At 65.9% G+C, this 57,396-nt stretch carries 48 protein-coding genes; 25 read left to right on the forward strand and 23 right to left on the reverse strand.

The annotated features are described in order from the left end of the window. A partial coding sequence (locus AC1DVA_RS18210; protein ID WP_476806804.1) for an IS3 family transposase occupies positions 1-219 on the forward strand: 219 nt, incomplete at its 5' end. 174 nt (positions 220-393) lie between these two features. On the opposite strand, the gene cls is transcribed toward AC1DVA_RS18210, so the two are convergent. The 4 genes from cls to AC1DVA_RS18230 all read right to left on the reverse strand — a co-directional run bounded on the left by cls (position 394) and on the right by AC1DVA_RS18230 (position 4,802). Further along, positions 394-1,674 (reverse strand): cardiolipin synthase, encoded by a 1,281-nt coding sequence (gene cls, locus AC1DVA_RS18215; protein ID WP_476806805.1) that lies wholly within the window; start codon positions 1,672-1,674, stop codon positions 394-396. 598 nt (positions 1,675-2,272) lie between these two features. Continuing rightward, positions 2,273-2,551 (reverse strand): hypothetical protein, encoded by a 279-nt coding sequence (locus AC1DVA_RS18220; protein WP_476806806.1) that lies wholly within the window; start codon positions 2,549-2,551, stop codon positions 2,273-2,275. A gap of 73 nt (positions 2,552-2,624) precedes the next feature. After that, the gene (locus AC1DVA_RS18225) at positions 2,625-3,050 is read right to left on the reverse strand and encodes a DUF1236 domain-containing protein (protein ID WP_476806807.1); all 426 of its coding nucleotides are present in this window, start codon (positions 3,048-3,050) and stop codon (positions 2,625-2,627) included. Positions 3,051-3,545: 495 nt separating this feature from the next. Next, on the reverse strand, positions 3,546-4,802 hold the full coding sequence (locus tag AC1DVA_RS18230; protein WP_476806808.1) for an NAD(P)/FAD-dependent oxidoreductase: 1,257 nt from the start codon (positions 4,800-4,802) through the stop codon (positions 3,546-3,548). A 143-nt stretch (positions 4,803-4,945) separates the two neighbouring features. Between AC1DVA_RS18230 and AC1DVA_RS18235 the strand changes: the two genes are divergently transcribed. From AC1DVA_RS18235 to AC1DVA_RS18255, 5 genes are all read left to right on the forward strand, one after another. Further along, positions 4,946-5,824, forward strand: a complete 879-nt coding sequence (locus tag AC1DVA_RS18235; protein ID WP_476806809.1) for a MurR/RpiR family transcriptional regulator — start codon at positions 4,946-4,948, stop codon at positions 5,822-5,824. 53 nt (positions 5,825-5,877) lie between these two features. Beyond that, positions 5,878-7,446, forward strand: coding sequence for an ABC transporter substrate-binding protein (locus AC1DVA_RS18240; protein WP_476806810.1), 1,569 nt, complete (start codon positions 5,878-5,880; stop codon positions 7,444-7,446). A 135-nt stretch (positions 7,447-7,581) separates the two neighbouring features. Continuing rightward, complete coding sequence (locus tag AC1DVA_RS18245) at positions 7,582-8,514, forward strand: ABC transporter permease (protein ID WP_265052709.1); 933 nt, start codon at positions 7,582-7,584, stop codon at positions 8,512-8,514. A gap of 10 nt (positions 8,515-8,524) precedes the next feature. Further along, complete coding sequence (locus tag AC1DVA_RS18250; RefSeq protein ID WP_476806811.1) at positions 8,525-9,370, forward strand: ABC transporter permease; 846 nt, start codon at positions 8,525-8,527, stop codon at positions 9,368-9,370. Between the two features lie 43 nt (positions 9,371-9,413). Next, positions 9,414-10,895 carry a M81 family metallopeptidase gene (locus tag AC1DVA_RS18255; protein WP_476806812.1) on the forward strand — a complete coding sequence of 494 codons (1,482 nt, stop codon included), beginning with the start codon at positions 9,414-9,416 and terminating at the stop codon, positions 10,893-10,895. A 31-nt stretch (positions 10,896-10,926) separates the two neighbouring features. Here AC1DVA_RS18255 and AC1DVA_RS18260 read toward each other — a convergent pair whose 3' ends face one another. The 4 genes from AC1DVA_RS18260 to AC1DVA_RS18275 are packed head-to-tail and all read right to left on the reverse strand — an operon-like array spanning position 10,927 to position 13,543. Further along, entirely contained in the window at positions 10,927-11,568 is a 642-nt protein-coding gene (locus tag AC1DVA_RS18260; protein ID WP_476806813.1) for a CDP-alcohol phosphatidyltransferase family protein, read from the reverse strand. Positions 11,569-11,571: 3 nt separating this feature from the next. Continuing rightward, on the reverse strand, positions 11,572-11,973 hold the full coding sequence (locus AC1DVA_RS18265; RefSeq protein ID WP_476806814.1) for a hypothetical protein: 402 nt from the start codon (positions 11,971-11,973) through the stop codon (positions 11,572-11,574). Then, positions 11,958-12,908 carry a phosphatidate cytidylyltransferase gene (locus AC1DVA_RS18270; RefSeq protein WP_476806815.1) on the reverse strand — a complete coding sequence of 317 codons (951 nt, stop codon included), beginning with the start codon at positions 12,906-12,908 and terminating at the stop codon, positions 11,958-11,960. The genes AC1DVA_RS18265 and AC1DVA_RS18270 overlap by 16 nt, the downstream gene beginning before the upstream one ends. After that, positions 12,905-13,543, reverse strand: a complete 639-nt coding sequence (locus AC1DVA_RS18275; protein WP_476806852.1) for a lysophospholipid acyltransferase family protein — start codon at positions 13,541-13,543, stop codon at positions 12,905-12,907. Before AC1DVA_RS18275 ends, AC1DVA_RS18270 begins: the two co-directional genes overlap by 4 nt. A 579-nt stretch (positions 13,544-14,122) precedes the next feature. Between AC1DVA_RS18275 and AC1DVA_RS18280 the strand changes: the two genes are divergently transcribed. The 3 genes from AC1DVA_RS18280 (at position 14,123) to glgX (AC1DVA_RS18290) (ending at position 19,783) form a co-directional block, all read left to right on the forward strand. Next, complete coding sequence (locus AC1DVA_RS18280) at positions 14,123-14,872, forward strand: SDR family NAD(P)-dependent oxidoreductase (RefSeq protein ID WP_476806816.1); 750 nt, start codon at positions 14,123-14,125, stop codon at positions 14,870-14,872. 429 nt (positions 14,873-15,301) lie between these two features. Further along, positions 15,302-17,767 (forward strand): glycogen/starch/alpha-glucan phosphorylase, encoded by a 2,466-nt coding sequence (locus AC1DVA_RS18285; RefSeq protein WP_476806817.1) that lies wholly within the window; start codon positions 15,302-15,304, stop codon positions 17,765-17,767. 60 nt (positions 17,768-17,827) lie between these two features. Continuing rightward, on the forward strand, positions 17,828-19,783 hold the full coding sequence (glgX, locus tag AC1DVA_RS18290) for a glycogen debranching protein GlgX (RefSeq protein WP_476806818.1): 1,956 nt from the start codon (positions 17,828-17,830) through the stop codon (positions 19,781-19,783). A 223-nt stretch (positions 19,784-20,006) separates the two neighbouring features. On the opposite strand, the gene glgX (AC1DVA_RS18295) is transcribed toward glgX (AC1DVA_RS18290), so the two are convergent. Next, a complete protein-coding gene (gene glgX / locus AC1DVA_RS18295; protein WP_476806819.1) occupies positions 20,007-22,094 on the reverse strand; it encodes a glycogen debranching protein GlgX in 2,088 nt (695 codons plus the stop codon). Positions 22,095-22,314: 220 nt separating this feature from the next. Here glgX (AC1DVA_RS18295) and glgA point away from each other — a divergent pair, with 220 nt between their 5' ends. Beyond that, positions 22,315-23,847 carry a glycogen synthase GlgA gene (gene glgA, locus AC1DVA_RS18300; protein ID WP_476806820.1) on the forward strand — a complete coding sequence of 511 codons (1,533 nt, stop codon included), beginning with the start codon at positions 22,315-22,317 and terminating at the stop codon, positions 23,845-23,847. Between the two features lie 95 nt (positions 23,848-23,942). Here glgA and AC1DVA_RS18305 read toward each other — a convergent pair whose 3' ends face one another. Further along, entirely contained in the window at positions 23,943-24,203 is a 261-nt protein-coding gene (locus AC1DVA_RS18305) for a DUF2934 domain-containing protein (protein ID WP_476806821.1), read from the reverse strand. Between the two features lie 188 nt (positions 24,204-24,391). On the opposite strand from AC1DVA_RS18305, the gene glgB reads away from it, so the two are divergent. Then, a complete protein-coding gene (gene glgB / locus AC1DVA_RS18310; RefSeq protein ID WP_476806822.1) occupies positions 24,392-26,608 on the forward strand; it encodes a 1,4-alpha-glucan branching protein GlgB in 2,217 nt (738 codons plus the stop codon). Between the two features lie 15 nt (positions 26,609-26,623). Continuing rightward, positions 26,624-28,672, forward strand: coding sequence for a 4-alpha-glucanotransferase (gene malQ, locus AC1DVA_RS18315; RefSeq protein ID WP_476806823.1), 2,049 nt, complete (start codon positions 26,624-26,626; stop codon positions 28,670-28,672). Positions 28,673-28,786: 114 nt separating this feature from the next. On the opposite strand, the gene AC1DVA_RS18320 is transcribed toward malQ, so the two are convergent. Beyond that, entirely contained in the window at positions 28,787-29,812 is a 1,026-nt protein-coding gene (locus tag AC1DVA_RS18320) for an ABC transporter substrate-binding protein (protein WP_476806824.1), read from the reverse strand. A 177-nt stretch (positions 29,813-29,989) separates the two neighbouring features. Continuing rightward, entirely contained in the window at positions 29,990-30,655 is a 666-nt protein-coding gene (locus AC1DVA_RS18325) for a TetR/AcrR family transcriptional regulator (RefSeq protein WP_476806825.1), read from the reverse strand. Between the two features lie 132 nt (positions 30,656-30,787). On the opposite strand from AC1DVA_RS18325, the gene AC1DVA_RS18330 reads away from it, so the two are divergent. The 4 genes from AC1DVA_RS18330 to AC1DVA_RS18345 are packed head-to-tail and all read left to right on the forward strand — an operon-like array spanning position 30,788 to position 34,810. Next, entirely contained in the window at positions 30,788-31,570 is a 783-nt protein-coding gene (locus AC1DVA_RS18330) for a cyclase family protein (RefSeq protein WP_476806826.1), read from the forward strand. Between the two features lie 23 nt (positions 31,571-31,593). Beyond that, positions 31,594-32,520, forward strand: a complete 927-nt coding sequence (kce, locus tag AC1DVA_RS18335) for a 3,5-dioxohexanoate:acetyl-CoA acetone transferase (protein WP_476806827.1) — start codon at positions 31,594-31,596, stop codon at positions 32,518-32,520. Between the two features lie 8 nt (positions 32,521-32,528). Next, positions 32,529-33,548: an SMP-30/gluconolactonase/LRE family protein gene (locus AC1DVA_RS18340; protein WP_476806828.1), complete on the forward strand. Its 1,020-nt coding sequence runs from the start codon at positions 32,529-32,531 to the stop codon at positions 33,546-33,548. A 53-nt stretch (positions 33,549-33,601) separates the two neighbouring features. Further along, the gene (locus tag AC1DVA_RS18345) at positions 33,602-34,810 is read left to right on the forward strand and encodes an ABC transporter substrate-binding protein (protein WP_476806829.1); all 1,209 of its coding nucleotides are present in this window, start codon (positions 33,602-33,604) and stop codon (positions 34,808-34,810) included. Between the two features lie 43 nt (positions 34,811-34,853). Here AC1DVA_RS18345 and AC1DVA_RS18350 read toward each other — a convergent pair whose 3' ends face one another. Continuing rightward, complete coding sequence (locus AC1DVA_RS18350; protein ID WP_265052689.1) at positions 34,854-35,864, reverse strand: LysR substrate-binding domain-containing protein; 1,011 nt, start codon at positions 35,862-35,864, stop codon at positions 34,854-34,856. Positions 35,865-36,022: 158 nt separating this feature from the next. Here AC1DVA_RS18350 and AC1DVA_RS18355 point away from each other — a divergent pair, with 158 nt between their 5' ends. From AC1DVA_RS18355 to AC1DVA_RS18385, 7 genes are read left to right on the forward strand one after another with little or no spacing between them, the layout of a single operon-like run. Continuing rightward, entirely contained in the window at positions 36,023-36,604 is a 582-nt protein-coding gene (locus tag AC1DVA_RS18355) for a VOC family protein (protein ID WP_265052688.1), read from the forward strand. 24 nt (positions 36,605-36,628) lie between these two features. Continuing rightward, positions 36,629-37,051, forward strand: coding sequence for a nuclear transport factor 2 family protein (locus AC1DVA_RS18360; protein ID WP_265052687.1), 423 nt, complete (start codon positions 36,629-36,631; stop codon positions 37,049-37,051). Between the two features lie 59 nt (positions 37,052-37,110). Continuing rightward, positions 37,111-37,995: a fumarylacetoacetate hydrolase family protein gene (locus tag AC1DVA_RS18365; protein WP_265052686.1), complete on the forward strand. Its 885-nt coding sequence runs from the start codon at positions 37,111-37,113 to the stop codon at positions 37,993-37,995. A 40-nt stretch (positions 37,996-38,035) separates the two neighbouring features. Further along, on the forward strand, positions 38,036-39,697 hold the full coding sequence (locus AC1DVA_RS18370) for an FAD-dependent monooxygenase (RefSeq protein WP_265052685.1): 1,662 nt from the start codon (positions 38,036-38,038) through the stop codon (positions 39,695-39,697). Positions 39,698-39,742: 45 nt separating this feature from the next. Beyond that, entirely contained in the window at positions 39,743-40,771 is a 1,029-nt protein-coding gene (locus AC1DVA_RS18375; protein WP_476806830.1) for a TRAP transporter substrate-binding protein, read from the forward strand. Next, positions 40,768-41,310, forward strand: coding sequence for a TRAP transporter small permease (locus AC1DVA_RS18380; protein WP_265052683.1), 543 nt, complete (start codon positions 40,768-40,770; stop codon positions 41,308-41,310). Before AC1DVA_RS18375 ends, AC1DVA_RS18380 begins: the two co-directional genes overlap by 4 nt. Further along, on the forward strand, positions 41,307-42,614 hold the full coding sequence (locus AC1DVA_RS18385; protein WP_476806831.1) for a TRAP transporter large permease: 1,308 nt from the start codon (positions 41,307-41,309) through the stop codon (positions 42,612-42,614). The genes AC1DVA_RS18380 and AC1DVA_RS18385 overlap by 4 nt, the downstream gene beginning before the upstream one ends. A 60-nt stretch (positions 42,615-42,674) precedes the next feature. Here the strand turns inward: AC1DVA_RS18385 and AC1DVA_RS18390 are convergent, their stop codons facing one another. The 4 genes from AC1DVA_RS18390 to AC1DVA_RS18405 all read right to left on the reverse strand — a co-directional run bounded on the left by AC1DVA_RS18390 (position 42,675) and on the right by AC1DVA_RS18405 (position 46,324). Further along, entirely contained in the window at positions 42,675-43,475 is an 801-nt protein-coding gene (locus AC1DVA_RS18390; protein ID WP_476806832.1) for an amino acid ABC transporter ATP-binding protein, read from the reverse strand. Continuing rightward, a complete protein-coding gene (locus tag AC1DVA_RS18395) occupies positions 43,472-44,386 on the reverse strand; it encodes an amino acid ABC transporter permease (RefSeq protein ID WP_265052680.1) in 915 nt (304 codons plus the stop codon). Before AC1DVA_RS18395 ends, AC1DVA_RS18390 begins: the two co-directional genes overlap by 4 nt. 14 nt (positions 44,387-44,400) lie before the next feature. Continuing rightward, positions 44,401-45,246, reverse strand: a complete 846-nt coding sequence (locus tag AC1DVA_RS18400; protein ID WP_476806853.1) for an ABC transporter substrate-binding protein — start codon at positions 45,244-45,246, stop codon at positions 44,401-44,403. 97 nt (positions 45,247-45,343) lie between these two features. Continuing rightward, positions 45,344-46,324 (reverse strand): substrate-binding domain-containing protein, encoded by a 981-nt coding sequence (locus tag AC1DVA_RS18405; protein ID WP_476806833.1) that lies wholly within the window; start codon positions 46,322-46,324, stop codon positions 45,344-45,346. A 97-nt stretch (positions 46,325-46,421) separates the two neighbouring features. Here AC1DVA_RS18405 and AC1DVA_RS18410 point away from each other — a divergent pair, with 97 nt between their 5' ends. Continuing rightward, positions 46,422-47,753 (forward strand): aminotransferase-like domain-containing protein, encoded by a 1,332-nt coding sequence (locus AC1DVA_RS18410; RefSeq protein WP_476806834.1) that lies wholly within the window; start codon positions 46,422-46,424, stop codon positions 47,751-47,753. Positions 47,754-47,795: 42 nt separating this feature from the next. Here the strand turns inward: AC1DVA_RS18410 and AC1DVA_RS18415 are convergent, their stop codons facing one another. The 5 genes from AC1DVA_RS18415 to AC1DVA_RS18435 all read right to left on the reverse strand — a co-directional run bounded on the left by AC1DVA_RS18415 (position 47,796) and on the right by AC1DVA_RS18435 (position 54,949). Then, positions 47,796-50,093: a glycoside hydrolase family 31 protein gene (locus AC1DVA_RS18415; RefSeq protein WP_476806835.1), complete on the reverse strand. Its 2,298-nt coding sequence runs from the start codon at positions 50,091-50,093 to the stop codon at positions 47,796-47,798. 189 nt (positions 50,094-50,282) lie between these two features. After that, a complete protein-coding gene (locus AC1DVA_RS18420) occupies positions 50,283-51,362 on the reverse strand; it encodes an ABC transporter ATP-binding protein (RefSeq protein WP_476806836.1) in 1,080 nt (359 codons plus the stop codon). A gap of 232 nt (positions 51,363-51,594) precedes the next feature. Then, positions 51,595-52,647: a carbohydrate ABC transporter permease gene (locus tag AC1DVA_RS18425; RefSeq protein ID WP_476806837.1), complete on the reverse strand. Its 1,053-nt coding sequence runs from the start codon at positions 52,645-52,647 to the stop codon at positions 51,595-51,597. Further along, on the reverse strand, positions 52,644-53,666 hold the full coding sequence (locus AC1DVA_RS18430; protein ID WP_476806838.1) for a carbohydrate ABC transporter permease: 1,023 nt from the start codon (positions 53,664-53,666) through the stop codon (positions 52,644-52,646). The genes AC1DVA_RS18425 and AC1DVA_RS18430 overlap by 4 nt, the downstream gene beginning before the upstream one ends. A gap of 5 nt (positions 53,667-53,671) precedes the next feature. Further along, positions 53,672-54,949 carry an ABC transporter substrate-binding protein gene (locus AC1DVA_RS18435; RefSeq protein WP_476806839.1) on the reverse strand — a complete coding sequence of 426 codons (1,278 nt, stop codon included), beginning with the start codon at positions 54,947-54,949 and terminating at the stop codon, positions 53,672-53,674. A gap of 167 nt (positions 54,950-55,116) precedes the next feature. On the opposite strand from AC1DVA_RS18435, the gene AC1DVA_RS18440 reads away from it, so the two are divergent. Then, complete coding sequence (locus AC1DVA_RS18440; RefSeq protein WP_476806840.1) at positions 55,117-56,163, forward strand: LacI family DNA-binding transcriptional regulator; 1,047 nt, start codon at positions 55,117-55,119, stop codon at positions 56,161-56,163. 19 nt (positions 56,164-56,182) lie between these two features. On the opposite strand, the gene AC1DVA_RS18445 is transcribed toward AC1DVA_RS18440, so the two are convergent. Further along, positions 56,183-57,190: a hypothetical protein gene (locus AC1DVA_RS18445; protein ID WP_476806841.1), complete on the reverse strand. Its 1,008-nt coding sequence runs from the start codon at positions 57,188-57,190 to the stop codon at positions 56,183-56,185. Positions 57,191-57,396: the final 206 nt, after the last annotated feature.

The raw sequence follows: 57,396 nt of genomic DNA on the forward strand, positions 1-57,396 counted from the left end.
GATCAGATCAAAGACGCGACCGTCAAACGCTATCACTACGACAGCCACGACCAGCTCGATCGTCACCTCCAGGACTTCGTCTCAGCTTACAATTTCGGCCGGCGCCTGAAGACCCTCAAAGGCCTCACGCCCTACGAGTTCATCTGCAAGCGCTGGACTTCAGAGCCGGAACGATTCACCCTCGATCCAATCCACCAAATGCCGGGACTAAACACCTAGATATTCGCGCCGACGTGACCGAAGATAAGCAAGAACGTTAACCGCCTAATGTCGCGCCTGCGGCGTCGAGGATAGCCCAAAACGGGCATCGAGAACCCCTCGGCCTCCCTTCAGGCACAGTTGAGTCGGTCAGGACGATCAGCAGGCAACCGCTAGATCCACCCTCGCCGCCGCCTAAATCTGTGTGCGCAGAAGGCCTGCCAGCCAGTCGGAGAGCCTCTCGCTCGCAGACCTCTGTCGCCATTTGGTTATCGTGTAGGGGGTCGAGCGCTTCAGATCGGACAAGAACATCTCGATCTGATGGCGTGCGAACTCCCGATCGTAGAAATTGATGTTCGCCTCGTCGTTCAGGCGAAGGGCGCGCTCGTCGATGTTGGTGGAGCCCACCGAGGTCCAGACGTCATCGACGATCACGAGCTTGCAGTGATACATCGTTGGCTCGAATTCATGGATCTTGATGCCGGCCTCGAGCAATTCTCCCCAAAAATGCCGCGATGCTTTCTGGACAAGCCGCGCATCGGTCCTCTGGCCCGGCACGATAATCTCGATGTCCACGCCGCGCTTTCTCGCCTCCAGCAATTGCTGTCGCGTGATCGCGTCAGGAACGAAATAAGGAGTGCCGATCCGGATGCTCTTTTGAGCCGCGGCAAGCGCCGTCATCAGCATGAGATGCATGACGTTGCGTTGATGAGTCGAGCTGACGACGACTTGGGCATCCAGCTGTCCATCGGGTCTGATGGACGGGAAGAACCGGTCTCCCATCAGCAATTCGCCTGTTGCCTCGATCCAGTGTTCGGCGAACGCGGCCTGCAATTCCGAAACCGCGGGCCCTTCGAGCCGATAGTGATTGTCGCGCCACTCGGCCGCAGTCCTGGCATCGCCATTCCATTCGTCACCGATACCGACGCCGCCGGTGAACCCGATCCGGCCGTCGACGATGAGGAGCTTCCGGTGTGTCCGGTTGTTGATCCGGTCCAGCGTGCTCCATTTGACGGGGCGAAATTTGACCACCTCCACGCCGGCCGTCTGCATTCGCTCTACGAGCCTCTCCTCCATCGGGATGCTGCCAACCCAGTCGAGAAGAACCTTCACGCTCACTCCATCGCGGGCCTTCTGAGACAGCACATCGGCGAATTGATCCGCGATATCGCCCCGCCAGTAGATGTAGGTCTCGAATGTAATCGTGTTCTTGGCGCCGCGAATGGCACGAAGCATGGAAGGGAAAATCTCGTTCCCATTGACGAGCGTCTCGACCTTGTTGCCGGGGATGGCGTTGGAGCCGAAAAGTGCTCCCATCGAGGTCCTGAACTGATCGTCGGAGGATGCGAGATGGTGAGGCAGCGGCTGCTGCAGGTCCCTCCGCTCAGGCATGAGGTTGGCGACGATCAGGCATCCGACGACGCCGGCCGCAGCTGAAAGAACGGCAATGGCAAACGGATATTTTGCGAACTTCATGCGGCCCCCGCCAGTACGGCAACGAAGTTCTCGAATTCAACGAAGATCGGCATCAGGTATAAGCAACCTGCGAGACGATAGGTGTCGTAGCCAACACAGCGCTGCCCCAGCCAGAGAAGACCACCCACCCCAAGCACCCGAAACCGTTTCAGCGTCTTGGTTTGCTGCTGTCGGTTTCAGGTGCGCAACTGGGCGAAATGCGTTCTATCGCGGCCGGCGCTCTCAGGCTTACCAATAGCGATAATAGCCGAAGTCGCGAGCTCGCCTGCCATAGGCGCGAGCATGCGGAGGCGGCCCCCCATAATAGCGACCGTAGCCATGTCCATGGTGCCAATGGCGCGAACCGTGCCAACCCTTGTGGCCTTTGTACCCGTGGCCACCATTCTTTATCTGTTGGATATGGCCAGGCGCCTCCAGGCTCGTCAGACCTGCCACAGGGGCGGCTTGGGACGTCGATGGCGAGCCGAAGCTCAGCATGGCTGCTGCAACGAAGATTAACTTTCGCATCGGTTCCTCCTCAAGGAAGCATCGCGATAATCACATGCCAAGCAGCGGGCTCTGAAAAGCACCAACACACCCGCTGCACGGCCGCCAGGCGTCAGTCACAGATGCTCATACGGCGCTCGACAACCTCGCCATAGCGATTGACCCGACGCTTTATGACGATGCGGCAATCGTCATCGTCGTCATCGAGCACAGCAGGACCCCGGAAGCCACGTCGCTCCCCAGCAAAGCGGTACCCACGGGGCTCGTGATAGCGCGGGCCGTCATATCCCGGCCGGTCGATTCCGAACTCGAACTGGACCTGCGCCTGGGCCGGAGCGCTGAAGGCGGCGGTGGCCGCGACAGCAGCGGCGATCAGGATTGGCCGCAACATGGCGTTGTCTCCTTGGTTGATCAGGGTGAACCCGATCGAAGGAGCCCACCCTGTCAGGGTGGGCTCCCGTTGATCATTCGATGATCTGAACGATCTTGCGTGTCTTCGGCTCGACCAGGACGGTCTGGTCATTGACCACGGTGTAGCGATATTCCGTCTTGCCATAGCGGGTCGGAACCTCACGATAGGTGACCGTATCGGGCAAGGTTGCGCCGACGACCACCTTCTCGCGGTAAGCCACCGACGGCATCTTCTGTTCCCTCACATAAGTGCGGAACTCGGTGCGCTGGTCGGCCGCGATTCCGCCGACAATCGCGCCCGCAGCAGCACCGCCGACCGCACCCACGGCCGCCCCGGCCGGTCCGCCGACGATCGCGCCGCCGACAGCACCTGTGGCCGCGCCGCTTGCGGCTCCACCGGCCGCGCCAGAATTAGACTGCGAGAACGCGGTCGCCGGAACGATGGCCAGCGCGGCGACCACAACAAGATTCTTGATCATGGTACTTCTCCCTTTGATGGCTCCCCCGCCGCTTAGCAAAACGGCTGGCCGGATTGCGTGTTCCATGAATAACCGTTCATAATGAGAGGCTTAGCGCGAGCGCTTGCTCAAGGTTGTGCCGCCGCCGCTTCGATTTCTGCCTGGGCGTTTGCGCAAACCTTTGCGTGCCCGGCGGAAATCCTGGCGTGACAACGACGCATCGTTGGAAATCGGCGCGCATTCGAGGGGCCGCAATGATCGGCATTTGCAGTGCTGCCAATTCCGAGCGCGGTTTTCCTGGCCAAACCACGCACAGCCCGATGCGGACACGACCGACGTCTGCAAGTTCGGGTCGGTGTGATCGTGGTCGATCAGCCACAGGCGACGGATCGAGCTGCTGTTCAGATCGACGGCCAGGCAAGGGCCCTACATCTCAGACCGGCGAACTTTGCCTTGTATCCGTTAGCCGAAGCAGCGCAAGCGAGCGCCACCTGTTCCTCGGAAGTCGATACGCACCTAGAAGCGATCGGCCGCGAAGGGCTCGAGGTCGCAGAATGTTGGCAAGCCTGTCATCGCTTCTGCCAGAAGCCGCCCGGTGGCCGGCCCCAGCGTGAAGCCGTGATGGGCATGGCCGAACGCAAACCACAGGTTGCGATGCCGGGGAGCGCGACCGATGATCGGCAGCATGTCCGGCAGGCAGGGGCGCGCGCCGCGCCAGGGCTCGGCGTCAAGGCGCCGGCCGAGCGGCATGATCCGCCGCGCGATCTGCTCCGCCCGGTCGAGCTGCCAGGAATCCGACGGCTCGTCGCGGCCGGCGAGCTCGATGCCGGTAGTCAGGCGAATGCCGCGCCGCATCTGGCTCAGCACGAAACCGGCCTGCGCATCGCAAAGCGGATGCTGCGGCGTCGCCTCGTCCACGGCCTCGTAATGCATGTGATAGCCGCGCTTGAAGCCGATCGGGAAGCGATACCCGAAACGCTCGCAGAAATCGCCCGACCAAGGCCCCAGCGCGACGACGAGTTCCGGTGCCTGCCAGTTTCCCGCGTCGGTCGGCAGGTGCCATTCCGTGCCTTCGTTACGCAAGGCGAAAGCGTCCGCCTTCGTCAACGCGCCGCCACGCGCGCAGAAAAGCTCGGCATAGGCGCGCGTCACCGCGCCTGGATCGCTGACGGTGACGGGGTCGCGCCAATGCAGCGCACCGGCCACGGCGGCCGACAGCAAAGCAGGCTCGCGGCTGCGTAACGCGTCCGGCTCGAGCACATCATAGGTGAGCCCGTAGCGCTGCAGCTCAGTCGCAGTACGGACTGCCTGCTCAAGGGCGCGAGGGTTGCGGTAGAGCTCGATCCACCCCTCCCCCCGCATCAGCGCTTCGGTGCCGGCGGCTTTCGTCCAGTGCCGGTGTTCCGAGATACTGCGCTCGATCAGCGGCAGGATGGCGCGGCCCAACCTGTCGAGCCGGTCCGGTGCCGAATTCCACCAATAGCGCGCCAGCCAGGGCGCCATCCGCAGCAGCGTCGCCGGTCGATAGCGCACGGCGATGGAGCGGTTCGAGGCGAAGGCGGCGAGCGTCGCGAGATCTCGGGGGAAAGCGTAGGGAACGACGGAGGAACGCTCGATCAGCCCGGCGTTGCCATGGCTGGTTTCCGCTCCCGGCTCGCCGCGATCAACCAGCAGGACGGTGCGGCCGCGTTCCTGCAGATGCAGGGCGACGCTGACGCCGATGATGCCGGCCCCGAGCACGATCACATCAGTCTGTCGTGTTGCAGTCGTCATCGCGCCGGGCAGACCCGTCTCCACTCGCCCGACAAGGGGCATAGCCGAAGACGAGCCTCAAACTGAAGCGATTTGCAAGAAAATAAAAATCCTTTGACACTTTGAAAGAAAAATTTCTTGATGAGGCGTCGCAGGGATTTTCGATGTCGCAGACTCTCCGCCAGAGATTGCAGGCTTGCCTCGCCAACGGCTCCAGGGCCGACAAGGCGCTGGCGAGCTACATGCTGGCGCAGATGCCGAGCCTGCCCTTCGAGACCGCGGCCAGCCTGGCGGAGAAGGTGTCGCTCAGCGAGCCGACGGTCGGGCGCTTCTGCCGGACGCTCGGCTACAAAAGCCTGAAGGACCTCAAGTCGAGCCTCGCCGAGGAGATCGGCGACAGGCCCTGGCTGATCAGCGACCGGCTGCGGGATTTCCAGCAGCGCAGCCTCGCAGGCGACGACCAGCTCGCGCGCAGCCTGCAGCTCGAGATCGCCGGCCTCGTCAGGCTCTACGAACTCGCCCAGAGCGAGGAATGGAAGCGCGTGGCGCGCCGGCTGGCGACCTCGCCGTCGGTCTACGTCACCGGCTTTCAGACCGAGCGCGGGCTCGCGCAGTATCTCGCCAACCAGCTCCAATACCTGCGCGACGGCGTGCATCTGGTCGACCTCGCCGCCGGCAATTTCTCGGAGTTGCTGCTCTCCGGCGAGGCTGGTCGCTGCCTCGTCATCTTCGAGGCGCGGCGCTACTCGCGCATGGCCAAGGTACTGGCGCAGGAAGCGAAGGCCGCAGGCATCGCGACGACCCTCGTCACCGATTCTTTTTGCGACTGGGGGCGCGAACTGGTCGACGAGATGCTGGTCGTCTCGACCGAGTTCAACCTGTTCTGGGACTCGACCGCCCATATGGCGAGCCTGAGCAATCTCATGATCAACGCCGTCTTCGTCGAGCTCGGCCCGCAGGTCGAGCAACGGTTGAACCGCATGGCGGAACTCTACGGCCGCTTCACCGGCCATGTCGGCGACAACTCCGGCCCGCTCGGCTGACGGTCGCTGCCATCCACGCCTTCGCAGCATCTCGAAACAAAAGGGGAAACGGGATGAAGACGATGATGAAAGGGAGCCTGCTGGCACTGGGTCTCGCCACCCTCGCCGCAACCGCGGCGCCGGCACAGGAGGCGACGTTCGTGATGACCGCGCGTCTCGTCGGCGCGCCGACCTACAACCCGACCAAGGCGACCAAGCTCAACACGGCGACGACGCTGATCTTCGACCGTCTCGTCGTGCAGGACGCGGACCAGAGCTTCCATGGCCAGCTCGCATCCTCATGGGAATCGAGCCCCGACGGCATGCAGTGGACCTTCAAGCTGAAGCCCGGCGTGAAATTCCATAATGGCGAGCCGTTCAACGCCAAGACGATCGAGTGGTGGGTGCCGCAGTTCAAGGGCACCGAGAACGCCTTCACCGTCGAGGCGATCGAGCGCGTCGAGGTCGTCGACGACCTGACCGTGCGCTTCCACATGAAGCACCCGGATCCAAACCTGCTGTTCAACCTCGCCACATCGTTCATGTGCGTTCCCGAGCCGAAGGCCTTCGAGGCGCTCGGCGACAAGTTCGGGGTGACGGAGGCGATCGGCACCGGCCCCTACAAGATGCAGCAATTCACCGTCGGCCAGCAGACCGTTCTGGTCCGCAACGACGACTACGCCTGGGCTTCCGACCTGTCGGCCAACAAGGGGCCCGCCAAGTTCAAGAAGCTGACCTTCCGCGAGATCGGGGAGGAATCGACGGCCTATCTCGAGCTGAAGACGGGCGGCGCCGACTTGCTGGTCAACGTCCCGACCGACTTCCTGCCGCGCATCCAGGCCGACAAGGCGGTGAAGCTCGTGACCATTCCCGGCAACGAGCTGGTCTACATGCCGATCAACACCAGCGTAGAGCCGTTCACCGACATCAAGGTGCGCGAGGGGACCGCTTTCGCCGTCAACCAGAAGGAAATCCTGAACAGCCTTTACGGCGGCAACGGCGCGGCTGCGGACACCTTCCTGATTTCCTCGCTCAAGGAGTCGCAGGTCGATCCGAAGGCCAGGATCTCCTACGACCCGGAGCGCTCGAAGAAGCTGTTCGATGAAGCCGGCTGGAAGGCAGGCCCCGACGGTATCCGCGTCAAGGACGGCAAGCGCCTCGAGGTGAAGCTGTGGACCCAGAACGGCACGGAGTTCAAGCGCCTCGTCGAGATCGTCCAGGCCCAGCTCAAGGCCGTCGGCATGCAGGCTGATATCAGCATCGTCGATGCAGGGTCGATCAATGCCCAGTATCGCAAGAAGACCGAGCACCAGCTCGCGATCCGCTCCTATCAGTGGACCAATGCCGACATCGTCGACTGGTTCTTCGCTGCGAAGCGGGCAGGCTATCCCAACGTCTCGATGTTCAACGATCCGGAAGCGGAGCGGCTGAACGACATCGCCATGAACAAGTCGAAGACCTGGGACGAGCGCGTCGCGAACTTCACCAGGTATCATGAGTACGTGCTGTCGCAGTACCCGTTCGCACCGATCTACCAGCCGGCGCAGAGCCTCGCCTATGGCAAGCGCATCGTGATGCCGGAGAAGATCCGCGGGACCGGGCTCTACGGGCCGACGATGCTCGACATCGCTCCGGCGAACTGAGCCTAGATCGCCGCGCGTTCGATAGGACGCGATAACGGCGATCTGTCTTTCTGTTGCCGCATCGGATTCTTCCGAAAAGTGGATCCCACTTTTCGGTCCGATGCTCTAGGCCACGGCCGCACACGGGAGAGATCCTTGCTGCGCTTTGCGATCCGCCGGCTCGCCATGCTGGTGCCGGTGTTCCTCGCCGTCTCGCTGGTGATCTTCATGATCATCCATCTCGTGCCGGGCGACCCGCTGGAGCATCTGATCCAGGTCGGCTCGTCGCCCGAGCAGCGAGCGCAGATGATCGCCCGCTACGGCCTCGACCAGCCGCTCCTCGTCCAGTACGGGCGCTGGCTCGCCAAGATCGTCACCGGCGATCTTGGCGACGCCATCGTGATGCGCCAGCCCGTCGCGCGGCTGATCGCGGAGAACATGCCGCACAGCCTCGCGCTCGGCGGCACGGCTCTCCTCTTCTCGACGACGGTCGGGATCGTAACCGGCGTGCTCGCCGCCTCCTTCCGCGACAGCCTGTTCGACCGGACCGTGATGGGCTTCATCCTGCTCGGCTCGACGCTGCCGAGCTTCTGGCTGGCGCTCTTGATGATCCTGATGTTCGCCGTGCAGTTCGAGTGGTTTCCGGTCTCGGGCGCGCGCAGCTGGGATGCGCTGGTCCTGCCGGCGCTGACCATCGGCATCGGCGGCACCGCGCTGATCGCCCGCGTGACCCGCGCAGCGATGATCGAGATCGCCGGCCGCGACTTCGTGCGCGTGCTTCAGGCCAAGGGCGTACCGTTCTGGCGCATCCAGCTCCGCCATGTGCTCCAGCAGGCGATGCTGCCGGTGATGACCATTCTCGGCCTGCGGATCGGCTGGATTCTCGGCGGCGCCGTCACCGTGGAATACGTTTTCGCCCGGCCGGGCCTGGGCTCCCTGCTGATCACGGCGCTCGGGCAGCGCGATTATCCGCTGGTGCAGGGCTGCCTGCTGATGCTCGCCATAGCGGTGATGCTCGGCACGCTGCTCGGCGACCTGGCCCAGGCGGCACTCGATCCGCGCCTGCGCGAAGCCATGGGTGCAAGATGATGGGTGCAAGATGAGCCGTCCGTCCCTTGCAGGCCGCCTGGCCTGTTCGCCGCGCGGCGCCATCTGCGCGCTGTTCCTACTCGCGCTCGTGCTCTGCGCGATCTTCGCGCCCTGGATCGCGCCCTATGACTATGCCGCGCAGAAACTCTCCATCGCCAACACGCCACCCTCGGCAGCGCATTGGCTCGGCACGGATGAGTTCGGGCGCGATCTGCTCTCACGCATCATCCAGGGCGCACGCACCTCGCTCAGCGTCAGTGTGCTCTCCATCGCACTCTCGGTGATCGCAGGCGCGACGCTCGGCGCCGCAGCCGGTTATTTCGGCGGCGTCTTCGACCGGGTCGTCACCGTCATCGTCGACCTGACCTGGTCCTTCCCGGAAATCCTGCTGGCACTGATCCTGATCGCGATCCTCGGGCCGGGGCTGCATTCCACCGCGATCGCCATCGCCATTGCCTATCTCGCGCAATTCACCCGGCTGACGCGGGCGCAGGTGATGGCGCTCCGGGGCGAACTCTTCGTCGATGCGGCGGTGACGGCTGGCGCGGGGCCTGGGCGCGTGCTGTTCGCCCATCTTCTGCCCAACGCGATGACGCCTGTCATCGTCGCCGGGATGCTCGCGACGGGCGATGCCATCGTACTCGAGGCGACGCTCGGCTTCTTCGGGCTCGGCGCGCAGCCGCCGGTCCCGAGCTGGGGGGCGATGATGAGTTCCGGTACGGCGCAGATCTTCATCGCGCCCTGGATCATCATCTTCCCCGGCCTCGTGATCGCCACCACCGTCATCGCCATCAACCTGTTCGGCGACGCGCTGATCGAGGCGCTCGATATCCGCCGGCCGCTGCGCGACGGCTGACGACCACCATCGGACAGAAACAAGAGAGACCGCAGGGAACGCCATGACCTTCACCGTGCTGACCGCCGAGTTCTCGCATGAGAGCAACACCTTCAGCCGCTGCCCGGCCGATTATGCCGCCTTCACGGATCGCGGCATCCGGCTTGGCGACGAGGCGATCACGGAGCGTGGGGAGGCGAATACCCCGATCGCCGGATTCCTCGACATCGGCCGCCCGGCCGGCTGGCGAGTGATCCATGCGATCAGCGCCGCAGCCCAGCCCTCGGGCCCGGTGACGCGCGATGCCTTCGATCGCATCGCCGACGTGATCGTCGAAGCGGCCAGGGCCCATGCCGGGACGATCGACGGCGTGCTGCTCGGCCTGCACGGCGCAATGGTGACGGAGTTCTGCGAGGATGGCGAAGGCGAATTGCTGGAGCGGCTGCGCGCTGTTCTCGGCCCCGACGTGCCGATCGGCATCACGCTCGATCCCCATGCCAACGWCACCCGGAAGATGACCGAGCTGGCTGATATCGTCGTCTCCTACAAGACCTATCCACATGTCGACGTCCGCGAGACCGGGCGGCTGGCCGCCGACATCATGCAGCGCACGATGGCGGGGGAGATCAGGCCGGTGACCTTGCGTGCCGAGCGGCCGATGCTGGAGGAGGTCAATGGCGGGCGCACCGATATCGGCCCGATGGTCGAGCGCATCGCCAAGGCAAAGGCCTACGAGAAGCAGACGGATGTCTTCGCCGTCAGCGTCAATGGCGGCTTCGGCAATGCCGATATCGAAGAGGTCGGCCCGACCGTCCTCGTGACCTGCCAGGGCGATCTCGACCGGCATCGCGGCTTCGCCGAGGCGCTGGTCGACGACATGTGGCAGCGCCGCTTCGAGATGGTGACGCCCTTCCTCCCGGTGGACGATGCCGTCGCGGAGGCTGCCGCCTATGTCGCGACATCGGGCCCGCTGATCATCGCGGACTATGCCGACAATCCCGGCGGCGGGGGCTATGGCGATGCGACAGGGCTGCTCGAAGGCATGATCGCGGCCGATCTCAAGGATGCCTGCTTCGGCCCGATCGTCGATCCGGAGACTGCTGCCGAACTGCACCGGGCACAGCCAGGCACGGCAGTGTCCGTCAGGCTCGGCGGCAAGGTCGATCCCGAGATCGGCGGCGGGCCGCTTTCCGTCACCGGCACGCTCGTCAGCCTGAGCGACGGTGACTATGTCGGGGACGGGCCGATGATGGGCGGGCTGCACGCGAGTTGGGGGCCCTGCGCCGTGCTGCGCGTCGGCGACATTGAAATCCTCGTCACCACGATCCGCGCGCAGATGAACGACCTGCAGCAGTTCCGCGCCTTCGGTATCGACCCTGCGGCCAAGCGCATCGTCGGGCTGAAGTCGATGCAGCATTTCCGGGCCGCCTTCGAGCCGATCGCCGGCAAGGTGATCGTCTGCGACAGCGGCGCGCTCTGCACGCCGGACCTGACCAAGCTGCCCTATCGCCGCGCCCGCCGGCCGATCTTTCCGCTTGATAAATGACAGCGGACAGCCGCTCAGAGCGCGCGGCAGCTCAGCGCGCGCGCAACCCCCGTGCGGCATTCATTGCTCGCCTGAGAGCGGTTAAAGCGGCCCCTGCGGCGATGATCCAGAGAGCGATAACCAGCACCTCGTTGTGGCCGCGCCAAAGCGGCTCCAGCAGCGTCAGGAGGGCCGCCATGGTGATCACCGCCATACGGTGCTGCTTGGCCATCGGGCCGGAGAAATCGGCCGGCAGCCCGCAGGCGCGACCGAGTTCACGTGTGTAAGCGGTCAGGACCGCAAAACCGGCAGCCGCCCAACCCAAGGCTGGAACGCCAACCCCGTAACCGGCGCCGACGAGAATCAGGATATCGGCAACGCGATCGGGGAACTCGTTCCAGAACGGCCCATCCGGCGCCTGCTTACCCCCTTCGATCGCCACCATTCCGTCGAACAGGTTGCAGAGCAGCCTGAACTGGCAGAACAGCGCGGCCGCCAGAAGAAGGGCCACGCGGGTGCCTGCCCCGGCCGTACCCGCCTGCCAGAACGCCACGCCGGCGAAGGCGGCCATGACCATGCTGGCCATCGAGATCTGGTTCGGCGTCACGGCGGCTGCGCTTAGTCTGCGGGCGATGGCGCGCGCCCAGCCGGAATCGCGGCTGGCGAGCGGGCGTCGATTCTCGTCCTTCGCCATGGTTCAGGCCTTCCGGATGCGCCAGAGCGAATAATTGTAGAGCGCGGCGTAGCTCGTCGCGACGGTGAGCGGCACGGCGATGGTGCGGAGGATCTCGGGCGTGCCGCCGATCGTGTGGAGGATCGTCAGCAGGCTCGCCGAGACGAGGCCGGCGATCAGCGGCGGCGCCAGCAATGCGGCCACGCCGGAGAAGCGGCTGGCGAGATACTCGATGCAGCGCTTCAGGACCAGCGTGATCGAAGCCGAGATCGCGCCCTGCAACAGGCCCGCATGGAGCGGTGCCGGCATTGGATGGGCGCGGTTGGCAAAGGCCGCCCAGCTACCCATCGCGACGAAAGCGAAGGCGACATGGACGACGCTGCTGCGCATCAGGCGTGCGAGCGGCCGGGTCATACGTCCGACCATCCGTAGCGGACCAGATGGAAGAAGATCGGAGCGGAGAAAACAACGGAATCGAGCCGGTCGATGAAGCCGCCATGGCCGGCGATCAGATGGCCCCAATCCTTGACGCCGCGATCGCGCTTGATCGCCGACATGACGAGCCCGCCGAAGAAGCCCAGGAGGACGATGACCAGCGAGAGAAAGGCGGCCTGGAGCGGCGTGAACGGCGTCATCCAGGACAGGCCGGCGCCGACGGCGGTGGCGCTGAGCGCGCCGCCGACGAAACCCTGGACCGTCTTCGAGGGCGAGAGCTTCGGCGCGATCTTGGTGCGGCCGAGCAGCTTGCCCCAGACATATTGCAGGACGTCGCTGATCTGCACGACGATGACGAGGAAGGCGATCAGCAGGACGTTGCGGCCCTGGTAGCCGGCGATGTCGAGGCTCAGCAGCGCCGGCACATGCGAGGTGCTGAAGACGCAGATCATCAGTGCCCACTGCACTTCGGCGATGCGCATGAGGAAATGGTCAGTGTCGCCGCGCAAGGCGGCGATGATCGGCATGAGCAGGAAGGCGTAGACGGGGATGAAGATCGAGTAGAGCCCGTACCACTCGATCCAGATCAGGTAGTACTGCACCGGCAGCACGATGAAGAAGGCCGCCGCCAGCGCCCAGTGGTCCGCCCGGCGCGTATCGGTCAGCGTAATGAACTCACGCAGGGCTGCGAAGGAGCAGAACGCGAAGAGCAGCGTTACGCCGGTCTTGCCGCCGATCAGCGCCAGCCCCATCAGCACAACCATGACCCACCAGGCCCGAATGCGATCGTTCAGGTTCTCCACCACAGCATGCGACCCGTCGGGCGACAGCCTGCGCTGCAGCACGTAGCCGACGACGGAAGCCGCGATCAGGACGACGAGCAGGCCGGCCAGCACAGCGACCAGATCGGGATGCGGCATGGTCATGACATGTTCGACTTCGGTGACAGGGCGAGCAGGGCCGCCTCCGACCTGGCCAGGAAATCCTGCTTCGTCTCCGCTTCGGCAAGCCGGAGCGGCGCGCCGAAAGTGACGGTGCAGATCAGCGGAATGGGCACGAACTCGCCCTTCGGCATGACCCGGTTGAGGTTGTCGATCCAGGTCGGCACGAGGGCGACGTTCGGACGCGCCTTCGCAAGATGGAACAGGCCACTTTTGAACGGCAGGAGCGGAGCCTGCGTCATATTTCGCGTGCCTTCGGGGAAGACGATCAGGGACGAGCCGGCATCCAGCGCTTCTGTCATCTGGACGATCGGATCACGTGTCCGGCTGGCGCGATCGCGATCGATCAAAACCGCGTTGAAGACATCACAACCGATGAAGCGCCTCATGCGGCTTTTCAGCCAGTAATCGCTGCCCGCGACTGGCCTGGTCGCAAATCGCATCCGACGCGGCAAAACGGTCCAGATCAGGACGAAGTCGCCATGGCTCGCATGATTGGCGTAATAGATCTGCTGCTCGGCGGCCGGCGCCACGCCTTCCCACCGCCCACGGACAGCAGTCAGGAAGCGGGCAAAGAACAGGATCAGCGTGCCCGCCAATCTGACCAACGCTCCCCGCATATCCCCGCCCCGCTTGTCGCCCATCGCTGAGGTAGCGTTCAATTCCGACGCTGTCGATATTGTTTTGGAGTCCGAATTGGTTTCGGAGGGCTGGATCAACGCCGCGAAGATCCGCATTCGCGGGGATGTCGAACGGTGTTCCGCCGGTCGATGGCCCAAATCGTCAAGATGAGACTGAAATTGAGGCTCTCCGGCCCGTAAGGGGCGATAGAGAATCTGAACCGAACCTTCGGCGCGGCAGTGCCATTACCGAATAGCTTCTCATCTGTCGGAAACTGGTCATATTGAATTCACCGCCAGGGAATTGCGTTGCACATGTCGTGCTTGCCGATCCCGGTGAGATTATTCCGAAGCGGCACCGGATCGCACCATTTCCGAACATCGAGTGGCGTCCGGAGCGCGGGCTCTCCAGCAGGTGAGCGTCACAATTCCGGTTGCTCCGGCCCAGCGTCAGATGAGCCAGAGCTGAAAACTGCCCATCCGCCTTTACACGACTCCGCGCGCCATGTTGAAGGGCCTTCAAACCGAGTCCTTCGGCACCGCCAAAGGTGCCGTCAGGCGATCAGGAGGAGTGCCCGCATGGTCAAGGAATTCACCGGCAAACGAGTGATCGTGATGGGCGGCAGCCGCGGCATCGGGCGCTCCATCGCGCTGAGGTTCGCGGCCGGCGGCGCGTCCGTCTCGATCTGTGCGCGGGGCGCCGGACCGCTCGAGGCAACGCGCAGGGAAATCGCGGCGCTCGGCGTCACGGCTCACGGGGCCAGCGTCGATCTCGCCGACGCAAGCGCGATCGAGGCCTATGTGCCCGAGGCGGTGAAGGCTCTTGGCGGGCTGGACGTCCTCGTCAACAACGCCTCCGGCTTCGGCCATTCGGACGATGAGGAGGGCTGGGCCGCCTCGCTCAACGTCGACATGATGGCTATTGTCCGCGGTAGCCATGCGGCGATCCCCCATATGAAGCCGGGCTCGTCGATCGTGAACATCTCGTCGATCTCGGCCTTGCGTGCCTCATCGCGTGCGGCGCCCTACGGCGCCATCAAGGCGGCGGTGATGCATTACACCGCGAGCCAGGCGAAGATGCTGTCGCGCAAGGGTATCCGGGTGAATGGTGTCGCGCCCGGTTCGATCGAGTTCCCGGGCGGCTCGTGGGAGGATCGGAAGACGTCGAACCCCGAACTCTATCAAGCGACGTTGGCCAGCATCCCCTTCGGCCGGATGGGCAAGCCCGAGGAAGTCGCCGAGGTCGTGCTCTTCCTCGCTTCCAACAAGGCCAGCTGGGTCACCGCCCAGACCATCGTCGTCGACGGCGGGCAACTCGTAGGACCCTGATCTCGGTTCGTCGACGCAGCGGTAATGGCTCCGTCGCGAACACGCCGGTYGCATTTGCTCGGCAGAAGCTGCGGATCAGGCAGGTGCGGCTCGATGGCCACGCGAAGTTTCATGGCGCATATGCCGGGAAGCCCCCCGCCACCGGGCGGGCTTCCTGTAGCCCTCGATGTCATGGCTGCGGCGGTCACGCTGCATCGATGGCGTGTCCCATTCGCTTGGCGAACGTGCATCGCCGTTCCATTCGCTGCCGGGAGCGAAGCGGCTTCCGGCCGGATTTCCTGTGTGAAGGAAAGTCTCGAAAAATGATCACTGGCGCGCTTTTGACCGGCTGCGTCAGGGTCTGAGTCTACCCTTGAGGCAACGCGACCTTGATGTGGCCGCAGCATTAGGAGATCGTGGCATCTCCTTTGGCAGCAACGAGCTTTGTCCTTGAGCGCGACCTCCTCCCAGTCCTCCGTGCACTATGAGCCCGACGAACAGGTCGAGCGCATCAAGGCAGAGGTGGTGCGCAAGCTCACCTATTCGCTCGGGAAAAACCCGGCTGTCGCTCAACCGCATGACTGGCTGACGGCGGGTATCCTCGCCGCACGCGACCATGTCGTCGACGTCTGGCAGAATTCGACGAAGGAGAGCTACGCCACCGGGCGCAAGCGGGTCTACTACCTCTCGCTGGAGTTCCTGATCGGCCGATCGCTCGCCGACACGCTGAACAATCTCGGGCTGACCGGCGCGATGGCGCAGGCCATGCATGAGTTGGGCGTCGACCTCAACGACATCGAAACCATCGAGCCCGATGCCGCCCTGGGCAATGGCGGCCTCGGCCGGCTCGCCGCCTGCTACATGGAGGCGATGGCATCGACCGGCGTCGCCGCGCTCGGCTACGGCATCCGGTACGATCACGGCCTGTTCAAGCAGCGCATCGACGGCGGCAAGCAAGTCGAAGTGCCGGAAGACTGGCTCTCCTTCCGCAATCCGTGGGAGTTCGAACGGCGCGAGAGCGCCTACAAGATCGGCTTCGGCGGCTCGGTCACCGGCACTGCCGAGCCCGGCGAGGTCTTCTGGGCTCCGGAAGAAACGGTCTTCGCCGTCGCCTACGACACGCCGATCGTCGGCTGGCGCGGCCGGGACGCCACCACGCTGCGGCTGTGGCGCGCCCGCGCGATGCACCCGCTTTCGCTCGACGCCTTCAACCAGGGCGACCTGATCGGCGCTGTGGCGGAGCGGAACCGCGCCGAGGCCATCTCGAAGGTGCTCTATCCAAACGATTCCACGCCGGTCGGCCAGGAATTGCGGTTGCGGCAGGAGTTCTTCTTCACCTCCGCATCGTTGCAGGACCTCGTCCGGCGGCATTATCGACAGTTCGGCAAGCTGGACGATCTCGCCGAGAAGGCGTCGATCCAGCTCAACGACACGCACCCTGCGCTCGCCGTGGCGGAGCTGATGCGGCTGCTGATCGACCAGCACAAGATGGAATGGGAGCAGGCCTGGGCAGTCACCAACGCCACGATCTCCTACACCAACCACACGCTCCTGCCGGAGGCCCTGGAGACCTGGCCGGTGGCGCTGATGGAGCGGCTGCTGCCGCGCCACATGCAGATCATCTTCGGCATCAACGCCCGCTTCCTCGACAGCGTGCGCCGCGACGCGCCCGAGGCCGACCTCGCCGCGCTTTCGCTGATCGACGAGCATCACGGCCGCCGCGTGCGCATGGCCCATCTCGCCTTCGTCGGCTCGCACAAGGTGAACGGCGTCTCGGCGCTGCATTCCAGCCTGATGAAGGAGACGGTCTTCGCGCCGCTCAACGGCGTCTTTCCGGATCGCATCACCAACGTCACCAACGGGATCACGCCGCGCCGCTGGCTGTTCGGCGCCAACCCCGGATTGACGAAGCTGCTTGAAGAGACGTGCGGAGAAGCGGTCACCGACGATATCGGCCTCATCCGCCGGTTCGGCGCCCATGCGGGCGACAAGGCCGTCCATGAGCGCCTCATCGCCATTCGCCGCGAGAACAAGCTGAAGCTGGCCAAGATCATCCGCCAGGATTGCGGGGTCACGGTCGATCCCGATGCGCTATTCGACGTCCAGATCAAGCGCATCCACGAATACAAGCGCCAGTTGCTCAACATCCTCGAGACGATCGCGCTTTACGATGCGATCCGCTCCGAGCCCTATCGAGACTGGGCGCCGCGCGTGAAGATCTTCGCCGGCAAGGCGGCGTCGAACTACGCCACCGCCAAGTCGATCATCAACCTGATCAACGACGTCGCCGCCGTGGTGAACAACGACATCACCACGCGCGACCGACTCAAGGTCGTCTTCCTGCCGAACTACAATGTCAGCCTGGCCGAGATGATCATTCCGGCCGCCGACCTCTCGGAGCAGATCTCCACCGCCGGCATGGAGGCCTCCGGCACCGGCAACATGAAGTTCGCGCTGAACGGCGCCGTCACCATCGGCACGCTCGACGGCGCCAATATCGAGATCGGCGAGCGCGTCGGCGAAGACAACATCGTCATCTTCGGCATGACGGCGGAACAGGTCGAAGCGGCCAAGCGCAACCCGCGCCCGACAGCCGATGTCATCCGGGAGGCACCGCACCTCGAAGGGGTGCTGGATGCCGTCGCCAGCGGCGCCTATTCGCCGCGCGATCGCGACCGCTATCTCGGCCTCGTCGAGGGCCTGCGCGCCAATGACTGGTTCATGGTGCTGAACGACTTCGAGAGCTACCGCCAGGCACAGAGGCGGGTCGATGCGCTCTGGGGCGATCCCGCGCAATGGTGGCGTATGGCCGTGACCAACACCGCCCATTGCGCCTGGTTCAGCGCCGACCGCGCCATCCGCGAATATGCCGATCGGATCTGGAACGTGCCGGCCGGCTACGCTCCCAAGGGCTGAGATCTTGGCCGGACATCGCCCGTTCGAGTCTACACGCCGCACGCAACGTCTCGTGCTCCGATGACCCGCTGGTCCGTCGTCCGCAGCGCCTGCCCGGCGGAGCTGGGGGCGACGCCGACGCGGGATGGCGTGGCTTTCGCCGTCTTCTCCCGGCACGGCGAGCGCGTGCATCTATGCCTGTTCGACGAGGGCGGCGAAACGGAGGTCGCGCGGCAGCCCCTGCCAGTCCGCAGCGGCGACATCCATCATGGCTTCGTGCCGGGCGCGCGGCCGGGATTGCGCTATGGCTTGCGGGTCGAGGGTCCCTGGCAGCCCGAGCAGGGCCATCGCTTCGATGCATCGAAGCTGCTCGTCGACCCTTATGCGAAATCGGTCGATCGCCCGTTCCGATGGGACCCGCGCCTCGTGCAGCGTGGCGTGGATTCGGCCGGGCTCGTACCCCTGGGCATCGTCACCGCCGACGATGCTGCACAGGTCGTCGCTCCGCGATCGCCGGGTTTCATCTATGAGCTGTCCGTCAGGGCGTTCAGCATGCACCAGCCGGCTGCGCCGGAAGCGCTACGCGGCACGCTGGCGGCGCTGACCGAGCCGGCACTGATCGCGCATCTCAAGAAGCTCGGTGTCAGCCATGTCGAGTTGATGCCCGTTGCCGCCTGGATGGATGAGCGGCACCTGCCGCCTCTCGGGCTGCGCAATGCCTGGGGCTACAACCCCGTCAACTTCTTCGCGCTCGATCCGCGATTGGCTCCGAACGGGGCGGCCGATCTCGCAGCGCTGTGCGCGACCTATGACCGCGCCGGCATCGGCGTGATCCTGGACGTCGTCTTCAACCACACGGCCGAAAGCGACGAACACGGCGCCACCATCTCGCTGCGCGGCCTCGATAACGCGGTGTATTATCGCCATGCCGAGGACGATCCCGGCCGGCTGATCAACGACACCGGCTGCGGCCACACCATCGCGCTCGATAGCGCGCCGGTCGTGCGCCTGGCGATGGACGCGTTGCGCCATTGGCGCCGCCTCGGCGTCTCCGGCTTCCGCTTCGACCTCGGCACCGTGCTCGGGCGCACCGCCACAGGTTTCTCGCCGGACGCGCCCTTCTTCTCCGCCCTCCTCCAGGATCCGGACCTCTCGCAGTCGATCCTGATCGCCGAGCCCTGGGACATCGGCCCCGGCGGCTATCGCCTGGGCGAGTTCCCCGCCCCCTTCGCCGAATGGAACGGCCGCTATCGCGACGATGTCCGCCGCTTCTGGCGTGGCGACAGCGGCATGGCTGGAGCGTTCGCGACGCGGCTTGCCGGCTCCTCCGACCTCTTCGCCGCCCGCCATCGCGGCCCGCAGGCGAGCGTCAACTTCATCGCCGCCCATGATGGCTTCACTCTCGCCGATCTCGTCAGCTACGCCACCAAGCACAACGAGGCGAATGGCGAGGATAATCGCGACGGCGACAATGACAGCCACAGCTGGAACGACGGCATCGAAGGTCCAAGCGGCGATCCCGCAATCGAGGCGACACGGCGACGCGACGCCCGCGCCCTGCTGGCGACGCTTTTCCTGTCACGCGGCATCCCGATGCTGACGGCCGGCGACGAGTTCGGGCGGACCCAACGCGGCAACAACAACGCCTATGCGCAGGACAACGACATCACCTGGCTCGATTGGGCGTCAGTCGACGGGGCCATGATCGACTTCGTCGCGGAACTGATGCGCCTGCGCCGTGCCCATCCCGTTCTCGGGCAAGATGCCTTCCTGACCGGGGATGGCGAGCCGCCCGACGCACTCTGGCTGAAGCCGAACGGCCAGCGTGTGGCCGACGACGAATGGACGAGCCTGGATGCCTTCTGCCTCCAGCTCAACGGTACGGAAGAAAGCCTCCTCATCGCCGTCAACCGTGCGCGGGAAGCCATCCCTTTGTCGATGGCCACAGGAAGATGGAACAGATTGCTCGCCTCGACCGAGGGCGCAGCCGGCGGACTGCCGCCCCGCAGCGTCAGCCTCTGGCGCTGCGCGGCGTAGAGCACGTTGATTTTGCACGGAACCACGCCGTCATTCCAGGGCGGGCCGCAGGCCCGAGCCCGGAACCCATGAACACGACAGCTCATCCAAAAGCGCGCCGATCCGACGGGCCTTCTCGTTTGACCCCGTGTTCATGGGTTCCGGGCTCTTCGCTGACGCGAAGCCCCCGAATGACGCCGCGGTTCCGTCAACACTCCTGAGTTCTAGCGAACGCCGAGCATCGTCACATCAGGACGATCAGCGAGCGCGGCGACAGCGTGATCTCCTGATCGGCCTTCACCCCTTTGCGGCCTTCGTCCGAGTTAGGGCCGGTCTCTGTATCCAGCACCACTGCCCAGGAGCCCGGCTTCACCCGCGCCGGAATCTTGAACACGACCTCGCCATCGAAGGCATTGAACAGGATCAGCGCCTCGTCGCCCCCGGCCTCGACATCGGGCCTATGCATCAGCAGACCGATCGCGAGCACGCCCGGGTCATCCCAGTGCTCCTCCTGCTGGTCGCCGCCGGCCGGATTGACCCAGCGCAGCACGCAGCCGTCGCGGAAGGATGCCCGGCGGAAGATCGGATGCTCCGTCCGCAGCGCGATCACGCGCTTCACGAAGCTGGCAAGCGCCTCGTCGCGAGCGGTGATCTCGTCCCAGCGCATCCAGGCGGTGTCGTTATCCTGGGCGTAGACGTTGTTGTTGCCGCGGTTGGAATGGCCATGCTCGTCTCCGGAGAGCAGCATTGGCGTGCCGTGGGAGAGGAGCAGCGTCGCCAGCAGATTGCGCTTTTGCCGCTCGCGCACGGCAATGATGCCCTCGTCTTCTGTCGGCCCCTCGGTGCCATAGTTGAAGGACAGATTGTGGCCGTGGCCGTCCTTGTTGTCCTCGCCGTTCGGCTCGTTGTGCTTGTCGTTGTAGGAAACGAGGTCATTGAGCGTGAAGCCGTCATGCGCGGTCAGGAAGTTCACTCCGGCCCAGGGTCTGCGGCCGCGCTGATCGTAGATGTCACCAGAGCCCGTGACCCGCGCGGCGAGGTCGCGGATGATGCCTTCCTCGCCCTTCCAATAGGCCCGCACGGTATCGCGGTACTTGTCGTTCCATTCGGCCCAGCCGGGTGGGAAGCTGCCGACCTGATAGCCGCCGGGGCCGATATCCCAGGGCTCGCCGACCAGCTTGACCTTGCGCAGCACCGGGTCCTGCCCGATCGCGTCGAAGAAGCCGCCGCGCGGGTCGAAGCCATGCGGCTCGCGGCCGAGGATCGTGCCGAGATCGAAGCGGAAACCGTCGACTTCCATGACCTCGACCCAGTAGCGCAGCGAATCCATCACCATCTGCAGCACGCGCGGATGGGAAGTGTTGACCGTGTTCCCGGTGCCGGTGTCGTTGATGTAGAAGCGCGGCTCCTTCGGCATCGTCCGGTAGTAGGAGAAATTGTCGATGCCCTTGAAGGAGAGCGTCGGCCCGAGCTCGTTGCCTTCCGCCGTATGGTTGTAGACCACGTCCAGCACGACCTCGAGCCCGGCATCGTGGAACTTGCGGACCATGTCGCGGAATGAGGACAGGCCGGCCCGGCCGAGATAGCGCGCCATCGGCGCGAAGAAGCCGATGCTATTGTAGCCCCAATAGTTCGACAGGCCCTTGGCGACGAGGTGATGGTCGTCGAGATAGGCATGCACCGGCAGAAGCTCGACCGTGGTGACGCCGAGTGCCTTGATATAGTCGATCACCGCCTTCTCGCCGAGGCCGTCGAAGGTGCCGCGCTTGTCCTCCGGCACCGCCGGGTGAAGCTGGGTGAAGCCGCGTACATGGGCCTCGTAGAAGATCGTCCGGTCCCATTCGACCGCCGGCGATGCGGGGCGCTTCGGATCGGCCTTCCAGTCCACGACCACGCATTTCGGCGTGAACGGGGCGCTGTCCAACTCGCTGAAGCTGAGGTCCCGATCCTTTCCAGCTCCGATCTCGTAGCCGTAATGCGCGTCGTTCCAGTCGAGGGCGCCTGAGAACTCCCTGGCATAGGGATCGAGCAGCAGCTTGTTGGGATTGAACCGATGCCCCTCTTCGGGCGCGAAGCGGCCATGGACGCGATAGCCATAGCGCTGCCCCGGGCCGATGCCGGGCAAGTAACCGTGAAAGACCTCGTCGGTATATTCCGGCAAGGTGATGCGTGCCGTCTCGGTCTTGCCGCTCTCGTCGAAAAGGCAGAGCTCGACCCGTTCGGCATGGGCCGAGAACAGCGCGAAGTTGGTGCCCTCCCCGTCGCAGGTCGCCCCGAGTTCGCTGATATGCCCAGGCTTGATCTCGCTCGGATCGATGGAAGTCCGCGCCATGCCGCTCTCGCCTCATCCTTTGAGGCGGGAACGGGCAACGGCATCGCGCCACGACCCTGTCATCTCCGCCCGTCATGCTGGTCGTGAAGGCTGCAACGTCGCGCATGCCGCCCGGTTCCGGCGGAACGGTCCCGATCTTGCATAATGATTTTGCAATGCAACATGGAACTATGATGACTCCGCTGGGTTTCTCGATGGGCGACGTGCCGAGGACGTGACGATGGCCGATGTGCTGAAGCAGGCTGAGACCGAGACCGTCTCGTCCACGTCAGGCCACGCCCTCACCTATGCCCAGGCCGTCAGGCATGAACCCGCCGAAGCGCCTTCGCCTATAGCGGCTGCGACCAAACTCCTCTTCGTCACCTCCGAGATGGGGGATTTCATCAAGGCCGGCGGGCTCGGAGAGGTCTCCACGGCACTGCCGCGTCAGTTGCGCGGATTCTGCGACGTCCGCGTTCTGATCCCCGGGTTCCGCCAGGTGCGGGCTGCCAGGCCGACCATGGACATCGTGCGGACGATGCCGCGCACGGCGAGCCTGCCTCCCTGGTCGCTCGGGCGCTTCGCCACCCCGGACGGGCTCACGATCTACGCCGTGCTCTGCGATGAACTCTATGATCGCGAAGGATCGCCCTACGGGCCTTTCGGCGGCGGGGATTTCGGCGACAACGACGTCCGTTTCGGCCGGCTGTCGCTCGCGGCCGCGGAAATCGCCGCCGGTGAAGCCGATCCGAACTGGAAGCCGGACATCATCCACGTCAACGACTGGCCGTCCGCGCTCGCGGCCGGGTATCTGCGCTGGAAGGGATTGGCTACCCCGTCGATCCTGACGATCCACAACCTCGCCTATCAGGGCCTCTACCAGCCGCAGCGCATGGCCGCGCTCGGCATCCCCGACCTCGCCTTCCACGTCAACGGCGCCGAATTCCACGGCAAGATCTCGTTCTTGAAGAGCGGCATCTTCTACGGCTCCCACGTCACCACGGTCAGCGAAACCTACGCCCAGGAAATCACCACGCCGGAACATGGCTGCGGCCTCGAAGGGCTCCTGAAGACGCGCATGGACGAGGGCCGCCTCACCGGCATCGTCAACGGCATCGACGATAGCTGGAACGCGCTGATCGAAGGCGGCAAGACCAGCGAGCAGATCATCCGGCAGTGGAAGCGACGCAACGCCGCCGAAATCCGCAAGGTCTTCGAACTGCCCGACTCGCGCGGCCCGCTGTTCTCCATCGTCTCGCGCCTCGTCCATCAGAAGGGCATCGACCTGTCGCTGGAAGCGGCGGAGACCATCGTCAGGCAAGGCGGCCAGCTCGTCGTCACCGGACGCGGCGAGCCGCGCATCGAGGAGGCGGTCGAGAAGCTGGCGCGGCAGTATCCCCGCTCGGTCGCCGCTCGCATCGGCTTCGACGATGGCGAGGCGCGGCGCCTCTTCGCGGCGAGCGACTTCCTGCTGATGCCCTCCCGCTTCGAACCCTGTGGCCTGAGCCAGATGTACGCCCAACGCTCCGGCGCCCTGCCGATCGCCTATCGTACCGGCGGGCTCGTCGACACGATCGAGGATGGGCTTTCGGGCTTCCTGTTCTCGTCGCTGACCGGGGCGGGGCTCACCGGCGCCGTCACGCGTGCCCTCGAAGCCTATCGCTCGAAGCGCGACTTCCGGCAAATGCGCGAGCACGCGATGGCCAAGCGCTTCGACTGGCGCCGCCCCACGTTCCGCTATGCCGATGTCTACGCTCGAGCCCTGGCCGCTTGAACAGCGTGGCACGAGGCTTCTGGACGCAAAAAAGCCGCTCCCATAGAGAGCGGCTATTGGCAGCCCGGAGAGTGCGACCGGTCGAGCCGGCAACCTCAGACTTTCTTCGTCGATGCGGCTTTGCCGGGCGCGGCTTTCGTCGCAGCGGCCTTGAGGGGCGCCTGCGCCTTCGGCTTGCCATCGGCGTCAGGCGTGACCTTGCCCTTTACCGGCGCTTTCGCTTTGGGGGCTTTGTCGACGCTCGCGGCGACGCGCTGCTCGGCCTGTCGCCAATGCTCGGTATCGCGCCCCTCCGGCTTGCCCTCCGCCTCCCAGATCGCATAGGCGGTATCGCGGACGATCTGCTCCCGGCTCATCGACAATTTCCTTGCCTCAGGGCTAAAATCCGGTTGAACAACCGCAGCCAAAGCGCCCGGTTCCGGGCAGGATCTGACGAAATATGCGGCATCTTGAAGCCGGAACGCAAAGCATCTCTGCTGCGTTGCATCATGAATGATTCCCCGGCTGCGGTGGAGTCCCTCTCGCGCCGCGACAAGGGCGACTGATGCGCCAGACTTTGCCTCCCCTGCCCAGCTTGTCCTTGCATGAGGTCGATCTCCTCGAGCAGGCGCGGCATCCCGACCCCTTCGCCGTGCTCGGCCGACACGCCTTCGAGGGCGGCCATTTCGTGCGGGCCTTCCTGCCCGGCACCAATTATGTCGAGCTCGTCACCGGAGAGGGCGACGACCGCAAATCCGTCGCCATGATCGGCCTGGGCAACAGCATATTCCAGGCCATCGCGCCGGCTGACGAGCCCTATCGGCTCCGGATTTCCTGGCCGGACGGCATCGTCGAGGCGGCCGATCCCTACGCCTTCGGCCTGCTGCTCTCGGAGGAGGACATCTACCTCTTCGCCGAGGGACGGCATTTCGATCTGTCGACCCGGCTCGGCGCCAATCCGCGCAGCTTCGACGGCGTCGACGGCGTTCTCTTCGCCGTCTGGGCGCCGAACGCCTCTCATGTCTCGGTCGTCGGCGACTTCAACGGCTGGGATGCCCGCCGTCACGCGATGCGCCGTCGCCTCGGCCCCGGCATCTGGGAACTGTTCATCCCGGGCATCGGCCCCGGCGCTGTCTACAAATATGCGATCACCGGCTCCCATGGCGAACAGCTGCCCTGGAAGGCCGATCCGCTCGGCCGGCGGCACGAGCTTCCGCCGCGCACCGGCTCGATCGTCGCAGCGGCACCCGCATTCACCTGGACAGACGCCGAATGGCTGAAGCATCGCGAGAACGCCACTCCGATGAACGAGCCGCTTGCGGCCTATGAGGTCCATGTCGGCTCATGGCTGCGGACGGAATGGGGCCAGCTCGGCAGCTGGGACGAAGCGACGGACAGGCTGATCCCCTATCTGCAGTATATGGGCTTCACCCATGTCGAATTGCTGCCGATCACGGAGCACCCGTTCGGGGGCTCATGGGGCTACCAGCCGCTCGGGCTGTTCGCGCCGACCGCCCGGCTCGGCTCTGCGGAGGACTTCGCCCGCTTCGTCGATCGCTGCCACGCCGCCGGCATCGGGGTGATCCTGGATTGGGTGCCGGCGCATTTCCCGTCTGACGATCACGGCATTGCCCGCTTCGACGGCACCGCGCTCTATGAGCACGAGGACCCGCGACAGGGCTTCCACCGCGACTGGAACACGCTGATCTACAATGTCGGCCGGCGTGAGGTGCGCGGCTTCCTGATCGCCTCGGCGCTGTGGTGGCTCGAAACCTTCCATCTTGATGGACTGCGCGTCGATGCGGTGGCGTCGATGCTCTATCGCGACTACAGCCGCCTGCCCGGCGAATGGGTGCCCAACCATCTCGGCGGGCGCGAGAATTTCGAGGCGATCTCGTTCTTCCAGGAGCTCAACACGCTGGTCGGCGCTCGCAGCCGCGGGGCCATCACCATCGCCGAGGAATCGACGGCATGGCCCGGCGTGACCTCTCCCGTCCACCATGGCGGGCTCGGGTTCCACTTCAAATGGAACATGGGCTGGATGCACGATACCCTGCGCTATTTCGCGCGCGATCCGATCCATCGCGGCTTTCACGGCGACGACGTCACCTTCGGGCTGATCTACGCCTTCTCCGAGAACTTCGTGCTGCCGATCTCCCATGACGAGGTCGTGCACGGCAAAGGATCGCTGCTCGGCCGCATGCCCGGCGACGATTGGCAGCGCTTCGCGAATTTGCGCCTCTGCCTTGCGCTGATGTGGACGCATCCGGGCAAGAAGCTGCTCTTCATGGGTTGCGAGTTCGGCCAGGAAGACGAGTGGAACGTCGATGCTCCCTTCCCCTGGCCCGCCGATGACGACGTCCGGCGTCGCGGTGCGATGCAGCTGATGCGCGATCTCAATGCGCTCTATCGCGCGACCCCGGCGCTCTATCGCCTGGACCACAGCCCCGATGGCTTCGACTGGGTCATCGCGGACGACAACGTCAACGCCATCTTCGCCTTCGCGCGATCTGCCGGGGACGATCGGCCGCCCCTGCTCGTCGTCTCGAACATGACGCCGGTCCCGCGCCACGATTATCGCGTCGGCGTCCCCGCTTCAGGCCTTTGGGCGGAACGGCTCAACAGCGACGCGGCCGCCTATGGCGGCTCGGACCTGGGCAATGGCGGGCAGGTTGTGGCTGAGCCCGTGGCCGCGCATGGGCAGACGCAATCATTGTCATTGACCCTGCCCCCGCTGTCTCTGGTCGTGCTGGAACATGCCGGCCCGGCGCGCAAGATCTGAGCTTCGGAGCGAGCGATGACCGACGACATCCTGCGCCAGCTCGCCATGCGCGCCGGCATCGCGCCCGAATGGACCGACCAGACCGGCACGCTGCGCCAGGTCTCGCCGGACAGCCTGCGCGCCATCCTGCTGGCGCTTGGTCTGCCCACGGCTGGCGACGAGGCCCTGCGCAACTCGCTCGCTGCCATCGAAGCCAACCCGCTCTCGGGTTCGGCGAGTTTCGTGACCGCCCGTGTCGGCCGACCGGTCGACCTGCCGGTGGCAGGCGAAGCCGGCATGACTGTCGAGACGGTTCGGGAGGACGGAACGCGCCGCACCGTCACGGCCGACAGATCGGGAGATCGCCTGTCCCTGCCCGCCTTCGACGAGCCGGGCTACCACAGCATCCAGCTCGACAGCGGGACCATCACAGTTGCGGTCGCCCCGGCGCGCTGCATCACCTTCCCGGATCTGTCGGGCGGGCGCGCCGGCTGGGGGCTGGCCGCCCAGATCTATTCCCTGCGCAGCGACAATGACGGCGGCATCGGCAATTTCGCTGGGGTTGCCGCGCTCGGGCGCGCCGCAGCCGCCCAGGGCGCCGACACCTTGGCGATCAGCCCCGTCCACGCGCTCTACGGCGCCCTGCCCGCCCAGTTCAGCCCCTACTCCCCTTCGACACGGCTCTTCTACAACCCTCTTCATGCCGATCCCGTCGCGGCGCTGCCGGACGGCCTGATCCGCGATGTCATCGCGCGCCAAGGACTCGCGGAGGAGATGGAGCGGCTCTCCGGCCTCAGTCAGATCGACTGGCTTGCCGCGACCCCACTGAAACAGCGCTTCCTGCGGGGCCTGTTCGACGGGCTGCTCGGCACGGATGGCGGCAGTGAGCCCCGCGCGGCCTTTCAGCGCTTTGCTGACGAGGCCTCCCCCTTGCTGCGCTCTCACGCGATCTTCGAGGTGCTGCACGCAGCAGAGCTGGCGCGCGACCCGACATTGCGGAGCTGGCGCGATTGGCTCCCGGGCTATCGCGACCCCGACGGTGCCGAGGTCGGTGCGTTCGCCGGGGCCCATGCGAGCGATGTGAACTATCATATCTTCCTGCAATGGCTCACGAGCTGCTCCTACGCGGGAGCCCAGCGCGCGTGCCGGGATGCCGGCATGATGGTCGGTCTCATCGCCGATCTGGCCATCGGCATGGACGGGTCCGGCAGCCATGCCTGGAGCCGGCAGGACGAGATCCTGCACGGGCTCAGCATCGGCGCCCCGCCCGACTACTACGCCGCCGACGGCCAGAACTGGGCCTTGACCACCTTCTCCCCGCGCGGCCTCGCGGCAAGCGGCTACGCGCCTTTCATCGAAACCCTGCGCGCGAGCCTGCGCCATGTCGGCGGTATCCGCATCGACCACGTCATGGGCATGAGCCGCCTCTGGCTCATCCCCGAAGGTGCGGGCGCACTCGACGGCGCCTATGTCAGCTTTCCCTCGGAAACGCTGTTCCGGCTCATCGCGCTCGAATCCTGGCGGCACCGTGCCATCGTCATCGGCGAGGATCTGGGCACCCTGCCCTACGGCTTCCGCGACTATCTGCGCGAGCAGGGCGTCGCCGGCCTGCGCGTATTGCGGTTCGAGCGCACCGAGCGCGGCTATGTCCGGCCGTGGGACTGGGATCCACAGGCGGTCGCGTTGACGAGCACTCATGATCTCGTGYCGACCGCAGGCTGGTGGGCAGGCTCGGATATCGATCCGGCCGATGGCGCCGAACCGGAAAATGCCCGCGCCTGGGAGCGCGGCGTGCTTTGGGGCGCCTTTCAGGATGCCGGTTTGGCCGAGGGCGAGCGCCCTGCTCCCGATGACACCGCTCCGGTGGTGGACGCGGCGATCCGCTATATCGCCGCGACGCCCTGCACGCTGAAGATCGTGCCGATAGAGGATGCGCTCGGCCTGCGCGTGCAGCCCAACGTCCCCGGCACGACGATCGAGAAGCCCAATTGGCGCCACCGGCTGGATGGCGATGCCGGGAATCTGCTCGACGACGAAGGCGTGCGCCGCAGGCTCGCCCTGCTCGGCCCTGCCCAATCCGCTTGAGGCGGAAAACGGAGGCCAGCTATCCGGGCGCTCAGCGTTGCGCCTGTGACGCTGGTAGCTGATCGATAGCGTTGCGTAGCGCCACCCTATCCAGCCCGTTTTGAGGCGCGCCGCTCAGCGCGCTGCGGTCCGCACGCCGCGTTCGTAGAGAGCCTGATCGAACAGGCCGTCGAGCGCCGGGGCCTGGGGGAAGTCGCCGAGTTCCACCTGATAGGCGAGCAGCTCCTCGGTTGCCCCGCGAATCCTGCCGGGGTCGTTGACGAAGCTCACTGCCGGCGAGGTCAGGGCTCGCGCGATCGTGCCCTCCTCGACCAGGCCGCCGCCGAGAACGGCGAGCACGAGCGGCGCCGCCTTGGCCGGCTCGCTGCGAATCTGCTCGGTCGCTCGATGGAAGAGGCCGACGAAACGCTCGGCCAGATCGGGCCGGTTCTTGAGGAGGTCGCCCGATGCCGCGACGACGACACCTGGAATGTTCGGGAACATGTCCGGCGAATTGACGATGCGCTTGATGCGCGGGTCCCGCTCGGAAACAAGCGTGACCGAAGGCTCGAGCAGCGTGCCGCCATCGATGGCGCCCGTCAGCATGGCCTGTTGCACCACCTCGATGCCCATATTGGCGATCTCGACGTCGGATCGCTCGACCTTGCCGACTTTCCAGAGCCAATGGTGAAGGGCGACCGTCGGCACGCCGCCGGGCGGCAGTGTGCCCAACTTGGCCTTGCGGCCCGTCGCAGCCTTGAAGGCGGCAAAGGCCTTGGCCGGGTCGTTGCCATTTTCGGCGAAGGCCTTGGCCAGGGTGGGACCCGCCATGAAGGCGGCACCGCCGACGGCAGCGGCAGTGATGATCGCGGTGTCGAGTCCGCGGGCGCGGGCGACGGCCACCGGAGCGACGCCGATGACCAGGATGTCGATCGTCCCGGAGGCGAAGGCCTGGATGGCGTTCGGGCCGGAGTCGAACTTGCTGAGCTTGAGGTCGAGGCCGGCATCTCGTGCCGATCCGTCTCCTGCGACGACGAACAGGGCGCTCGCTCCGATGACCGGCACATAGCCGATGCGCAGCGTCGTGCTTTGAGCGAAGCCCTGACCGATCCCGGCCACGGTACCGGCCGCCAGAGCCAGCAGAGTTCTGCGGTCGATCATATCAAGCTCCGTTCGGCCGCATGACAGACGCGGCCGAGCGGCGTTATGGCACTGCTCGGATAGAAAATACCTTCGAATTTCTGCTTGGAGAGAGATTGAAGCCTGCGTTCTGCAGTCGTGCGATGGGCAATCCATCTCTGCGGATCATAATCGGTTTCGCCGGGTCGCCGAAGGCAATCAGGCCCCGGCCGATCCGCCGTTCCTTCTCGCCAGCAACCCGACAATTCCGGCAGCGCAGAATGTGATGAGATGTTCGAGCAATAGCTCGGTGTTCTCGCCTGGGGGGGCATCACGGCGCTCCTGATCGAGCCGTGCGGCGCGGTCGCCGGACGCCATCGTCATGACCAGCGCTCCAACCATGAAAAGATAGGCATCGACGCGGCAAGCGGGGGATGAACCCGGGTAGAGCCGCGCAAATGCCGCCAGGAAATCGCTGGCCGTGGGGTCGAAATGCTCGGCCAATACACCGCGCGCGGCCTCGCGCGGATCGACCGCCTCGCGGGCCGTCAGCTGCGCGAACGCCGCCCCTTGAACGCCTTCCGCGAAACGCTGGCGCACGGAAGGGCCCATGAAGGCTTCGACCACCGCACGGATATCAGGCGCGGACACGGCCATCGCCACGCCGAGCGCCGTGCCGCGTGCCAGGGCCAGCGCATCCGCCCGGCGGGCGAAGACGGCCCGATACAGCGCCTCCTTCGAGCCGAAGTAATAGCTCAGCTGCGAAAGCCGGACGTCAGCCGCGGCCGCGAGATCCCGCATCGAAGCGCCATCGGCGCCGCCACGTTCCGCGAATGTCCGCTCCGCAGCGTCGAGAATGCGCTCGCGCGTCGACGCCCCTGACATCGAATCCCTTTCCTTCGCAACGCCTCCGCGCTGCGCGATTTCCTCTTACCAGAAAGCGCATCTTACGCTATTGGTCGGACGTTCGTCCAAATTATGCCGAGAAAAGCACATCGGGACGGGAAGGAAACCAGCATGATGCCGACCGGGCGCCTCGTCGATCTCTCGATCCCGCTCGAAAACGATGTGCCTGCCGATCCGCCTTTCCAGAAGGTCAGGATCGACTACCGCACCCATGAGGGCACCGCGAAGGACATCGCTGCGGCTTTTCCCGGCCTGAAGCCTGAGCAACTCCCGGACGCTATGGGCTGGGCCGTCGAGCTTGCGACGATCTCGACGCATAACGGCACCCATGTCGACGCGCCCTGGCATTATCACCCGACGCAGGATGGCGGCGCCCCTGCCCTGAAGATCGACGAATGCCCGCTGGAGTGGTTCCTGCAGCCGGGCGTGAAGCTCGATTTCCGCCATCTTCCGGATGGTCACGTCGTCACCCCCGCCCAGATCGATGCCGAGCTGGAGCGGATCGGCCATCGCCTCAGCCCGCTCGAAATCGTGGTGGTCAACACCCGCGCCGGAAGCCGCTACGGACAGGCCGATTATATCGACTCCGGCTGCGGCTTCGGCCGCGAGGCCACGCTGCATCTCGTCCGTCAAGGGATCAAGGTCGTCGGCACCGATGGCTGGAGTTGGGATGCCCCGTTCAGCCATACCGCCCGGCGTTTCGCCGAGACGGGCGACGCCTCGCTGATCTGGGAGGGCCATAAGGCCGGGCGCGAGGCCGGCTACTGCCAGATCGAGAAGCTGCATAATCTCGAAGCGCTGCCGGCAACCGGCTTCATGGTCAGTTGCCTGCCGGTGAAGGTCCGCAACGGGTCCGCCGGCTGGACACGCGCCGTCGCCATCCTGCCCGCCTGAAACGAAAAGCAAGGGAGACGCCCATGAGCAAGGTCATCATCACCTGCGCCGTCACCGGCGGCATCCATACGCCGACCATGTCCGAGCATCTGCCGATCACGCCCGACCAGATCGCGGAACAGGCCATCGCCGCCGCCGAAGCCGGCGCGGCCATCCTGCATCTGCACGCCCGCGACCCCAAGGACGGCCGCCCGACGCCGGACCCCGCCGTGTTCATGGAGTTTCTGCCGCGCATCAAGCAGGCGACGGACGCGGTGGTGAACATCACCACCGGCGRCGGCCTGACCATGACGGTGGATGAGCGCCTCGCGGCGCCGCTCAAGGCCGCGCCCGAGATGTGCTCGCTCAACATGGGCTCGATGAATTTCGCGCTGCACCCGCTGGCGGAGAAGTACAGCGACTGGAAACACCCCTGGGAACAGCCCTATCTCGCCGGCACCAAGGACTTCATCTTCCGCAACACCTTCGGCGATATCGAGCGCATCTACAAATTGCTCGGCGAGGGGCACGGCACCAAGTTCGAGCACGAGTGCTACGATGTCGGCCACCTCTACAATCTCGCGCATTGCCTCGATCGCGGCTGGTTCAAGCCCCCGGTCTTCCTGCAGTTGATCTTCGGCATTTTGGGCGGCATCGGTGCCGACCCTGAGAATCTGATGTTCATGAAGCGCACTGCCGACAAGCTGTTCGGCAAGGACTATCACTGGTCTGTTCTTGCGGCTGGCCGTCATCAGATGGCGTTCTGCACGCAGGCCGCGATGATGGGCGGCAATGTCCGCGTCGGCCTGGAGGACAGCCTGTTCATCGGCAGGGGCAAGCTCGCCACCTCCAATGCCGAGCAGGTCGCCAAGATCCGCCGCATCGTCGAAGAACTCGGCTACGAGATCGCCACCCCGGAGGAGGCCCGCGCCACGCTCGGCCTCAAGGGCGGCGACCGAGTGAATTTCTGAGGCCACCGATGTCGCGCAGCCCCAATCCGCTCGATGGCTTCACGGTCGATCCTGCGGCGATCCGCTATGTCGGCGAAGGCCTGCAACGGCCAGAATGCATCCTCGCGGAGCGCGACGGCTCGCTATGGAGCGCCGATGCGCGCGGTGGCGTGGTGCATATCCGGCCCGACGGCACGCAGCGCCTGATTACCCAGACGGCCAGCCGCCGCTTCACCGACGCGGCTGACGAGGAAGCGCGCTTCGTTTCCGGTACGCTGCCGAACGGCCTCGCCTTCGCGGGCAATGGCGACATCCTCATCTCCAATTTCGGCACGGACCGTCTGGAATTGATGACGCGCGGCGGCGAGACCCGCGTGCTGGTCGACACCATCGACGGGCAGCCCATCGGCAAGGTCAATTTTGTGCTGCGCGACAGCCGCGACCGCGTCTGGATGACGATCTCGACGCGGACGCAGAACTGGATGCGGGCGATGAGCCCGACCATCCGCGACGGCTATATCGCCCTTTATGATGGCGGACGCCTGCGGATCGTCGCCGACGGCTTCGCCTTCACCAACGAGATCAGGCTCGATGCCCGCGAGGAGTGGCTCTATGTCGCCGAGACCTGCGCCTGCCGGGTGACGCGGCTGCGCGTCCAGCCCGATGGCAGCCTGACTGACCGCGAGACCTTTGGTCCCAGCGATCACGGCGCCTTCATCGACGGCATCGCCTTCGATGCTCACGGCAATCTCTGGGGCACCCATGTGATGGTCGACCGGATCTTTGCGATCACGCCCGACGGCGATCTGCGCATCCTGCTCGACGACGACCGCGGCAGCGAGGCCGGCAAGGCGCTGATGGCCGCCTTTGCCCGCGACGAAGTGACCTCCGAGCTGATGCTCGCCTGCGGCGGCACGATCGCACCCTGGTTCGCCAGCATCACCTTCGGCGGCCCCGATCTCGGGACGGCCTATGTCGGCAGTCTGCGGGCCTCGCGCATTCCGTATTTCCGCTCACCCGTCGCCGGGCTGCCCATGGCGCATTGGTAGTCGCCGCGACATCACGCACCGCATCGCAATCAAAAAAGGACCTGGGAGGGACCATGAAACGCTTCATCGCAGCATTGGCCGGCGTATCCGCGCTGTGCCTCGCCGGCGCGGCCCGCGCCGAGATTTCGGGGGGCTCCGTCAAGATCGGCGTGCTCACCGACATGTCCGGCGTCTACTCGGACATCACCGGCAAGGGCTCCATCGTCGCAACGCAGATGGCCGTCGATGACTGCATGAAGGCCGAATGCGCCGGCATGAAGATCGAGGTTGTCTCGGCCGACCATCAGAACAAGCCCGATATCGGCTCGACCATCGCACGCGAATGGATCGACCGGCAGGGTGTCGACGTCCTCGCCGACATGTCGAACGCCTCGCTGCAGCTCGCGATTCCGCCGCTGCTCAAGGACAAGAACCGGGTCGGCCTGTTCCCCGGCGGCACGGCGCGCCTCACCGGCGATGCCTGCCAGCCCGACCATATCGTGCAGTGGTTGTGGGACACCTACGTCCAGGTCGCCGGTGTCGCGAACTACCTGACCAAGCCCGGAACCAAATGGTTCCTCGTCACGGCCGACTATGCGCTGGGCCACCAGCTCGAGGCCGACGCGAAGACTCTGGTGACAGCCAAGGGCGGCACCTATGTCGGGTCGATCCGGCACGCCTTCCCTGCGGTGGATCTCTCGTCGCAGTTGCTGACCGCGCAGGGCTCAGGCGCGGATTTCATCGCGCTCGCCAACGCCGGAGGCGACACGGTCGCGGGCATCAAGACCGCCCGCGATTTCGGCATCGGGCAGGACAAGCAGAAGCTCGTCGCCTTCTTTCTCACCGCGATGGACGTCAAGAGCGTCGGCCTCGCCTCGGCGCAGGGCACCGTGCTGACCGAAGGCTTCTACTGGAACCTCGACGAGCGCACCCGCGCCTTTTCCGAGCGCTTCAAGGCCGCGCATGGCGCCGTGCCGTCGGCGATCCAGGCCGGCATCTATTCGTCGGTCCGGCACTATCTGAAGGCTGTCGCCGCCGCGAAGTCCGACGAGGCGAAGACCGTGATCGCCAAGATGCGCGAGCTGCCGATCGAGGACGACGTCGTGCGCAACGCCAAGCTGCGCGCGGACGGCCGCATGGTCCATGACTTCTACGTCTTCCGCGCCAAGCAGCCCTCGGAGTCGAAAAGCGAGTGGGATCTCTACGATGTCCTCGCGACCATTCCGGGCGACCAGGCGTTCCGGCCGTTGAGCGAAAGCGCCTGCCCGGCTCTCAAGCGCTGAAGCCGGAAAACAAGTTGCATCATGGAGTTACAGCCGAATTCGATCAGATTGATTCAACCTGATCGGATCCGGCTTTAGAACGACCGGCCGGCGTCGCCTTACCGCCGGCCGTCACGACGTTCTGCAGTTGGGGTTCCGGCGGAGGGCGGCTACCGGGCGTTGCGAGCCGCGACTTCGCCCGCCGCATCAGATCGAGAAGATAAAGCGCCGCCGGCGTCAACGGCAGATCGGCCCGGCGCACGACAACGAGCGCCGGCGCGGTCAGCTCCTCCACGATCTTGATCGTGGTCAGGGCTTGCCCGGTCATCTCGAAATCCTGCCACTGGCTCGGCACCATCGCCAGCAGGTCGCTATTGGCGAGGCATGTCAGCAAGGTGAGCGCGGACTGGCTACGCACCGCCAGATGCGGCGCCGGCAGCTCGTGGCCGGCGAAGAATGCGTTGATCTCGGCGCTGTCATCCGCCGTGATCGACGTCGTGACCCAGTCCTGTCCGACGAGGTCGCGCAACGACGTCGCGCCCGCGAGCGGATGCCCTGCCCGGCAGAGCACGACGCGGCGGTTCTGGAAGAGCACTTCGAGGCTGAGTTCAGGCACGGCCTGCGCCCCGCCCTCCGGGCCGATGTAGAAATCGACCGAGCCGTCCCGCAGTCGCGTTTCGAGGGTGGGATAGAAGCCCTCGATGATATGCAGCTTGATGTTCGGGTAGCGCGCCCGGAAGGGCCGCAGGCTCGACGGCAGCAGCGCGAGATGCGCAGCGATCGAAAGGCCGACCGTCACGGTGCCCGTGCCGGCTCCGCGCAGCTGCTCCATCTCCTCGCGCGTGCGGCGAATCTCCGACAGGATCGAGCGAGCACGGGCGATGAAGGCCTGGCCGAAGGGCGTGCAGACGACGCCGCGGGCGCGCCGCTCAAACAATGGCGCCCCCAATTCACGCTCGAGCATGGCGAGGCTGCGCGTCAGCGCGGGCTGCGCGATCCGCAAATGGCGGGAGGCCGCCCTGACACTGCCACGCTCGGCGATCGCGACGACTTCCTCGAAGTGATGAAGCTTCATGATCCGGCCTCCCGCCGAGCGCACCGAAGCGATATCAAACTGCTATCGCTCCGGCATTATTGTCATCTATTCAGGTATATGCCCGTCCGCTAGCTCTGTTCCACCGAAAACGCAGGCGCCGCGCCCTCACGGGAAGAATGGCGCCGCAGGAGGAACGCATGGACATCATCAAGCCCGCCTTCCATCACGTCACGTTCAAGACCAGCCGCCTCGCGGAGATGGTCGCTTGGTACGGCCGGGTGGTCGGCTCCACGCCGAATTTCCAGGATGCGAACAATGCCTGGACGACCAATGACGCAGCCAATCACCGCGTAGCCTTTCTGTCAGCGCCGGGTCTCGGCGACGATCCCGACAAGCGCAGCCATAACGGCATGCACCACAGCGCGTTCGAATATGAGAGCTTCGCCGACCTGATGTCGTCCTATGCCCGGCTGCGTGACGAGGGCATCCTGCCGGCCTTCTGCCTCGACCATGGCATGACGATCTCGATCTACTATCGCGATCCCGAGGGCAATTTCGTCGAGCTGCAATGCGACAGCTATGGCGACTGGGCGCAATCCAGCGAATGGATGCGAACGTCGCCGGATTTCAGGGAAAACCCGATCGGGACTTTCTTCGACCCCGAACGCGTCTACCAAGCCCATAAGGGCGGGGCCGGCTTCGAAGCGCTGCACACGGGCATGCGCAAGGGGGACTACGAACCGGCCGGTGCGCCGCCCGATCTCGGCCTGCCGATTTGACGGCAAGGCGGAGGTTCGTCAGCGATGACAGCCCGACTGAACCCTGAGGATCGCGCGGCGATCGAGGATCTGATCCAGCGCCATGCCTGGCTGATCGACCATGGCGAGTCGGATCGCATCGGCGAGCTGTTCACCACGGATGCCGCGCTCTATGGCGTCGGCCCCGACAAGGTCGGGCGCGCGGCCATCGCCGCCTGGGGCGCGGAGCGCGCGGCCATGCGCGAGAGGCGCTCGCGGCACGTCCAGAGCAACATCCTGATCGAGGCCGTTTCGCCCGACACCGCGCGCGGCTTCGTCGTGCTGACGCTCTATCGCCATGACGGCGCCGGGCCGGGCTCGGCCACGCCCTTCCTGATCTGCGAATACGCCGACCGCTACCGCAAGGAGCCGGATGGGGAATGGCGCTTCGCGGAGCGGCGCCTGTCCGTGCTGTTCGGCCAAGCCTGACATCGATCGGAGCCGGCTGGATAGCTGGCACCTGAGCTCAATCCGAAGGAGTGCCTTCAATGCGTCTCGCCACCATCTCCCGCAACGGCAAGGCCCGGCTGGCGGCCTATCGCGGCCAGGATCTCGTCGATCTCTCGGCGGTCGGCACCGGCCTGCCGGAAAGCATGCTCGCCTTCATCGAGGGCGGGCCTGCGGCACGGGCCGCCGTCGCCGCCGCGCTCGACAAGGCCCCGGCCTCTGCAGTGCTCGACCCGGAGCGGGCGACCTTCCTGCCGGTGTTGCCGCGTCCGGGCAAGATCATCTGCGTCGGCCTGAACTATGCCGATCATTCGGCGGAGAGCGGCTTCAAGCAGCCGGACTATCCGACGCTCTTCGGCCGCTTCTCGACGACGCTGATCGGTCATCGGGCGCCGATGATCCGGCCGAACCTCTCGGACCAGCTCGACTATGAGGGCGAGATCGCGGCGGTGATCGGCCGGCACGGCAAGCATGTGCCGAAGGCCGCCGCGCTCGATCTCGTCGCCGGCTACGCCGTCTTCAACGAAGGCTCGGTGCGCGAGTACCAGTTCAAGTCGCCGCAATGGACGGTCGGCAAGAATTTCGACGGCACCGGCGCCTTCGGCCCGGCGCTGGTCACTGCGGACGAACTGCCTCCGGGCGCGAAGGGGCTGAAGCTCGAAACCCGCCTCAACGGCCAGACCGTCCAAAGCGCCTCGACCGACACCATGGTCTTCGATGTCGCGAGCCTGATCGCGATCATCAGCGAGGCGATCACGCTGGAACCGGGCGATGTCATCGTCACCGGCACGCCTGCCGGCGTCGGCGGTGCGCGCAAGCCGCCGCTCTTCATGAAGCCCGGCGATGTCTGCGAGGTCGAGGTCGAGGGCATCGGCCTGCTGGTCAATCCCATTGCTCAGGAAGCAGCCGCACAGACCGCCGCGTGACCGGGCGGGCATCGTTGAGCAAGACGGAAGGGGACATGCGGTGAAGGACAGCGGCAACGAGATCGACGTGCTGATCGCCGGCGCCGGCCCTGTGGGGCTAGCCGCCGCCATCGAACTCGGCAGCCGCGGCGTGCGCTGCCTCGTGGTGGAGCGCAACGACCGGGTCGGCTACGCGCCGCGCGCAAAGACGACGAATGTCCGCACCCGCGAGCATCTGCGCCGCTGGGGCATCGCCGACAGGCTGCGCGAGGTCTCGCCGATCCCGCGCGACTATCCCTCCAACGTCGTCTTCGCCACGCGGATGACCGGGCCCAGGCTCGCGCGCTTCGAGAACGCGCTGAACGGCAGCCCGGCGCGCAACGACCTCTATTCGGAATCCGCCCAGTGGGTGCCGCAATATGTGCTGGAGGAGGTGCTGCGCGAGCATGCGGCCTCGCTGCCGGGCGTGAGCATCAGCTTCAGCACCGAACTCGCCTCCTTCAAGCAGGATGGCGGCGGCGTCACCAGTGAACTCAAGGACCTTTCGACGGGCAAGGTCGAGCAGGTCAGGAGCGCCTACCTCATCGGCGCCGACGGCGCGCGCAGCCTGGTGCGCGACGCCATCGGCGCGACGATGACCGGCGACAGGGCCTATTCGCGCAACTACAACATCATCTTCCGCGCTCCCGACCTCGCCAGCTGCCATGCGCATGGCGAGGCGATCATGTACTGGATGATCAACGAGGAGCTGCCCTCGCTGCTCGGGCCGATGGATGGGCAGGGCCTGTGGTTCTTCATGGTCACCAAGCTCGCCAACGACATCGATCCGGCGAGCGTCGACCCCGTCGCCCTGATCCGCCAGGGCACCGGCCTGCACGACCTCGAGATCGAGATCGTCGGCAAGGACCCCTGGGTCGCGCACAAGCTGGTTGCCGATCGTTACGAGGAGGGGCGCGTCTTCCTCGCTGGCGACGCCTGCCATCTCCACCCGCCCTTCGGCGGCTTCGGCATGAACATGGGCATCGGCGATGCGGTCGATCTCGGCTGGAAGCTCGCCGCCGCGCTCCAGGGCTGGGGCGGGCCTGAACTGCTGGCGAGCTACGAGGCGGAGCGGCGCCAGGTGCATGAACGCACCATCGCGGAAGCGGTGATCAATTACGGCGTGCTCGGCAATCAGCTCGTCCGGCCGGGGCTGGAAGATCCCGGGCCGCTCGGCGAGGCGACGCGCCGCGAGGTCGGCGAGATCATCGAGGCGACCAAGCTGCGCGAATTCAGGACGCTCGGCATCGTGCTGGGCTCGCGTTACGCGGATTCGCCGGTCATCGTACCGGATGGCAGCGAGCCGCCGCCGGAGCATTTCATGCTCTATGTGCCCTCGGCCCATCCCGGCTGCCTCGCGCCGCATCTGTGGCTGAACGACGGCTCGTCGCTCTACGACAATTTCGGCTCCGGCTTCACGCTGCTCGTCACGGCGGGCGAGACGCAGCAGGCGGCAGGCTTCGCAGCAGTGGCCGAGCACCTCGGAATCCCGCTGACGGTTCTCGCTCCGGGGGACCGGCGCTTGCCTGCGCGTTACGCTGCGCGGTTCGCGCTGATCCGGCCGGACCAGCACGTCGCCTGGCGCAGCGACGCCCTGCCGGCGGATGCGGCGGAACTGCTCGCACGCGTCACCGGGGCCATCGAAAAGGGAGCGGTCGCACCGGTATCTGCCACGGCCGCATAGAAGACCAACGACAAAACAATCGGGGAGGAAACGATGATACGAGGAATGGCGGGCGCCTTGCTGGGCGCCCTGTTCGGCCTGTCTCTCTCAGCGGCAGGTGCGCTCGCGCAGACCATCGAGCTCAAGGTCTCGCATTACCTGCCTCCCAACCACCAGCTTCACAAGAAGCTCGAAGAGTGGGGCGACGATCTTGCCAAGCGCTCGGGCGGGCGGCTCAAGCTGACGATCTTCCCCGCCGCGCAGATGGGGCCGATGCCACGGCAATACGATCTCGCCCGCACCGGCGTCGCCGATATCGCCTTCTTCCTGCACGGTGCGCTGCCGGGGCGCTTCCCGCTGACGGAGCTCACCCAGATCCCCTACATCTTCAATCGCGGTGAAGGCGCCGCCTCCAAGGCGATCAGCACTGCGGAGGCCTCCGCGATCGTGACCGGGATGGCCGCCGATCTCGCCGCCGAGCATGAAGGCACGAAGCTGCTCTACTTCATCGCGACGCCGACGGTGAGCCTGTTCTTCAACCGCGGCGCGGTGCGCGACCCTGCCGCGATGCGCGGCCTGCGCATCAGGCACAACGGGCCGATAGCGTCCGCGATGATCGAGGCCTGGGGCGGCAGCCCGGCGGCTGTCACGCCGGCAGAGCTTTCAGACGCGCTGGCCAAGGGCACCATCACCGGCATGCTGTTCAACTACGAGGCGGCAAAGTCCTTCCAGATGGCCGAGAGCATGAAGTCGGTCACGCCGCTGAAGGCGTCCGCCGGCACCTTCGCGCTGGTCATGAATGCCGAGCGCTACAAGTCCCTGCCGGAAGACCTGCGCAAGATCATCGACGAGACCACCGGGCCGGAGGCCGCGCGGAAGATCGGCGCGCTCTACGACGCGGCCGAGGATGACGGCGAGAAGTATCTGCGCGCGGCCAATGTCGAGATCGTCGATCTGACACCCGCCGAACGGGCCGCCTTCGAGGAGAAGACCAAGCCCATCGCCGCCGCCTTCCTGCCCAAGGCCGAGGCGAAGAACCCCAAGGCGCGCGACTTCTACGAGCGGCTGCGGGCAGCCGTGGGCAGGGCGCAATGACCGGCGGCGGCGCAGGACATCGCTTCGATCCGGCGCGTCTTCTGACAGCTTGCGGAGCGATCGCGCTGGCCGTGATGCTGCTCTGGACGATGCTCGACATCGGCGGGCGGCTCGCCTTCAACCATCCGATCCACGGCACGCTCGACCTCGTCGAGGTCACGCTGGTTCTCGTCGCCTTCCTGGCGCTGCCGGATTGCTTCCGGCGGGACGAGCAGATCAAGGTCGACATCTTCGACGCGGCGGCGGGGCCGCGTGGGCTCGCGATGCTGATCCTGATCGGCGAGATCGCGACGCTTGCCTTCCTCGGGCTGCTCGCCGCCACGCTCCTGCAGCCGCTCATGGACGCCTATCGCTTCGGCGACCAGAAGCCCGATCTGCCGGTGCCGATCTGGACGCTCCTGTTGACGATCGAAGTCGCCCTCATCGTTTCCATGATCGTCGTCCTGGGCCGCGTCATCACGCAGGTCAGGATGTTTCCGCGGGGCGAGAACAAGCCGAAAGCGGCCGCACTGCATCGCCAGGAGGAGGCCACGCCATGAGCACGACCACCATTGGCCTCCTCGGCATGGCGACGCTCGTCGGCATGATCCTGGCCCGCATTCCGGTCGCCGTGGCGCTCGGCCTCGTCGGCTTCGTCGGCTATGCCGCCATCGACGGCTTCGCCAAGGCCAGGCTCGTCTTCGGCGCGGTGCCGCTCGAATTATCTTCCGCTTATTCGCTCTCGGTGCTGCCGTTGTTCACGCTGATGGGCGCGCTCGCGACGATGGCCGGCCTATCCGGCGATCTGTTCCGCGCGAGCAACGGCATCTTCGCCGGCATCCGCGGCTCGCTCGCCATGGCGGCGGTCGGCGCCTCGGCGGCCTTCGGCGCCGTCTGCGGCTCGTCGCTGGCGACGGCGGCGACGATGAGCCGGATCTCGATTCCGCAGATGCTGAAGGCCGGATATTCGCCAGCGCTGGCGGCGGGTGTGGTCGCCGCCGGCGGCACGCTCGGCATCCTGATCCCGCCTTCGCTGATCCTGATGATCTACGGCATCATCGCCCAGCTCTCGATCATCAAGCTGTTTGCGGCAGCGCTGATCCCGGGTCTTCTGCTCACCGCCCTCTACCTCGCGACCGTGGCGCTCTGGGTCTGGCTGCGGCCCGAAGCGGCGCCGAAGCTGCCGGCGGAGAGCCGGGCCCAGACCTTCCGCCTGGTGCTGTCGATCTGGGACGTCGCGCTGCTTTTCGCGGTCACTTTCGGCGGCATCTATCTCGGCTGGTTCAGCCCGACCGAGGCGGCTGCGGTCGGCGCCTTCGGCGCCCTCCTGCTGGGGCTCCTGCGCGGCGGCTTCAAGCGCGGCGACGTCGCCACCGCCTTCACCGAGACGACGCGCATCACCGCCAATCTCGTCCTGATCGTGCTGGGATCGACGATCTTCTCCTATTTCGTCGTGCAGACCGGCATGGCCCAGTCCGTGGTCAGGAGCATCGATGCGGTCGGCCTGCCGCCGCTTGCGGTGATGCTGCTGCTCGTCGCCTTCTACGTCTTCCTCGGCTGCTTCCTCGAAGGGATCGGCATGGTGCTGGTGACGGTGCCGGTGCTGCTGCCGCTCGTGCTGTCGACGGGCTACGATCCGATCTGGTTCGGCGTGCTCCTGGTGATCGTCGTCGAGATCGGGCTGATCCATCCGCCGGTCGGCATGAACCTCTTCGTCATCCGTACGCAGGCGCCCGAGATCAGCCTGGGCGCGATGTATCGCGGGGTGCTGCCCTTCCTGGTCGCGCCCTTCGTGCTGATCGCCATGCTGCTCGCCTGGCCGGACCTCGCGCTGTGGCTGCCGCGCCATCTTGGAGGCATGTGAAGGCGGCGCGCGGTCGGCCCGTCAGGCCTTTGGAAGCTGGCAGGGCCGTCCGATCGAAGTTCAGGCCGCTTCGCGAATGAAGCGGCTGAGGAAGAGGCGGGTCCGCGGATGCTGTGGATTGGCCAGCACCTCTTCCGGGCGCCCCTGCTCCACCACGAGCCCGCCATCCATGAACACGACGCGATCGGCCGCCTCCCGTGCGAAGCCGATCTCATGGGTGACGACGATCATCGTCAGCCCCTGCACGGCCAGATCGCGCATCGTCGCCAGCACCTCGCCGACCAGCTCGGGATCGAGCGCCGAAGTAGGCTCGTCGAACAGCATCAGCCTCGGGCGGATGGCGAGCGCACGAGCGATGGCGACGCGCTGCTGCTGGCCGCCGGAGAGCTGGCGCGGATAGGCGTTGGCCTTCTCGGTCAGCCCGATGCGGCCCAGCAGTTCCATCGCGTAGTCGGTCGCGGCCTTGCGGCCGTGCCGGTGCACGCCGACCGGCGCCTCGATGATGTTCTCCAGCGCCGTCATGTGCGGGTAGAGGTTGAACTGCTGGAAGACCATGCCGATCTGGCGGCGCTGCGCCGCGATCGCCCGGTTCGACAGCTTGATCAGCYGCTCGCCGGCGAGCCGGTAGCCGATCTGCTCGCCCGCGACCATGATCGAGCCGCGATCGATCGCCTCCAGATGGTTGATGCAGCGCAGGAAGGTCGACTTGCCCGAGCCTGAAGGCCCGAGGATCACGACGACCTCCCCGGACGCGACATCGAGATCGATGCCCTTCAGCACCTCGTTGGAGCCGAAGGATTTGTGGACGTTGCGGGCGCTGACCAGCGGCACGGCTCCGGCGTCGGTTGCGTTGCGGATCATGGGGTGGGCTCCGCGATGACGACGGGCGCCGCCTGGGTCGAGCCGCGCTCGCCGCGGGCGTAATAGCGCTCGATGAAGCCCTGGCCGACGTTCAGGACCGAGGTGATGGCGAGATACCAGATCACCGCGACCATCAGCATCGGGATGACCTCGAAGGTGCGGTTGTAGACAGCCTGCACCGAATAGAGCAGATCGGCCATGGCGATGACGCTGACCAGCGAGGTCGCCTTGATCATGCTGATGAGCTGGTTGCCGGTGGGCGGYACGATCGAGCGCATCGCCTGGGGAATGATGACCCGGCGCAGAGCCCGCGAGCGCGTCATGCCGAAGGCATCGGTCGCCTCGACCTGCCCCTTGTCGACCGAGAGCAGCCCACCCCGGATGATCTCGGCCATATAGGCCGCCTCGTTCAGCGAGAGGCCGGCGATGGCCGCCGTCATCGGCGTGATCAGGTCGTTGGTGTGCCAGCTGACGAGCGTCGGCCCGAAGGGGATGGAAATCGAGATTTCGGGAAAGAGCGTCGAGAGATTGTACCAGAAGATGAGCTGCACCAGCAGCGGCGTGCCACGGAAGAACCAGATGTAGAGGCCGGCGAGGCCGCTCAGCAGCCGGTCGTCCGAGAGCCGGGCGACCGCAAGCAGCAGCCCGATGGCGACGCCGATCACCATCGCGACGACCGTCAGCCCGAGCGTGACGTAGAGCCCGCGCAGGATCGACTCGGCGGTGAACCACTGGGCCACCACCGGCCAGCCGAAATTCGGATTCCAGGCGACGATCCAGGCGAAATTGGCCGCGACGACGAGCACGAAGGCCCAGATCAGCCAGCGACCCCATTCGACCGGGCGGTGGGCGGTGGCGACGTCGCGCAACGTCGCCTGCCTATCGCCCGCCATGTCAGCTGCGGTGCTCATCGTTCGGCCGCCGCTCAGTTCGTCGACCGGTTGATGCCGGGCTCGTCGATCATGTTGTTCTCGAGCCCCCATTTCTTGAAGATCGCGGCATAGGTGCCGTTCGCCTTCAGCGCCTTGATGCCGTCGAGCAGGGCGGCGCCGAGCGGTGAGCCCTTGGGCACAACGGCGCCCTGGAACAGGTCCTGGAAGCCGTTCGCCTTGCCGATCGCGGCGAGTTCGAGATCGCCCTTCGCCTGCTGGACGAAATAGCTGAGCGGCGCCTGCGACGAGAAGAACGCGTCGGACCGGCGCGAGCGCACGGACAGGATCGATGTCGGCTGGTCGGTGAAGGACATCACCTCGAGCGCCGGCTTGCCGTCGGCCGCGCATTTCTCGGCCTGCGCCTTGATGACCTTCTCGGCCGAACCGGCGGACATCACCGCGATCTTCTTGCCGCAGCTATCCTCGAGGCTGGTGATGCCCTTCGGATTGCCCTTCTGCACCGCGAAGATCACGAATTCGCGGACGTAGTCGACGAAGTCGTTCGCCTCCTGGCGCGTCTTGAAATCGCCGATCGGCCCCATCGCGAACTGGAAGCGCCCGGCCGCGATGCCGCTCAGCGCCGAGGCGAGGCCGTTGACCGTCGCATGCTCGATCTTGACGCCGAACAGCTCGCCCAGCGCCTCGGCCAGATCGGCGCTGGCGCCGATCATCTTGTTGGTGTCCGTGACGATCTCGTAGGGCGGGAAGGAGCCGTTGTTGACCGAGATCATCTTGCCAGCGCTGCGGATGGTTTCCGGCAGCTTGGCGCGCAGGCTCTCGTCGACCTTCTGCTTCGGGATCTGAATGGATTGGTCCTGCGCCTGGGCCGCCCCCTGCATGAGCGCTACGGAGAGCGCGACGGCACCGGCCAATTTCACGATCGTCTTCATGGCGACATTCCCCTTCGTCGTTATGTCTTTGATCAGATGGCGCCGCTCAGGCGACGCGCGCAGGCTCCGCCAATTCACCGGCGGCTGGGAACAGCGTCTCTGGCGTCAGATCGGTCTCCGCGAGCTCCTGGATCCGCAGCTGATCGAGAAACGCGGCAATCATCACCCGGTTCGGGCCGAGACCGCTAGCGTTCCAATCCGCCGGGAGATCATGTCCGCTGCGCACCAGTTCGTCGATCAGCCAGGGCGTGGTGTCGGCGTAACGGCGGCGCTTCTCCAACCAGACACGCTGGCTCTCGTCGAGCAGATCGCTGAGCGCCTGCGGCAGCCAGGGATCGCGCGCTACGATCTCGGGCTTGAGCCCGATGATGTGCATGCCCGGCACGTAACCGACCTTGTCGAAATACCCCTTCTCAGCCGCGCGGATATCAGGCAGCAGCGCGCGGAACGGCGAGCCGGGCGAGAAGAAGCCCTTGGGCATGAACGGCATCAGGACGGCGTCGATCTCGCCTGCCGTGAGCAGGTCGAGCAGGGGCGGCTGGCCCGGCAGCGCCTCGATCCGGCCGGGCCGCGCATAGCGCCCGACACGGTCGGTGATCGGGTGGTCCGCGCCAAGGCGGCTGACCGCCCAGAAAGCGTCCTCGATGCCGACGCCGGATTCGGCCAGAGCGGCCCGTGTCCAGGTGTTGCCGGAATCCTGCCAGCCGGCGATGCCGATGCGTTTGCCGCGGAGATCCTCGAAACGCTTCAGCGGGCTCGCCGCCGTGGTGACCACGCAGCGATGCCGGAAACCGCGCATGATGAAGTTCGGAATGCCGAAGACGCCGGTCTCGCCACGTGCCTTGCCCGTGGTGTAGCGGCTGAACGAGATTTCCGAGGCATCGAAGCGCGGATCGCTGGCGAAATCGTCCGGCAGGGCCGCCAGCCGCTCGATCTTCAGTTCGAATTTTTCGGGGACGAGATCGCCGAGCAGCAGCGGCGTGATGAAGTCCCAGTCGCGCAGGGCCAGCCGGATAACAGGTTTCAACACACACCTCGTTCCAAGCCTTGAATATGGCGAGATTAAATGTTCACTTTACCTGATCAATCGATATTACGTTCCTGAACATTCTTTTCTGAATCTGATGAACAGCGAAACCGACGCAACCTGGCTGGCAAGCCGCCTGACGCAACGCACAGCACGCGGGCTCGCGCTGGAGGTCAGCGGCCTGATCCGCTCGGGCGCCCTGCCCGTGGGCCTGCGGCTACCAACCGTGCGTGACCTTGCCTTCCGGCTCGGCGTCAGCCCCGGCACGATCTCCGAGGCCTGGAGCGAGCTGAAGCGGCAGAAGATCGTCTCGGGCCGCGGCCGCGGCGGCGCCTGGGTCAGCGGCGACAGTGCCACTCCGCGCCCTTCCCGCATGGGCAGCGTCGCGCATTTCGCGCCTGATGTGCTCGACCTCTCATTTGCCATTCCCGATGCCGGGCTGCTGCCGCCGCTGCGCGAGGCGCTGGCGCATGCGGCCGGGGCCGAGAACCTGAACAGCTACGAGCGCACGCCTATCCTGCCCGCGCTGCGGGACGCGGTCTTGCCGCAATGGCCTTATGCCCCTGACGCCTTCCTCGCCACCAATGGCGGCTACAACGCGGTCTACTCGGTTCTCCATGCGACCGTGCTGCCGGGGGCTTGCGTGGCGATCGAAGACCCCACCGCGATGCGGCTCCTCGACATCATCGAGGATCTCGGCGCGGAGATCCTGCCGATCGGCTGCGATGCGGAAGGCCCCCTGCCCGATCAGCTGGCGGCGGCGCTGGCGCGGCGCCCTGCCGCCTTCATCTTCCAGCCGCGCACGCATTCCGTGACCGGCCGGCATGTCAGCGCCGGGCGCCTGCAGGAACTGGCCGCGGTGCTGGCCGGCAGCGAAACCCTGGTGATCGAGGATGATGGCGTCGGCGATGTTTCGGTTCACCCGCCGATCAGCCTGGGAACGACCATGCCGGAGCGGGTCGTCCATATCCGCTCGTTCTCGAAGTCGCTCGGGCCCGATCTCAGGATCGCCGTGCTGTCGGCGCCAACCAACATCATCCGGCAGATCCAGTCCTATCGCAGCTTCTCATCGGGCTGGACGAGCCGGCTGCTGCAGGCCGCGACAGCCTGGCTGATCGAGGATGCCGCGACGGCGCAACACGTCGCCAAAGCCCGCGCGATCTATGCCGAGCGTCGGCGGACATTGCTGGCCGGCCTGGCGGAGCATGGCGTCGCCATGCCGGAGACCGACGGGCTCTGTATCTGGATCCCCGTCGAATCCGAGCAATACGCACTGGTGACGCTTGCCGCCCATGGCATCGCTGTCCTGCCGGGCAGCAAATGCTCGCTGCGGCCGACCGAGCATGTCCGGCTCGCCACGGCGATTTTGGCTGATGGGCATGAGCGGGTCGCGGCCGCTGTGGCGCGCGCTGCGCGCCGCAGCGATTGAGGCCGGCCGGCGCAAGCCAACCGACCCTGCACCCCAACTGGCTCAGGCGCCGGGCTTGGTCCCGTCTGTCGCGATATGCCGGATCGCGATGCGGTCGAACCGGGGCTCGGTCTCGCCCTGCTGATGGGTCTCGATCTCGCCATCGCGCACGCTGAAGCGCAGCACGGTCCCGCCGGTGCCGCGCCAATCGCTGGTCTCGCCGTCATCCTCGTAGAGTTCGCCGCTGGCGCCCTCGACGATACCGCAGACGAGCAGTTCGCGCAGGTCGTCGATGCCCTCGGGATTGCCGAGCGGGATCAGCGCACCGGCGCGGACGAAGACCGGCAGGCGGCCGAGCGGCGCCGCGACCGTCGCGACCGCGCCACCGGCAAAGTGCTTGCCCTCGTGCCAGTCGTACCAGCCGCCCTCATGCACCGGCAGGTAGACGCTGCGCTCGCGGGCGCCCTCCTCCAGCACCGGCGCGACCAGCACGTCCGGGCCGAGCATGAAGGCATCGTCGGTGTTCACGGCCGTCGCATCCTGCGGGAAGTCCCAGAGCAGCGGGCGGATCGCCGGCGTGCCGTCGCGGCTCGCCCGCCACATCAGCGTGTAGAGATAGGGCATCAGCCGGTAGCGCAACGAGATCGCCTCGCGCACCTGCGGCACTATCTCCGGATACATCCAGGGCAGGTTGACGACGCCGTCATCGTTCCAGGAGTTCATGACCATGCGCGGCCATAAGGAGCAGAACTCGTTGAAGCGCACGAAGAGCTCGGGGCCGGGCGTCGGGCCGTGGAAGCCGCCGACATCATGGCCGATGCTGAATAGGCCCGACAGGCTCATGTTGAGGCCTTGCGTCAGGTTGTAGCGCAGTGTCTTCCAGGCGGTCTCGTTGTCGCCCGACCAGGTCTGGGCGTAGCGCGAGATTCCGGCGCAGCCACCGCGGGTGATCGCATATTGCCGCTTGCCGGGCTGGTGCTCGGCCTGCGCCTCATAGGAGAGCTTCGTCATCAACAGCGGCTGCGCCGGGCGCGCCAGCGCCTGCCGGAACGGCCGGCCGTCGCCGTCGCAGACAGCGTCCTCGTCCCAGATCTCGTATTCGTTGTTGTCGTTCCAGACGGTGGTGAAGCCATAGTCGAGCAGCGCCGTCTCGATGCCGTTCCGCCACCAGGCCCGGCCCTTGGGGTTGGTGTAGTCGAGGTGGAAGCCCAGCCCGTCCCAGAACTGTGCGACGGCCGGCTCACCGGTCTTGCCGTCCTTCACGAGGAAGCCGCCGTCGAGCGTTTCCTTCAGCCGCGGATGGTCGTCGAGGAGGCAGGGCTTGAGATTGGCGACGGTGAAGATGCCGACATCGTTCAGCCGCTGCATCGTCGCCTTCGGGTCCGGAAACTTGTCCCGGTTCCAGTTGAAGGCGTAGCGGCGATGGCCGATCTGGGTGTAGCCCGAGCCGAAGTGGAAGCTGTCGCAGGGGATGCGATGCGCCTCCAGCTTGCCGATGAAGTCGCTGATGCGGGCATCGGCATCGGGCGCGTCGGCGATCGCCATCGAAGTCACGCCGAAGCCGAAGGACCAGAGCGGCGCGAAGGCCTGCCCGCCGGTCAGCCAGGAGAAGCGCCGGACCACGTCCGGCACTGTCGGGCCGGCCATCACGTAATAGTCGAGATCGCCATCGTCGCCTTTCCATGAGCGGAATAGGCCATGGTAGTTGTCGAGCGTGCAGCCGAGATCGACGCTGCCGGTCGAGAGGTTGTCGTAGAAGATGCCGTGCGCGCCGACCGGCCCGTCGACGATGAAGAAGGGCAGCATCTTGTAGAGCGGGTCCGACAGCTCCGCGTCGAAACCGCAGGGATCGACCGCGTCGATGGCGAAACGGCGACCGGTGCGATCGAGCGAGCCGGCCTTGTCGCCGAGGCCGTAATGTCGCTCGGCGTAGTCGCGCGCCATGAAATGCGCGAGCGCGCCGGTGCGCGGCGAAACCAGATAGGCCTGCGTGGTGCGGTCCTGGAGGAAGGGCTTTTCCTCGCCATCGCGGCGCCAGGCGATGCCGAAGGGCGCGAGCGTGACCTCGGCCGTCAGCCCGCCGGCCGAAAGAACGACCCAACCCTCGCCGGTGCTGACCTTGGCGCTCGGGCAAGTGAAACCTGAGAGATCGTCGCGTGGACGCCCCTCATAGGCCGGCTCCAGCCCGCCGGGCGCGATCGACCAGCCACGGTCGAGCCGATAGCCGTCCTGCGGCTTCAGCGTGACACGGCCGATATCGCCTTCGAGGATGCGGACGGCGAGCGTGTGGCCGAGCCCGACATCGAACAGGGCAGCTTCGCCATCGCGGCCGAGATAGCGGCCTTGCGTGAGGGCTTTCATAGAATGGTCTCCGAATACCGAAATCTTGTTCCCGCCGTCATTCCGGGGCTTCGCATAGCGAAGAGCCCGGAACCCAGAACCGACGCCGGCGCCGCAACTGTCGATCGGGCCGATCCTCTCCTGAGAAGCCATCGGTTCTAGGTTCCGGGCTCAGGCCTTCGGCCTGCCCCGGAATGACGGAGCAAATCTTCAAACCCTGACCGCTTTTCCCGCTTCGTCGAACAGATGCAGCTTCTGCTGCGGGAAGGCGAGCGGGACCATATGGCCGCGCTCGTGCTCGCTCTGGCCGTCGAGCTTGAGCGTGATCTGGGGCAGGCCGGCAGCCGAGCCATATAGATAGCTTTCGCCGCCAAGCCGCTCGACCAGCTCGATGGCGAGCGGCAGGCCCTGCCCTTCCGGCGCCAGCGCGAGATGTTCGGGCCGGATGCCGGCCGTCACGGCTGCGCCGGCGGCAAGGTCACCGGTCGCGCAGGCGATCTCATATTTATTCCCTTGGCCGCCCTCGCCGAGCGCGACCCTGCCTGCCGCCGTCACGCGGCCCGGCAGCAGGTTCATGCGCGGCGAGCCGATGAAGCCGGCGACGAAGAGATTTTCGGGCCGGTTGTAGAGTTCGAGCGGCGTGCCGACCTGCTCGATCCTGCCGCCATGGAGCACGACGATGCGATTGGCCAGCGTCATCGCCTCGACCTGGTCATGGGTGACGTAGATCATCGTGCCGCCGAGCTCGGCGTGGAGCGCGGCGAGTTCCTTGCGGGTCGCGACGCGGAGTTCCGCGTCGAGGTTCGAGAGCGGCTCGTCGAACAGGAAGATCTTCGGGTCGCGGACGATGGCGCGGCCGATGGCGACCCGCTGGCGCTGGCCGCCGGAGAGCGCCCTGGGCTTGCGCTCAAGATAGTCGGTGAGGCGCAGCATTGTAGCCGCGCGCCTGACGCGCTTATCGATCTCGTCCCGCTTGAAACCCATATTCTCCAGCGCGAAGGCCATGTTCGCGTAGACGCTCATATGCGGATAGAGCGCGTAAGACTGGAACACCATCGCAAGGCCGCGCTCGGATGCCGGCAGACCAGTGACGTCGGCGCCGTCGATCGCGATCGTGCCCCCGGTGATCTCCTCCAGCCCCGCGATCGAGCGCAGCAGCGTCGATTTTCCGCAGCCGGAGGGGCCGACGAAGACGACGAACTCGCCGTCTGCGACATGCAGGTCGATGCCGTGCAGCACCGTCGTCGCGCCATAGGCCTTGCGAACGGCGGAGAGCTTCAGTTCGGCCATGCCAAGGGCCTCCTGGACCATGCTGTCTTTGCGCGGAACCGCGCCGTCATTCCGGGGCGTCGCGCAGCGGCGAGCCCGGAACCCATGAACACAGATCTCAGCCGCAAAGGCTCCGTCCCAACAGCGTATCGATGGATGAAAGTCGTATTCATGGGTTCCGGGCTCAGGCCTGCGGCCTGCCCCGGAATGACGGCGGGGCTTCCCGAAGAAAGCATGGTTCCAGCGACATCTCTCATTTCATGCCTGTATTGGCGATGCCTGTGGTGATGAAGCGCTGCAGGAAGACGAAGACGAGCGCGACCGGCAGCAGCGTCACCACCGTCATCGCCAGCAGGTAGTGCCACTGCGTCTGCAACTCGCCCTGGAAGGCGTTGAGGCCGATCTGCAGCGTGTAGGCCTCGGTCTTGGTCAGCACCGCGAGCGGCCAGAGAAACTCGTTCCAGCGCCACATGATCGAGAAGATCGCGAGCACGGCCAGAGCCGGCATGGCGAGCGGCATGACGATGCGCCAGTAGATCTGCCACTCCGAAGCCTTGTCCATGCGCGCCGCCTCGATCAGGTCGCGCGGCAGGGTGAGCATGTACTGGCGCAGCAGGAAGACGCCGGTCGGCGTCGCCGCGCCGGGCAGGATCACGGCCCAGAGCGAATTGACGAGGCCGAGCTTGGTGATGACGAGATAGACCGGCACGAGGATGATCGTGATCGGGATCATCAGCGTGCCCACCACCATCAGCATCACCGCCGTCTTGCCACGGAATTCGTAGATCGAGAGCGCATAGGCCGCCATCGAGTTGATGATCAGCGTGATGATCGTCGCGACGACCGTGACGAAGACCGAGTTCCACAGGAAGCGCGTGAAGGCGAAGCGCTCCAGCGGCTCGGTGTAGTTCTCCGTGGCGAGCTTGAATTCGCGCACCGGAGTGCGCTTGTCGATCGGCACGCGGATCGTCTCGCCCGGATTGGCCGGGTCGACCATCTGCGCCTGAATGCCGATGCGGCGCACCTGCGCCAGCACGCGCTTGCTGCCATCGGGCATCTCGACCTCGAAGAGCGGCAGCCTCTGAGTCTGGCCGGGCACCACGACCTCCTTCTGCGACATCGGCAGCAGCGAGGGCGGGAATTCGAGGAGGCCGGCCTGCGTCTTGAACGAGGACATGCCGAGCCAGAGCACGGGGCCGAACATCAGCACGACGCCGAAAGCGAGGTAGGCATAGGCCGCGATATCGGTCCAATGCCAGCGGCCCGGCTTGCGGCGGGCGGTGGCCAAGCGGGTCACAAGACTCATGCGGCCCCCTTGCGGCGGCTTGCCGCGAGCTGGGCCAGCGTCAGCGCGAAGAGCACGACGCCGAGCACGACGGAGGCCGCCGCCGCCAGGCCGAAATTCTGGACCTGATTGGCGAAGGCCGTCTCGTAGATGTAATGCACCACCATCAGCGTCGCGGTGCCCGGCCCGCCGCCGGTCAGCACGAAGACCTCGTCGAAGGTCTGCACGCCGCGGATCAGCGCCAGCACGATGACGACGATCATGTTGGGCCAGAGCAGCGGCAAGGTGATGCGCCAGAACATGCGCCAGCGCGGCGTCGCATCCATCTCTGCCGCCTCGTAGAGATCGGCCGGGATGGCCTGCAGGCCGGCAAGCAGTATCAGCGTGTAGAAGCCCATATGCGCCCAGATCGAGACGAAGACGATCCAGAACATCGCCCAACTGGGATCGACCAGGAAGAGGATGCGCTCGCCGCCGAGCGAGGTGATGCCGGCGTTGAGCAGCCCGTCGCGCTGCAGAATCCATTTCCAGGTCAGCGCGACCACCACCGGCGAGAGCAGAACGGGAAAGAAGTAGACCGCCCGGAAGAAGCCGCGCGCCCGGATCTTCATGTTCAGCACCACCGCCGTCAGCAGCGAGAACAGAACCATCGCGGTGACCTGGAAGGCGGTGAAGCGGGCGGTGTTGTAGACGCCGCGCCAGAAATGATCCTCGCGGCAGGAGCTGGGGTCGAGGAAGGAGCCGCAGTCGAAGAGATAGGCGTATTGCTGCGCCCCGACGAAAGGGCGCTCGGAGGGGAAGAGCCCCGCCCCGCCCGTCACCGAGAAGATGAAGTTGATGACGAGCGGCAGGAAGACGAAGAGCGAGAAGAAGGCGAGGTTCGGAAGGAGGAAGACATAGGCCATCCGCCGCTCGCCGATCCCGCGCTGGAGCGCGCGCATCGGCCAGTCGACCAGCCGCATGAACCACGCCAGCGGCGCGGCGAGGAGGCCGGCGGCGCCCGCGCCACCCTGGCGCGGGTTCGGGTCGGCGGGGGCCATCGCCCTTACTTCTTGCGCTCGGCGATCTGCTGGGCGATGTCGGATTCGATCCGCTTGAAGGCGTCGTCGAGGCTGCCTTCACCCGAGATCGCCTGGCCGAGACGGCTGATCACCGCGTTGAAGATGACGCGGTTGTTGACGTAGCCCTGCAGCTTGTAGGCGACCGGCGAAAGCTGCGCGACCTGATCCGAGAAGACCTTCAGCGCGGCCTTGGCCTGCGGCTTGGCATCCTTGTAGTCGAGGCCCTTGGCCGCGATGCCGAGATGGCCGGGCACGAAGAGCGAGCGGGCGTAGAACTCGCTCAGCACCGGTTCGCTGGCGAGATAATCCATCACCTTGGCGACGGCCTCCGGGCTCTTGGTCGTCTTGATCGCGACGAGGCCGGCGCCGCCCGGCATGCCCGAGCAGTTCGCCGCGCCGCAGGGCGAGGGAACCGCGACCCAGTCGAAGGCGTCGCCGACCGTCTTGTCGAACTGGGCGATCTGCCAGGAGCCGGAGTGGTACATCACCACCTGGGCGTTCTTGAACTCGTCGTTGGCGCCGCGATAGGCCGTGCCGGAAACCGAGCCCCAGAGCTCTTTCTTCATCACGCCGTTATTGTGCCAGTCATAGACCAGCTTGGCGGCGCGCTTGAAACCGTCGTCGATCACGGCCGGCTCGCCCTTGTCGTCGAAGACCTTGGCGCCTTCCGAAACCGCGACCGAAAAGAAGCGGTGGCCCGAGCGGTCCATCGCCAGCGGGAACGGCGCCTGCACCTTGGCGGCGACATCCTTCGCCGCCTTGCCCCAGTCGTCCCAGGTCGCCTTGGGGCCGGGCATGGCGATGCCCGCCTGCTCGAACAGCGTCTTGTTGACGAAGGGGCCGGTGACGGTGAGCTGCGTCATGAAGCCGGTGATCGCGCTGGAATCGCCTTCGGGGCGCATCCAGGGCAGGAACGGCCCGAAATTGTTCTCCCAGTAGGAGGCGTCCTTCAGATAGGGGCGCATGTCGAGCGCGTAGCGGGCGATGCCGCCGAGATCGACGACGCGGGCGATGTCCGGCCCCTGCCCCGAGGCGAGCTGGACCGGGAGATTCTCCGTGATCGCCTTGTAGGGCACCTGGTCGAGCACGACCTTGATGCCCTTGTTCTCAGCCTCGAAGCGCTTCAGCAGATCGGAGACGACCTCGCCCTCGTTGCCGTCGGAATACCAGGCGATGCGCACCGTGGTCTGGGCGAAGACCCCGCTGCCGGCGACGAGGCCAACCGTCAGCGCGAGCGCGGAAATCCAATGCTTCCTCTGCATCTGCGTTCCATCCCTGAATGATCGCGACGCCTCAACGAGCGTCTTGACAACTACTAAGGCAAACGTTTGCCTTGCTTGTCAACGGGCGAAGCGCACGCCATTGCTGCGCTCATTGGCCGATGCCACCTGCCAGTGAAAACCACCGCGCGCATGGACTGGGGAGGATAATGACGGCGAAGGCCGCAAGACCGCAGCAGGCAAGACCGGGGCAAGGCGGGATTTCGCTCGCCACCGTCGCGCGCGACACCGGTGTCTCGGTCGCGACGGTTTCCCGTATCGTCAACGGCAAGAGCGGCCGGGCCTCGGCCGACACCATCGTTCGCGTCGAGGAAGCGATCGCGCGGCTGGGCTATCGACCCAACCCGGTCGGGCGTGCACTCAAGCGCCGGGCCAGCCGCGTCGTGGCTATGCTGGCGCCCAATCTCGACAACCCCGCCATGGCCGCGATCGCGGTCTCGACGGAGGCCGCACTGCGCGATGCCGGCTTCGTCATGATCCTCTGCGACACGCATGATCGCGCCGATCTGCAGGATGACTACCTGCGGGCGATGCGCGACCAGTTCGTCGCGGGCTACGTCATGGTCAGTGCGGTGCGCAGCCCGGGCCTCTCCGATGCGCTGAAGCGCGGCGACCCGATGGTCTTCGTCGCGCGCCGCAACCCGCTCGGCGGCGGGGCCTATGTCGGCATCGACAACCGCGCCGCCGGCGCGGACGCAGCCGATTACCTGCTGGCACGGGGCATCGAGAGCACGGCCGTGCTGATGGCCGCAGAGAATGCGTCCAGCACCGCAGAGCGGGCAGCCGGCTTCATCGACAGGCTCCTGGCGCGCGGCTTTGCCGCCGACAGGATTCGCCGGGCGAGCGCGCCCGGGCTGTCGCATATCGAGATCGGCTACGCCGCTGCAAAGAACATGGTGGAGGATGGCGGCTGGCCGGATAGCGCGCTGTGCGTCAGCGACATGATCGCCTATGGCGCCTATCGGCTGGCGGCCGAAAGCAGCGTCGCCATTCCCGAACGGTGCGCGCTGATCGGGATCGACGGGAATGCGATCAATCGCTGGATCGCGCCCTGGCTGACGTCGATCCGAATTCCCTATGAGCACTTCGGCCAATATGTCGTGGCACAGCTGAGGTCATTGTGGAGCGGCGCGCCGACGCAGGAGGTCAACGTGCCCCATGATCCGCCGCTCGTGATCGAAAGCGCCGGCGTCTAATACTCGGCTCGCCGTGCACTCACGGCAGCGGGCGGAGCGCGACCAGCGGCTCTTCCGCCGTCCCGCCCAGGATCAGCGCCGCGAAGGGCACCTCTCGCGTCGACCCACCATCAGCCAGCACGACCATGCCGACGTTGCGGCCATCGAAACGCACATCCTTCACCCGCACCCCGTCCCGTTGCCCCCGCACTTTCGCTCCGACGATCTTGCCGATGCGCCAGTGCTGACCCACGGTTGCCGATCCCGCCGAGGGGTCCGCAGCGGCTTCGCTTCGGTCGGAGGCGCCGCCGGCTGCGGCCTGGTCTGTCTGGGCTGCCGGCGTCATGTCACGTCCGTATTCTTGATTGAGCGACGGTCCGGCGCCTGGAGCGGGAGACGGGGCCGCGGCAACGGCAGGGTCAGCCCTGGATGGTGTCGCTCCCGAACCCGTTCCCTGCTGCGGCGCCATGCCGGTCGAGCCCGAACCGGTCTCAGCCTTTTCGGCAGCCTCGGATGTCTTGCCGGCGGCACGGCTTTGCTCCGCTTCCTGCGCGGTATCCAGCGACGGGCGGGTCGCCGGCTGCTGATCCGGGCGTGGCTGCTCGGCCGTACCGGAAGCAGGCGGTGTGCTCGGTGAAACCGGAATCAGGCTGCTCGCCGTTTGCCCCGCCTGCTGATTCGCGCCTGAGACTGGCGGCGCACCGGGCGGTGCCGGCCGCGGCGCCTCGGGATGGTATTCGCGCAGCTTCTCCAGAACAGCTTCCCTGTCGCCGAGCTGGATCGCTCCGTCGCGCGGCGGCGGCACCTCACCCAAATCGACCACGTTCAGCTTCTGCCCCAGCCCGAGAACCCCGCCCCGGCCGACGATGATCTGCGCCAATCGGCCATCCGAGGTCACGATCACGTCATGCAGCGTGCCGATCTCGGCCTTACCGGCCAAGAGCTTGAAGTCCTTGATCTCGGTGAAGGAGACCGAGGGTGCTTGAGCCCATGCTGACGGAGCGACAGCTATCGAAGCGCTTCCAAGAATCGCGAGATATTTCAGCATGATGGCCTCCTCATCGGGCGACGACCGCCTCGCACGGAGGACTCGACGGGAAACGCACCGCCAGCCGCGCTGTTCCGACGGCGAAGGCGTACGCCCAAAGTCTAGCGCCGCGACACTTTGCCCAATGAAGCGGCAGCTTGACGGCCTTCCGGCAGGGTTTCACTATTCTAAACAGGAACAAGGCGTTCTTGTTCGCCTGGGAGGTT

Source organism: Allobosea sp. P4_C6, from assembly GCF_056402015.1.

Coding starts and splice junctions, on each gene's coding strand:
- AC1DVA_RS18340 (WP_476806828.1), top strand. CDS start 32,529: ATGTCGCGCAGCCCCAATCCGCTCGATGGCTTCACGGTCGATCCTGCG.
- glgX (WP_476806819.1), bottom strand. CDS start 22,094: ATGGCGCGGACTTCCATCGATCCGAGCGAGATCAAGCCTGGGCATATC.
- AC1DVA_RS18400 (WP_476806853.1), bottom strand. CDS start 45,246: ATGCAGGGGGCGGCCCAGGCGCAGGACCAATCCATTCAGATCCCGAAG.
- glgA (WP_476806820.1), top strand. CDS start 22,315: ATGGCCGATGTGCTGAAGCAGGCTGAGACCGAGACCGTCTCGTCCACG.
- AC1DVA_RS18415 (WP_476806835.1), bottom strand. CDS start 50,093: ATGAAAGCCCTCACGCAAGGCCGCTATCTCGGCCGCGATGGCGAAGCT.
- AC1DVA_RS18260 (WP_476806813.1), bottom strand. CDS start 11,568: ATGGCGAAGGACGAGAATCGACGCCCGCTCGCCAGCCGCGATTCCGGC.
- glgX (WP_476806818.1), top strand. CDS start 17,828: ATGACCCGCTGGTCCGTCGTCCGCAGCGCCTGCCCGGCGGAGCTGGGG.
- AC1DVA_RS18425 (WP_476806837.1), bottom strand. CDS start 52,647: ATGAGTCTTGTGACCCGCTTGGCCACCGCCCGCCGCAAGCCGGGCCGC.
- AC1DVA_RS18265 (WP_476806814.1), bottom strand. CDS start 11,973: ATGGTCGGACGTATGACCCGGCCGCTCGCACGCCTGATGCGCAGCAGC.
- AC1DVA_RS18360 (WP_265052687.1), top strand. CDS start 36,629: ATGACAGCCCGACTGAACCCTGAGGATCGCGCGGCGATCGAGGATCTG.
- AC1DVA_RS18385 (WP_476806831.1), top strand. CDS start 41,307: ATGAGCACGACCACCATTGGCCTCCTCGGCATGGCGACGCTCGTCGGC.
- AC1DVA_RS18270 (WP_476806815.1), bottom strand. CDS start 12,908: ATGACCATGCCGCATCCCGATCTGGTCGCTGTGCTGGCCGGCCTGCTC.
- AC1DVA_RS18440 (WP_476806840.1), top strand. CDS start 55,117: ATGACGGCGAAGGCCGCAAGACCGCAGCAGGCAAGACCGGGGCAAGGC.
- AC1DVA_RS18375 (WP_476806830.1), top strand. CDS start 39,743: ATGGCGGGCGCCTTGCTGGGCGCCCTGTTCGGCCTGTCTCTCTCAGCG.
- AC1DVA_RS18325 (WP_476806825.1), bottom strand. CDS start 30,655: ATGTCAGGGGCGTCGACGCGCGAGCGCATTCTCGACGCTGCGGAGCGG.
- glgB (WP_476806822.1), top strand. CDS start 24,392: ATGCGCCAGACTTTGCCTCCCCTGCCCAGCTTGTCCTTGCATGAGGTC.
- AC1DVA_RS18350 (WP_265052689.1), bottom strand. CDS start 35,864: ATGAAGCTTCATCACTTCGAGGAAGTCGTCGCGATCGCCGAGCGTGGC.
- AC1DVA_RS18305 (WP_476806821.1), bottom strand. CDS start 24,203: ATGAGCCGGGAGCAGATCGTCCGCGATACCGCCTATGCGATCTGGGAG.
- AC1DVA_RS18420 (WP_476806836.1), bottom strand. CDS start 51,362: ATGGCCGAACTGAAGCTCTCCGCCGTTCGCAAGGCCTATGGCGCGACG.
- AC1DVA_RS18280 (WP_476806816.1), top strand. CDS start 14,123: ATGGTCAAGGAATTCACCGGCAAACGAGTGATCGTGATGGGCGGCAGC.
- AC1DVA_RS18445 (WP_476806841.1), bottom strand. CDS start 57,190: ATGCTGAAATATCTCGCGATTCTTGGAAGCGCTTCGATAGCTGTCGCT.
- cls (WP_476806805.1), bottom strand. CDS start 1,674: ATGAAGTTCGCAAAATATCCGTTTGCCATTGCCGTTCTTTCAGCTGCG.
- AC1DVA_RS18250 (WP_476806811.1), top strand. CDS start 8,525: ATGAGCCGTCCGTCCCTTGCAGGCCGCCTGGCCTGTTCGCCGCGCGGC.
- AC1DVA_RS18365 (WP_265052686.1), top strand. CDS start 37,111: ATGCGTCTCGCCACCATCTCCCGCAACGGCAAGGCCCGGCTGGCGGCC.
- AC1DVA_RS18240 (WP_476806810.1), top strand. CDS start 5,878: ATGAAGACGATGATGAAAGGGAGCCTGCTGGCACTGGGTCTCGCCACC.
- AC1DVA_RS18355 (WP_265052688.1), top strand. CDS start 36,023: ATGGACATCATCAAGCCCGCCTTCCATCACGTCACGTTCAAGACCAGC.
- AC1DVA_RS18320 (WP_476806824.1), bottom strand. CDS start 29,812: ATGATCGACCGCAGAACTCTGCTGGCTCTGGCGGCCGGTACCGTGGCC.
- AC1DVA_RS18430 (WP_476806838.1), bottom strand. CDS start 53,666: ATGGCCCCCGCCGACCCGAACCCGCGCCAGGGTGGCGCGGGCGCCGCC.
- AC1DVA_RS18225 (WP_476806807.1), bottom strand. CDS start 3,050: ATGATCAAGAATCTTGTTGTGGTCGCCGCGCTGGCCATCGTTCCGGCG.
- AC1DVA_RS18220 (WP_476806806.1), bottom strand. CDS start 2,551: ATGTTGCGGCCAATCCTGATCGCCGCTGCTGTCGCGGCCACCGCCGCC.
- AC1DVA_RS18235 (WP_476806809.1), top strand. CDS start 4,946: ATGTCGCAGACTCTCCGCCAGAGATTGCAGGCTTGCCTCGCCAACGGC.
- AC1DVA_RS18330 (WP_476806826.1), top strand. CDS start 30,788: ATGATGCCGACCGGGCGCCTCGTCGATCTCTCGATCCCGCTCGAAAAC.
- AC1DVA_RS18275 (WP_476806852.1), bottom strand. CDS start 13,543: ATGCGGGGAGCGTTGGTCAGATTGGCGGGCACGCTGATCCTGTTCTTT.
- AC1DVA_RS18345 (WP_476806829.1), top strand. CDS start 33,602: ATGAAACGCTTCATCGCAGCATTGGCCGGCGTATCCGCGCTGTGCCTC.
- AC1DVA_RS18380 (WP_265052683.1), top strand. CDS start 40,768: ATGACCGGCGGCGGCGCAGGACATCGCTTCGATCCGGCGCGTCTTCTG.
- AC1DVA_RS18435 (WP_476806839.1), bottom strand. CDS start 54,949: ATGCAGAGGAAGCATTGGATTTCCGCGCTCGCGCTGACGGTTGGCCTC.
- AC1DVA_RS18230 (WP_476806808.1), bottom strand. CDS start 4,802: ATGACGACTGCAACACGACAGACTGATGTGATCGTGCTCGGGGCCGGC.
- AC1DVA_RS18410 (WP_476806834.1), top strand. CDS start 46,422: ATGAACAGCGAAACCGACGCAACCTGGCTGGCAAGCCGCCTGACGCAA.